At 42.0% G+C, this 56,587-nt stretch carries 63 protein-coding genes, 8 tRNA genes and 1 pseudogene (1 of these 72 cut by a window edge); 4 read left to right on the top strand and 68 right to left on the bottom strand.

The annotated features are described in order from the left end of the window. The 30 genes and pseudogenes from rplN to ruvB all read right to left on the bottom strand — a co-directional run. On the bottom strand, positions 1-2 hold a 2-nt sliver of the coding sequence (rplN, locus tag ODU41_RS10220) for a 50S ribosomal protein L14 (protein WP_002936658.1). Its footprint begins 367 nt before the window's first position; just 2 of its 369 coding nucleotides fall inside the window; the start codon is cut by the window's left edge — 2 of its three bases fall inside, at positions 1-2; its stop codon lies beyond the left edge, outside the window. A 24-nt stretch (positions 3-26) separates the two neighbouring features. Continuing rightward, the gene (gene rpsQ / locus ODU41_RS10215; protein ID WP_000440801.1) at positions 27-287 is read right to left on the bottom strand and encodes a 30S ribosomal protein S17; all 261 of its coding nucleotides are present in this window, start codon (positions 285-287) and stop codon (positions 27-29) included. A gap of 23 nt (positions 288-310) precedes the next feature. Then, positions 311-517, bottom strand: a complete 207-nt coding sequence (rpmC, locus tag ODU41_RS10210; RefSeq protein ID WP_002936659.1) for a 50S ribosomal protein L29 — start codon at positions 515-517, stop codon at positions 311-313. 9 nt (positions 518-526) lie between these two features. After that, on the bottom strand, positions 527-940 hold the full coding sequence (gene rplP, locus ODU41_RS10205) for a 50S ribosomal protein L16 (protein ID WP_002936660.1): 414 nt from the start codon (positions 938-940) through the stop codon (positions 527-529). A gap of 3 nt (positions 941-943) precedes the next feature. Then, positions 944-1,597: a 30S ribosomal protein S3 gene (gene rpsC / locus ODU41_RS10200; protein WP_002936661.1), complete on the bottom strand. Its 654-nt coding sequence runs from the start codon at positions 1,595-1,597 to the stop codon at positions 944-946. 12 nt (positions 1,598-1,609) lie between these two features. Then, a complete protein-coding gene (rplV, locus tag ODU41_RS10195; RefSeq protein WP_002936662.1) occupies positions 1,610-1,954 on the bottom strand; it encodes a 50S ribosomal protein L22 in 345 nt (114 codons plus the stop codon). 17 nt (positions 1,955-1,971) lie between these two features. Beyond that, positions 1,972-2,253 carry a 30S ribosomal protein S19 gene (gene rpsS / locus ODU41_RS10190; RefSeq protein WP_000533766.1) on the bottom strand — a complete coding sequence of 94 codons (282 nt, stop codon included), beginning with the start codon at positions 2,251-2,253 and terminating at the stop codon, positions 1,972-1,974. A 104-nt stretch (positions 2,254-2,357) separates the two neighbouring features. Next, a complete protein-coding gene (gene rplB, locus ODU41_RS10185) occupies positions 2,358-3,191 on the bottom strand; it encodes a 50S ribosomal protein L2 (protein ID WP_002936663.1) in 834 nt (277 codons plus the stop codon). A gap of 17 nt (positions 3,192-3,208) precedes the next feature. Then, entirely contained in the window at positions 3,209-3,508 is a 300-nt protein-coding gene (locus ODU41_RS10180) for a 50S ribosomal protein L23 (RefSeq protein ID WP_004195491.1), read from the bottom strand. After that, entirely contained in the window at positions 3,508-4,131 is a 624-nt protein-coding gene (rplD, locus tag ODU41_RS10175; RefSeq protein WP_004195490.1) for a 50S ribosomal protein L4, read from the bottom strand. Before rplD ends, ODU41_RS10180 begins: the two co-directional genes overlap by 1 nt. A gap of 24 nt (positions 4,132-4,155) precedes the next feature. Then, on the bottom strand, positions 4,156-4,782 hold the full coding sequence (gene rplC / locus ODU41_RS10170; protein WP_011921686.1) for a 50S ribosomal protein L3: 627 nt from the start codon (positions 4,780-4,782) through the stop codon (positions 4,156-4,158). A 71-nt stretch (positions 4,783-4,853) separates the two neighbouring features. Then, complete coding sequence (rpsJ, locus tag ODU41_RS10165) at positions 4,854-5,162, bottom strand: 30S ribosomal protein S10 (protein ID WP_002939332.1); 309 nt, start codon at positions 5,160-5,162, stop codon at positions 4,854-4,856. Positions 5,163-5,370: 208 nt separating this feature from the next. Further along, the gene (locus tag ODU41_RS10160) at positions 5,371-5,493 is read right to left on the bottom strand and encodes a hypothetical protein (RefSeq protein ID WP_261291989.1); all 123 of its coding nucleotides are present in this window, start codon (positions 5,491-5,493) and stop codon (positions 5,371-5,373) included. 221 nt (positions 5,494-5,714) lie between these two features. Further along, a complete protein-coding gene (locus ODU41_RS10155) occupies positions 5,715-6,035 on the bottom strand; it encodes a DUF1292 domain-containing protein (RefSeq protein ID WP_002939343.1) in 321 nt (106 codons plus the stop codon). Positions 6,036-6,046: 11 nt separating this feature from the next. Then, positions 6,047-6,466 carry a Holliday junction resolvase RuvX gene (ruvX, locus tag ODU41_RS10150; RefSeq protein WP_002939356.1) on the bottom strand — a complete coding sequence of 140 codons (420 nt, stop codon included), beginning with the start codon at positions 6,464-6,466 and terminating at the stop codon, positions 6,047-6,049. Next, positions 6,466-6,732: an IreB family regulatory phosphoprotein gene (locus ODU41_RS10145; RefSeq protein ID WP_002939360.1), complete on the bottom strand. Its 267-nt coding sequence runs from the start codon at positions 6,730-6,732 to the stop codon at positions 6,466-6,468. Before ODU41_RS10145 ends, ruvX begins: the two co-directional genes overlap by 1 nt. A 99-nt stretch (positions 6,733-6,831) precedes the next feature. Beyond that, a complete protein-coding gene (gene spx / locus ODU41_RS10140) occupies positions 6,832-7,230 on the bottom strand; it encodes a transcriptional regulator Spx (protein ID WP_002939362.1) in 399 nt (132 codons plus the stop codon). A 235-nt stretch (positions 7,231-7,465) separates the two neighbouring features. Beyond that, positions 7,466-8,617 (bottom strand): recombinase RecA, encoded by a 1,152-nt coding sequence (gene recA / locus ODU41_RS10135; RefSeq protein WP_024388019.1) that lies wholly within the window; start codon positions 8,615-8,617, stop codon positions 7,466-7,468. Positions 8,618-8,668: 51 nt separating this feature from the next. Then, positions 8,669-9,850 carry a competence/damage-inducible protein A gene (locus ODU41_RS10130; protein WP_398578979.1) on the bottom strand — a complete coding sequence of 394 codons (1,182 nt, stop codon included), beginning with the start codon at positions 9,848-9,850 and terminating at the stop codon, positions 8,669-8,671. A 36-nt stretch (positions 9,851-9,886) separates the two neighbouring features. After that, positions 9,887-10,456, bottom strand: coding sequence for a DNA-3-methyladenine glycosylase I (locus ODU41_RS10125; RefSeq protein ID WP_044673310.1), 570 nt, complete (start codon positions 10,454-10,456; stop codon positions 9,887-9,889). Between the two features lie 772 nt (positions 10,457-11,228). Next, a complete protein-coding gene (gene ruvA, locus ODU41_RS10120) occupies positions 11,229-11,819 on the bottom strand; it encodes a Holliday junction branch migration protein RuvA (protein WP_029179972.1) in 591 nt (196 codons plus the stop codon). Between the two features lie 38 nt (positions 11,820-11,857). Further along, positions 11,858-13,795, bottom strand: a complete 1,938-nt coding sequence (mutL, locus tag ODU41_RS10115) for a DNA mismatch repair endonuclease MutL (RefSeq protein ID WP_208546141.1) — start codon at positions 13,793-13,795, stop codon at positions 11,858-11,860. Positions 13,796-13,912: 117 nt separating this feature from the next. Continuing rightward, the gene (locus tag ODU41_RS10110; protein WP_024406762.1) at positions 13,913-15,436 is read right to left on the bottom strand and encodes a quinol oxidase; all 1,524 of its coding nucleotides are present in this window, start codon (positions 15,434-15,436) and stop codon (positions 13,913-13,915) included. Positions 15,437-15,626: 190 nt separating this feature from the next. Beyond that, the gene (locus ODU41_RS10105; protein ID WP_125176043.1) at positions 15,627-16,847 is read right to left on the bottom strand and encodes a folylpolyglutamate synthase/dihydrofolate synthase family protein; all 1,221 of its coding nucleotides are present in this window, start codon (positions 16,845-16,847) and stop codon (positions 15,627-15,629) included. A 168-nt stretch (positions 16,848-17,015) separates the two neighbouring features. Next, positions 17,016-17,198 carry a hypothetical protein gene (locus ODU41_RS10100; protein ID WP_044763871.1) on the bottom strand — a complete coding sequence of 61 codons (183 nt, stop codon included), beginning with the start codon at positions 17,196-17,198 and terminating at the stop codon, positions 17,016-17,018. A 210-nt stretch (positions 17,199-17,408) separates the two neighbouring features. Next, on the bottom strand, positions 17,409-18,311 hold the full coding sequence (locus tag ODU41_RS10095) for a helix-turn-helix domain-containing protein (protein WP_044763870.1): 903 nt from the start codon (positions 18,309-18,311) through the stop codon (positions 17,409-17,411). A 213-nt stretch (positions 18,312-18,524) separates the two neighbouring features. Further along, a pseudogene (gene tnpA / locus ODU41_RS10090) lies at positions 18,525-18,906 on the bottom strand (IS200/IS605 family transposase); the annotation flags it as partial. Between the two features lie 14 nt (positions 18,907-18,920). After that, complete coding sequence (locus ODU41_RS10085; protein WP_398578977.1) at positions 18,921-19,556, bottom strand: HAD-IA family hydrolase; 636 nt, start codon at positions 19,554-19,556, stop codon at positions 18,921-18,923. A 1-nt stretch (position 19,557) separates the two neighbouring features. Then, the gene (locus ODU41_RS10080; RefSeq protein WP_398578976.1) at positions 19,558-20,304 is read right to left on the bottom strand and encodes a GNAT family N-acetyltransferase; all 747 of its coding nucleotides are present in this window, start codon (positions 20,302-20,304) and stop codon (positions 19,558-19,560) included. Further along, on the bottom strand, positions 20,304-21,302 hold the full coding sequence (ruvB, locus tag ODU41_RS10075; protein WP_029172061.1) for a Holliday junction branch migration DNA helicase RuvB: 999 nt from the start codon (positions 21,300-21,302) through the stop codon (positions 20,304-20,306). The genes ODU41_RS10080 and ruvB overlap by 1 nt, the downstream gene beginning before the upstream one ends. A 127-nt stretch (positions 21,303-21,429) precedes the next feature. On the opposite strand from ruvB, the gene ODU41_RS10070 reads away from it, so the two are divergent. Genes ODU41_RS10070 through ODU41_RS10055 form a run of 4 tightly spaced genes read left to right on the top strand, consistent with a single transcriptional unit; the run spans position 21,430 to position 24,380 of the window. After that, complete coding sequence (locus tag ODU41_RS10070) at positions 21,430-22,089, top strand: amino acid ABC transporter permease (RefSeq protein ID WP_398578982.1); 660 nt, start codon at positions 21,430-21,432, stop codon at positions 22,087-22,089. Continuing rightward, entirely contained in the window at positions 22,070-22,747 is a 678-nt protein-coding gene (locus ODU41_RS10065) for an amino acid ABC transporter permease (RefSeq protein ID WP_141591463.1), read from the top strand. The genes ODU41_RS10070 and ODU41_RS10065 overlap by 20 nt, the downstream gene beginning before the upstream one ends. A 4-nt stretch (positions 22,748-22,751) precedes the next feature. Next, on the top strand, positions 22,752-23,498 hold the full coding sequence (locus ODU41_RS10060; protein ID WP_141591461.1) for an amino acid ABC transporter ATP-binding protein: 747 nt from the start codon (positions 22,752-22,754) through the stop codon (positions 23,496-23,498). Positions 23,499-23,510: 12 nt separating this feature from the next. Then, positions 23,511-24,380, top strand: a complete 870-nt coding sequence (locus tag ODU41_RS10055) for a cysteine ABC transporter substrate-binding protein (protein ID WP_205029493.1) — start codon at positions 23,511-23,513, stop codon at positions 24,378-24,380. Between the two features lie 276 nt (positions 24,381-24,656). Here the strand turns inward: ODU41_RS10055 and ODU41_RS10050 are convergent, their stop codons facing one another. From ODU41_RS10050 to ODU41_RS09865, 38 genes are all read right to left on the bottom strand, one after another. Then, positions 24,657-24,830, bottom strand: a complete 174-nt coding sequence (locus ODU41_RS10050) for a hypothetical protein (RefSeq protein ID WP_171841446.1) — start codon at positions 24,828-24,830, stop codon at positions 24,657-24,659. A 101-nt stretch (positions 24,831-24,931) separates the two neighbouring features. Continuing rightward, complete coding sequence (locus ODU41_RS10045; protein ID WP_172005363.1) at positions 24,932-26,644, bottom strand: ABC transporter ATP-binding protein; 1,713 nt, start codon at positions 26,642-26,644, stop codon at positions 24,932-24,934. Between the two features lie 2 nt (positions 26,645-26,646). Beyond that, complete coding sequence (locus tag ODU41_RS10040; RefSeq protein WP_105115427.1) at positions 26,647-27,417, bottom strand: hypothetical protein; 771 nt, start codon at positions 27,415-27,417, stop codon at positions 26,647-26,649. Between the two features lie 5 nt (positions 27,418-27,422). Further along, positions 27,423-28,295 (bottom strand): ABC transporter ATP-binding protein, encoded by an 873-nt coding sequence (locus ODU41_RS10035; RefSeq protein ID WP_105115426.1) that lies wholly within the window; start codon positions 28,293-28,295, stop codon positions 27,423-27,425. Beyond that, positions 28,288-28,716 (bottom strand): Msa family membrane protein, encoded by a 429-nt coding sequence (locus ODU41_RS10030; protein WP_029172071.1) that lies wholly within the window; start codon positions 28,714-28,716, stop codon positions 28,288-28,290. Before ODU41_RS10030 ends, ODU41_RS10035 begins: the two co-directional genes overlap by 8 nt. Before the next feature lie 14 nt (positions 28,717-28,730). Beyond that, positions 28,731-29,309, bottom strand: coding sequence for a CPBP family intramembrane glutamic endopeptidase (locus ODU41_RS10025; protein ID WP_172005362.1), 579 nt, complete (start codon positions 29,307-29,309; stop codon positions 28,731-28,733). Between the two features lie 9 nt (positions 29,310-29,318). Further along, the gene (locus ODU41_RS10020; RefSeq protein WP_141591452.1) at positions 29,319-30,047 is read right to left on the bottom strand and encodes an amino acid transporter; all 729 of its coding nucleotides are present in this window, start codon (positions 30,045-30,047) and stop codon (positions 29,319-29,321) included. A gap of 938 nt (positions 30,048-30,985) precedes the next feature. After that, on the bottom strand, positions 30,986-32,278 hold the full coding sequence (gene purB / locus ODU41_RS10015) for an adenylosuccinate lyase (RefSeq protein ID WP_141591450.1): 1,293 nt from the start codon (positions 32,276-32,278) through the stop codon (positions 30,986-30,988). A 48-nt stretch (positions 32,279-32,326) separates the two neighbouring features. After that, on the bottom strand, positions 32,327-32,944 hold the full coding sequence (locus ODU41_RS10010; RefSeq protein WP_398578975.1) for a hypothetical protein: 618 nt from the start codon (positions 32,942-32,944) through the stop codon (positions 32,327-32,329). 197 nt (positions 32,945-33,141) lie between these two features. Continuing rightward, on the bottom strand, positions 33,142-33,375 hold the full coding sequence (locus ODU41_RS10005; protein ID WP_398578974.1) for a hypothetical protein: 234 nt from the start codon (positions 33,373-33,375) through the stop codon (positions 33,142-33,144). A gap of 1 nt (position 33,376) precedes the next feature. Next, positions 33,377-34,450 (bottom strand): 5-(carboxyamino)imidazole ribonucleotide synthase, encoded by a 1,074-nt coding sequence (purK, locus tag ODU41_RS10000; RefSeq protein WP_248017865.1) that lies wholly within the window; start codon positions 34,448-34,450, stop codon positions 33,377-33,379. Beyond that, on the bottom strand, positions 34,437-34,925 hold the full coding sequence (gene purE / locus ODU41_RS09995; protein ID WP_044754740.1) for a 5-(carboxyamino)imidazole ribonucleotide mutase: 489 nt from the start codon (positions 34,923-34,925) through the stop codon (positions 34,437-34,439). Before purE ends, purK begins: the two co-directional genes overlap by 14 nt. A 25-nt stretch (positions 34,926-34,950) precedes the next feature. Then, positions 34,951-36,213: a phosphoribosylamine--glycine ligase gene (purD, locus tag ODU41_RS09990; RefSeq protein ID WP_248017864.1), complete on the bottom strand. Its 1,263-nt coding sequence runs from the start codon at positions 36,211-36,213 to the stop codon at positions 34,951-34,953. A 117-nt stretch (positions 36,214-36,330) separates the two neighbouring features. Continuing rightward, the gene (locus ODU41_RS09985) at positions 36,331-37,503 is read right to left on the bottom strand and encodes a hypothetical protein (RefSeq protein WP_398578973.1); all 1,173 of its coding nucleotides are present in this window, start codon (positions 37,501-37,503) and stop codon (positions 36,331-36,333) included. A gap of 1 nt (position 37,504) precedes the next feature. Continuing rightward, positions 37,505-38,464 (bottom strand): nucleoid-associated protein, encoded by a 960-nt coding sequence (locus ODU41_RS09980; RefSeq protein ID WP_248017862.1) that lies wholly within the window; start codon positions 38,462-38,464, stop codon positions 37,505-37,507. Positions 38,465-38,646: 182 nt separating this feature from the next. Then, positions 38,647-40,194 (bottom strand): bifunctional phosphoribosylaminoimidazolecarboxamide formyltransferase/IMP cyclohydrolase, encoded by a 1,548-nt coding sequence (gene purH / locus ODU41_RS09975; RefSeq protein ID WP_318797504.1) that lies wholly within the window; start codon positions 40,192-40,194, stop codon positions 38,647-38,649. 190 nt (positions 40,195-40,384) lie between these two features. Continuing rightward, entirely contained in the window at positions 40,385-41,080 is a 696-nt protein-coding gene (locus tag ODU41_RS09970) for a suppressor of fused domain protein (RefSeq protein WP_024385096.1), read from the bottom strand. Positions 41,081-41,082: 2 nt separating this feature from the next. Further along, positions 41,083-41,634: a phosphoribosylglycinamide formyltransferase gene (gene purN / locus ODU41_RS09965; protein ID WP_248017860.1), complete on the bottom strand. Its 552-nt coding sequence runs from the start codon at positions 41,632-41,634 to the stop codon at positions 41,083-41,085. Further along, positions 41,631-42,653, bottom strand: a complete 1,023-nt coding sequence (gene purM, locus ODU41_RS09960) for a phosphoribosylformylglycinamidine cyclo-ligase (protein ID WP_141591436.1) — start codon at positions 42,651-42,653, stop codon at positions 41,631-41,633. Before purM ends, purN begins: the two co-directional genes overlap by 4 nt. 55 nt (positions 42,654-42,708) lie before the next feature. Further along, positions 42,709-44,163, bottom strand: a complete 1,455-nt coding sequence (gene purF, locus ODU41_RS09955; protein ID WP_205027570.1) for an amidophosphoribosyltransferase — start codon at positions 44,161-44,163, stop codon at positions 42,709-42,711. A 2-nt stretch (positions 44,164-44,165) separates the two neighbouring features. Further along, entirely contained in the window at positions 44,166-47,885 is a 3,720-nt protein-coding gene (locus ODU41_RS09950; RefSeq protein WP_398578972.1) for a phosphoribosylformylglycinamidine synthase, read from the bottom strand. Positions 47,886-47,897: 12 nt separating this feature from the next. Continuing rightward, entirely contained in the window at positions 47,898-48,605 is a 708-nt protein-coding gene (gene purC / locus ODU41_RS09945; RefSeq protein WP_398578971.1) for a phosphoribosylaminoimidazolesuccinocarboxamide synthase, read from the bottom strand. Between the two features lie 117 nt (positions 48,606-48,722). After that, positions 48,723-48,971 carry a phosphopantetheine-binding protein gene (locus tag ODU41_RS09940; RefSeq protein ID WP_014637254.1) on the bottom strand — a complete coding sequence of 83 codons (249 nt, stop codon included), beginning with the start codon at positions 48,969-48,971 and terminating at the stop codon, positions 48,723-48,725. After that, positions 48,964-49,971, bottom strand: coding sequence for a phosphate acyltransferase PlsX (gene plsX, locus ODU41_RS09935; RefSeq protein ID WP_398578970.1), 1,008 nt, complete (start codon positions 49,969-49,971; stop codon positions 48,964-48,966). Before plsX ends, ODU41_RS09940 begins: the two co-directional genes overlap by 8 nt. Continuing rightward, the gene (gene recO, locus ODU41_RS09930; protein ID WP_024402135.1) at positions 49,968-50,750 is read right to left on the bottom strand and encodes a DNA repair protein RecO; all 783 of its coding nucleotides are present in this window, start codon (positions 50,748-50,750) and stop codon (positions 49,968-49,970) included. Before recO ends, plsX begins: the two co-directional genes overlap by 4 nt. After that, on the bottom strand, positions 50,737-51,915 hold the full coding sequence (locus tag ODU41_RS09925) for a pyridoxal phosphate-dependent aminotransferase (protein ID WP_398578969.1): 1,179 nt from the start codon (positions 51,913-51,915) through the stop codon (positions 50,737-50,739). Before ODU41_RS09925 ends, recO begins: the two co-directional genes overlap by 14 nt. Positions 51,916-52,001: 86 nt before the next feature. Continuing rightward, on the bottom strand, positions 52,002-52,970 hold the full coding sequence (locus ODU41_RS09920; protein ID WP_002935337.1) for a ribose-phosphate diphosphokinase: 969 nt from the start codon (positions 52,968-52,970) through the stop codon (positions 52,002-52,004). A 102-nt stretch (positions 52,971-53,072) separates the two neighbouring features. Continuing rightward, complete coding sequence (gene pcsB, locus ODU41_RS09915; RefSeq protein ID WP_398578968.1) at positions 53,073-54,329, bottom strand: peptidoglycan hydrolase PcsB; 1,257 nt, start codon at positions 54,327-54,329, stop codon at positions 53,073-53,075. Positions 54,330-54,413: 84 nt separating this feature from the next. Next, on the bottom strand, positions 54,414-54,929 hold the full coding sequence (gene mreD / locus ODU41_RS09910) for a rod shape-determining protein MreD (RefSeq protein WP_015646212.1): 516 nt from the start codon (positions 54,927-54,929) through the stop codon (positions 54,414-54,416). Beyond that, on the bottom strand, positions 54,919-55,755 hold the full coding sequence (gene mreC / locus ODU41_RS09905) for a rod shape-determining protein MreC (protein WP_024402138.1): 837 nt from the start codon (positions 55,753-55,755) through the stop codon (positions 54,919-54,921). The genes mreD and mreC overlap by 11 nt, the downstream gene beginning before the upstream one ends. Positions 55,756-55,814: 59 nt before the next feature. After that, positions 55,815-55,902: transfer RNA gene (locus ODU41_RS09900), tRNA-Ser, on the bottom strand. 12 nt (positions 55,903-55,914) lie between these two features. Beyond that, positions 55,915-55,988: transfer RNA gene (locus tag ODU41_RS09895), tRNA-Ile, on the bottom strand. A 31-nt stretch (positions 55,989-56,019) separates the two neighbouring features. Continuing rightward, a tRNA-Phe gene (locus ODU41_RS09890) sits at positions 56,020-56,092 on the bottom strand. A gap of 15 nt (positions 56,093-56,107) precedes the next feature. Beyond that, positions 56,108-56,181: transfer RNA gene (locus ODU41_RS09885), tRNA-Met, on the bottom strand. A 10-nt stretch (positions 56,182-56,191) separates the two neighbouring features. Continuing rightward, positions 56,192-56,281 (bottom strand) — tRNA-Ser (locus ODU41_RS09880). A gap of 7 nt (positions 56,282-56,288) precedes the next feature. Then, positions 56,289-56,362, bottom strand: a tRNA-Ile gene (locus ODU41_RS09875). Positions 56,363-56,378: 16 nt separating this feature from the next. Beyond that, positions 56,379-56,452: transfer RNA gene (locus tag ODU41_RS09870), tRNA-Met, on the bottom strand. Positions 56,453-56,464: 12 nt separating this feature from the next. Continuing rightward, positions 56,465-56,538, bottom strand: a tRNA-Pro gene (locus tag ODU41_RS09865). Positions 56,539-56,587 lie beyond the last annotated feature (49 nt).

The raw sequence follows: 56,587 nt of genomic DNA, 5'->3' as shown, positions 1-56,587 counted from the left end.
ATGTCAATTTTCTCCTTTCAGGTTGATTAAATGATAACTGCCTCTTCCACAACTTCTACAAGACGGAAACGTTTTGTAGCTGAAAGTGGGCGAGTTTCCATGATACGAACGATATCGCCTTCTTTAGCAACATTGTTTTCATCATGAGCTTTGTACTTTTTAGAGTAGTTAATACGTTTACCATAGACTGGGTGGTTACGTTTAGTTTCAACTACAACTGTGATTGTTTTGTCCATTTTGTCAGATACTACGCGTCCAACAAGAACTTTACGATTATTGCGTTCCATTGAAATTCTCCTTTCCCAATCTATTATTTAGTTTCAGATTGCACAGTTTTGATACGTGCAATTTGTTTCTTCACTTCGTTCAAACGAGCAGTTTGCTCAAGTTGACCAGCAGCAGCTTGGAAACGAAGTTCGAAGAGTTCTTTCTTCAATTCGTTTTCTTTCTTAGCAAGTTCTTCTTGAGAAAGGCCACGAAGTTCTTTTACAAAATCTTTAATTTCTTGAAGTTTCATGTCTTCTCCTTATTCTGCTTCACGTTTTACGAATTTAACTTTAACTGGCAATTTGTGACCAGCAAGGCGGAATGCTTCGCGAGCGATTTCTTCAGAAACGCCAGCTACTTCAAACATAACCTTACCGCGTTTAACTGGAGCTACCCAACCTTCAGGAGCACCTTTACCAGAACCCATACGTACACCGATAGCTTTAGCAGTGTATGATTTGTGTGGGAAGATCTTGATCCAAACTTTACCACCACGTTTCATGTAACGCGTCATAGCGATACGGGCAGCTTCGATTTGGCGGTTTGTAATCCATGAGCTAGTAGTTGCTTGAAGACCGTATTGACCAAAGTCTACTTGTTTTCCACCTTTAGCTTCACCGCGCATTTTTCCACGGAATTCACGACGGTGTTTTACACGTTTAGGTACTAACATTTGTTATTTACCTCCTTTAGTGTTTTTACGAGCTGGAAGAACTTCACCACGGTAGATCCATACTTTAACACCAAGTTTACCGTAAGTTGTCAAAGCTTCTTCCCAAGCGTAGTCGATATCCGCACGAAGTGTATGAAGAGGAACAGTTCCTTCTGAGTAGCCTTCTGCACGGGCAATATCAGCACCGTTCAAACGGCCAGAAACTTGTGTTTTGATACCTTTTGCACCAGCGCGCATTGCACGTTGGATAGCTTGTTTTTGAGCACGGCGGAATGCCACACGTTGCTCCAATTGACGAGCGATTGACTCACCAACAAGGTGTGCATCCAAATCAGGTTGTTTGATTTCGATGATGTTGATGTGTACTTGCTTACCAGTCAATTTGTTCAATTGAGCACGAAGTGCATCAACGTTGCTACCAGCTTTACCGATAACCATACCTGGCTTAGCAGTGTGGATAGAAACGATTACTTTATTTACAGCACGTTCGATTTCGATTGTTGATGTTGACGCATCAGCCAATTCTTTTTTGATAAAGTTGCGGATTGCAAGATCTTCATGAAGGTAATCCGCGTATTCTTTTTCAGCATACCATTTAGCATCCCAATCACGGATGATGCCAACACGCATACCAATTGGATGTACTTTTTGACCCACGTTTTTACCTCCTTATTTCTCTGCCACAACTACAGTGATGTGAGCTGTGCGTTTGTTGATTGGTGAAGCAGAACCTTTCGCACGTGGACGGAAACGTTTCAACGTTGGTCCTTCGTTTGCGAATGCTTCGCTGACTACCAAGTTAGCTTTTTCCAAACCAAAGTTATTTTCAGCGTTAGCGATTGCTGAGTTCAAAACTCCCTCGATAATGCCTGCAGCTTTGTTTGGTGTGAATTTCAAGATTGCGATTGCGTCTGCTACGCTTTTGCCACGGATGTTATCCAAGACAAGACGTGATTTACGAGGTGAAACACGTACTGTGCGAGCAGTTGCTTTAGCTGAAGTAATTTCTGCCATTGTGTTTTCCTCCTAAATTATTTACGACGAGTTTTCTTGTCGTCAGCAGCATGACCTTTGTAAGTACGAGTTGGTGCAAATTCACCAAGTTTGTGACCTACCATGTCTTCTTGAATGTATACAGGTACGTGTTTACGTCCATCGTAAACTGCGATTGTATAACCGATGAAACTTGGGAAGATCGTTGAACGACGTGACCAAGTTTTAATTACTTTTTTCTTTTCGTCGTTTGCTTGAGCTTCAACTTTTTTCATCAAATGCTCATCGACGAAAGGTCCTTTTTTAAGACTACGTCCCATTTTAGTGTTTTCTCCTTTAAAATATGTACCACAGCGGCTTGTCCGCAAAATAGCGGACTACCGAGTTGGCGGATGATATAGAATGCTAAGCAACTAAGAATAGATTATTTTTGGTTGCGACGACGAACGATAAGTTTGTCAGATTTAGCTTTCTTGTTACGAGTTTTCAAACCAAGAGCTGGTTTACCCCATGGTGTAGATGGTGCTTTACGACCAACTGGTGCTTTACCTTCACCACCACCGTGTGGGTGATCGTTAGGGTTCATTACAGAACCGCGAACTGTTGGACGGATACCTTTCCAACGGCTACGACCTGCTTTACCAAGGTTAACAAGGCCATGTTGTTCGTTACCTACAGTACCAACAGTAGCACGGCAAGTACCAAGGATCATACGAACTTCACCTGATTGAAGACGAACAAGAACGTATTTACCTTCTTGACCAAGAACCTGTGCAGATGCACCAGCAGCACGAACCAACTCACCACCGCGACCTGGTTTCAACTCGATGTTGTGAACAACAGTACCGACTGGGATGTTTGCAAGTGGAAGTGCGTTACCAACTTTGATATCTGCTTCTGGGCCTGAAACGATGCGTTGACCAACTTCAAGACCTTTAGGAGCAATGATGTAAGCTTTAACACCGTCTGTGTAGTGTACAAGAGCGATGTTTGCTGAACGGTTTGGATCGTACTCGATAGTTTTAACGATTGCTTCAACGCCATCTTTGTTACGTTTGAAGTCTACCAAACGGTAGAAACGTTTGTGACCGCCACCTTGGTGACGAACAGTGATGCGACCGTTGTTGTTACGACCAGCTTTGCTCTTCAAAGCAACAAGCAAGCTTTTTTCTGGAGTGCTTGTTGTGATTTCAGCGAAGTCCAAAGAAGTCATGTTACGACGGCCATTTGTCGTTGGTTTATAAACTTTAATACCCACGTTAATTCCTCCTTTGATTATTCAGCGTCAGCTGTAGCGAACAATTCGATCGCTTTTGAATCAGCAGCCAATGTGATGATTGCTTTTTTCACTTTGTTTGTGCGACCTACATAACGACCTACGCGTTTTGTTTTAGGTTTCACGTTGATTGTGTTAACATTTGCAACTTTAACACCCTCGAATGCAGCTTCAACAGCTTGTTTGATCAAGAGTTTGTGTGCACGAGTGTCAACTTCAAATACATACTTGCCTGCTTCGAGTTGGCCCATTGAGCTTTCTGTGATGACAGGTTTTTTGATAACATCATACAAATTCATTATGCAAGAACCTCCTCAATTTTAGAGATAGCTGCTTGAGTTACAAGAAGTTTGTCTGCATTTGCGATGTCAAGTACGCTTGCAGTTGTTGCAGTTGCAACTTTAACTCCTGGGATGTTACGAGCAGAAAGAGCTGCGAATTCGTTGCCTTCTTCAAGAATAACAAGGACTTTAGAATCAATGCTCAATGCTGCAAGTACTTTTGCAAATTCAGCAGTTTTTGGAGCTGTGAATTCAAGTGAGTTAACAGCTACAAATTTGTTTTCAGCAACTTTTTCTGAGTAAACAGATTTAAGTGCCAAGCGACGAACTTTTTGTGGAAGTTTGTACGCGTATGAACGTGGAGTTGGTCCGAAGACTACGCCACCGCCACGCCATTGTGGTGAACGGATAGAACCTTGACGAGCACGTCCAGTTCCTTTTTGACGCCATGGTTTGCGTCCGCCACCTGAGACTGCTGAACGGTTTTTAACTGCGTGAGTACCTTGACGAAGGCTAGCACGTTGGCTGATGATCACATCAAACACAACTGCTTGGTTTGGCTCGATACCAAAGATCGCATCGTTAAGAACTACTTCACCAGCTTGTTTACCAGTTTGGTCAAATAATGTTACGTTTGCCATTTCGACTGATTTCCCCTTTCCTTATTATTTACCAGCTTTAACTGCTGACTTGATAGTGATAAGAGATTTCTTAGCACCTGGTACGTTACCTTTGATAAGGATAACGTTCTTTTCTGGAACAACTTGTACAACTTCAAGGTTTTGAATTGTTACACGGTTGCCGCCCATGCGACCTGCAAGGTTTTTACCTTTGAATACACGGTTAGGTGCAACAGGACCCATAGAACCTGGACGACGGTGGTAACGAGAACCGTGAGCCATAGGACCACGTGATTGACCATGGCGTTTGATAACACCTTGGAAACCTTTACCTTTAGATGTACCAGTTACATCAACAACATCACCAGCTGCGAAAGTTTCAACTGTAATTTCTTGTCCAACTTCCAAGCCTTCAATGTTTTTGAATTCACGAATGAAGCGCTTAGGAGCTGTGTTAGCTTTAGCTACATGGCCTTTGGCAGGTTTGTTGCTCAATACTTCACGTTTGTCATCAAAACCAACTTGAACTGCTGCATAACCATCAGTTTCAACTGTTTTCACTTGAAGAACAACGTTTGGAGTTGCTTCGATGACAGTAACAGGGATAAATTCACCAGATTCAGTGAAGATTTGAGTCATTCCCACTTTTTTCCCTAAGATTCCTTTTGTCATGAGAAAAATATTCCTTTTCTTATTTTATAGTCAAAAAGTTTTTAACGAGCGTTTTTTATGCTCAAAATCAATTAAAGTTTGATTTCTACGTTTACACCACTTGGAAGATCCAATTTCATCAAAGCGTCAACTGTTTTTTGAGTTGGGTTGATGATGTCGATCAAACGTTTGTGTGTACGCATTTCGAACTGCTCACGAGAGTCTTTATACTTGTGAGTCGCACGGATGATTGTGTAGAGGCTACGTTCTGTTGGAAGTGGAACTGGACCTGCTACTTGAGCACCTGTACGTGTTGCAGTTTCAACGATTTTTGCAGCTGCTGTATCAAGTGTACGGTGTTCGTACGCTTTCAAGCGGATGCGGATTTTTTTGTTTGCCATCTTTTTCTCCTTTTCGTCTATTTAACATAATAGGCTAGCTCCACAAGAAAACCAACACGAGTCGCGTGGCAATGCAACCGAGCGTGTCGCAACCTCTTGCATCAAAGCTACAGCCGTAATTTTTACGGCACTAGAACATTCTACCAGATTCTACTTGCCATTGCAAGAGTTTTTACTCAAAAATTCAAAAAATCCCAAAACTTTTATTTCAGGATTCTTCATTACTTCTATCCATTATATCTAATATGACCAAAATATTTTTATCAGCCAGTAGACACCTCTCTAATTCCTCACTCAGCCTCTTACTTCTTTCTGTAAAACTATCTTTCATCTGGCCTCCCTTTTGATTTTCTGGCTCATGATTCATTTCTCCCCCAGACTGTTTCACTCCACCGAACCTCAATTCGCTTTCTTGTTTTCAGGCTCATGATAAAAAGGTCCACTGGACCTTAATTCGCTTTCTTGTTTTCAGGCTCATGATAAAAAGGTCCACTGGACCTTAATTCGCTTTCTTGTTTTCAGGCTCATGATAAAAAGGTCCACTGGACCTTTTTATTCCTCTTCCATAAAGCTGTTAAAGACTTCTTCAATCATATCCCATTCTGCTGTTGCGTCTTCTGGGATTGGTTGAAGGTCGCCTTCTGTGCCATTCTCATTCTCAATGTATGAGTAGGCTTGGATTTCAACTTCTCCATTCTCATCTTCTTCTGCACTTGCAGGAATCAAGAGAACATAGTTCTTACCAAACTCTTCTTGACCGTCAATCGTCAATAAGATTTCAAAAAGTGTTTCGTTACCTTGGTCGTCTACCAAAGTAATCAATTCACGTTCGTCGTGGTTGTGGTCGTGTTCATGGTCATGATGATGTGCCATTAGAATCTCCTTTAAAATGTTCTATCTAAATAATTTTGTAAAATCAGCTGAGCTGCTAATTTATCGATAACTTTCTTGCGTTTTCCTCGGCTGATATCCGCTTGCTCAATCAGCATCCGTTCTGCTGCAACAGTTGTTAAACGTTCATCCTGATAATCAACTGGAAGTTTATAACGCTCAGTCAATAAATCACCGTAAGCTTGACTAGCTTCCACACGTGGACCACTAGTATTATTCATATTCTTCGGCAAGCCTACAACAAATTTATCAACCTTGTACTGTTCTACAAGTTCGGTCAAACGCTCCAGACCGAATTCGCCCTTTTCTTCATCGATTGGGATGATTTCCAACCCTTGGGCCGTGAAGCCTAACGGATCTGAAATGGCTACACCAACTGTCTTGGAACCGACGTCTAATCCCATTATTCTCATTAGAGGTCAATCCCATTCCCTTTCAAATAGTAGCGCACCAATTCTTCAATGATTTCATCTCGTTCATGCTTACGAATCTGATTGCGGGCATCATTATAGCGAGGAATATAAGCAGGGTCCCCACTTAATACATAGCCAATGATTTGGTTAATCGGATTATAGCCCTTTTCCTCTAGCGAACGATAAACACTAGTCAATGTTTTGCTGATTTCTTGTTTATCTGTATCATCTAGGCGAAAACGAACGGTTTCTTCGGTAAATCCCATACTTACACCTTCTTTCCCTATTTTTTACATTATATCACAAATTTTAATTATTCTCAAAAAATGCGCAAAAAGAACCCCAAAAGAGTCCTTTTGTACATCTTATAGAGCTGCTCTCATACGAGCTTGAGCATTTTCAACATTGCGCACTGCACGTGGCAAGAAAGCGCGTATATCATCTTCTTTATAGCCCACTTGAAGTCGTTTCTCGTCAATCAAGATTGGACTCTTCAAAATACGTGGGTTAGAGGTAATTAAATCAATGACCTCATTCACACTCAACTCTTCAATATCAAAGTCCAGACTCTTTGCATAACGGTTTTTTGACGATACGATACTTGCAATACCATTCTCTGTTTTTGTTAAGATGTTTAGGATTTCTTCCTTAGTAATGGCTTCCTTCGCAAGATTATGCTCATTATAAGATAATTGGTGAGCATTTAACCAATTTTTCGCTTTCTTACAAGAAGTACAACTAGATACAGTATAAATTTTAATCATGTAGTCACTCCTTTGCTACATTTTATTAAGCACATTATAGACTATTATATCATAAATTCCCTCGGTCTGCAGACCTATTTTTAAAAAAAACATTAAATTTTGGGGTAAAAATTCGGTTTTTATTAGAAAAAAGCCTGGAATCTCCAGACTTTTTCGTGCTTATACTAAACAACTTCGTACACACATATAAAATATAGGTGGCAATAGTTCAATATTAAATCTATTTTGTTAGGAATTAATCTTCTAATTCAATACCGCCATCAAGATCTAGGATAACATCTTGGATCTCTTCCGCAGCAACAGGAGCTTCTTCGGTCGCAACCTCTTCAACTCCATCTGCTTCAATCAAGCCATAATGAATACGAATCTTGCGGTCAATTTCATCAAAGATTGCTGGATTATCTGCTAAGAATTTCTTAGCATTTTCAGAACCTTGGCCAATTTTCTCTCCATTATATGAATACCAAGCACCTGCTTTTTGGATGATACCGAGGTTGCTACCAATCTCAATCAATTCACCTGTGCGAGAAATTCCTTCACCGTACATGATTTCAACAACAGCTTCTTTAAATGGTGGAGCCACCTTGTTCTTCACAATCTTCACCTTGGTTTCCTTACCAACGTTTTGATCTTTCTTGTCGCCTGTTCCTTTGATTTGCGTGTTTCCACGAACATCCATACGGACAGATGCATAGAATTTAAGCGCACGTCCACCTGGCGTTGTTTCAGGGTTACCAAACATGACACCAACTTTTTCACGCAATTGGTTAATGAAAATAGCTACTGTTTTTGTTTTGTTGATGGATGCACCGAGTTTACGCATGGCCTGACTCATCATACGAGCCTGCAAACCAACGTGGCTATCACCAATATCACCGTCAATTTCTGCACGTGGTACAAGGGCTGCAACCGAGTCAACAACAACCAAATCAACAGCACCAGAGTCAATCAACTTACCAGCGATTTCAAGACCCTGCTCTCCTGAGTCTGGCTGTGACAAGAGCAACTCATCAATATTGACACCAAGAGCTGCTGCATAGGCTGGATCCAAGGCATGCTCCGCATCGATAAAGGCAGCAATACCGCCATCTTTCTGGGCTTGAGCTACTGCATGAAGGGCAACAGTTGTCTTACCTGAGCTCTCTGGACCGTAAATCTCAATGATACGGCCCTTCGGATAGCCACCTGCTCCAAGCGCAATGTCGATTGACAAGCTACCTGAGCTCATGACTTGAACTTTTTGCTCAGCACGCTCACCAAGACGCATAACAGCACCCTTACCAAAATCTTTTTCAATTGATTTTAGGGCATCATCCAACGCTTTTTTACGCTCATCGCCAAATTTCTTTGTAATATCTTCTAATTTTTTTCCTGGTTTCTTAGCCAATGATTTTCTCCTCTTTTCTTAGTCAAACTATTATAGCAAATATCTGCTATTTCACAAAGTGTTTCGTACAAAATCCCAGGCCTGCAGACAAGCAAGCTGGCGAAGGTATTGCCACGAATAACCACCTAAATCTATCTCTTTTTGGGAAATACCCGAGGTCGTAGCCAAAGTGAGGTATACTTTTGCAAGTACGTTGTCCTCTGTTGATTCCGGTTTGATAAGCACAGACACAGCCAAACCTAAATCAGCTTGCAGTTCCTGCCGAATGCAGTCAGCTTCCTCTGATAGCCAGCCCGATTCTGTCCCTAGCTGACCGATGACTTTCCCGCCGCTAAAATACGGCTGATCAGCCAAAGCCAAACTCAATTCAGCTTGCAAGAGACCACCTGTCCCCTGTTCGACGATGGCTATAGTTTGTTTTTTCTCTATCAAACAAGACGCTACCATTTTGACCAAACTATTGTCCTCTCCGTAGGCATAGAAATAGTCTGCCAGTTTGTCATGTTGTAAGATTTCTTCTTCCAACTGATTCAAACGTAGATTTGCTTCTTCTTGGCTGGTCGCCTTGGTGGACAAGCGTAAAGTTACCTCTCCAACCTTAGCATAGGGTGCAAGAGTTGGGTCTGTCTGCTTGTCAATCAAGTCCGCCAAAACAGTCACCAACTGGCTTTCACCAATGCCAAAAAAGCGTAGGACTCGCGAATAAAGTTGCTGCTGAGATTGAGTCAAAAAAGGTAACAAACTCTCAGAAAACATAGCCTTGAGTTCACTTGGTGGTCCGGGTAAAACAATATAAGTCACACCATCTTGCTCAATCATACCACCAACAGCTAACCCTGCTGGGTTCTGTAGCGCCCGACTTCCCTCCACAATCTGCGCTTGACGCTCATTATTAGGTGTGCGAACACGACCTGGTCGACTGGCAAAGAAACGGTCTAATTTTGCCATCGCTAGTTCGTCAACAACCAACTCTTTTTGCAAAAATGTCGCTAAAGTTTGCTTAGTCAAGTCGTCTTCAGTAGGACCTAAACCACCACATAAAATGACCATATCACTCCGTTTACTTGCAATTTCAAGTACAGACAATAGTCGCTGTTCATTATCTCCAACAGCTGTGTGGAAATAAACATCAATTCCCAGCTCTGCACATTTCTCCGAAAGGAACTGAGCATTGGTATTAACGATTTGGCCTGTCAAAATCTCCGTCCCAACGGCGATTAGTTCTGCTTTCATATTCCTCCTCTGTCTAGGGTGCGATTGCTCGCTCATCTAATTAGTTCGTAATTTCTTTCCAATCTCACAAGTTTCTTCATGTTCATTCAACAGACCTGCTGCCTGCAAATAAGAATAAATACAGACAGGACCTACAAATTTGAAACCTCGCTTTTTCAAATCTTTTGAAATTCGCTCAGACAAGTCGTTCTTGGTCGGCAATTCTCGGAAGGACTTGACAGGGTTGTCGATAGATGTAAAGTTAACCCATTCCCAAAGATACGTATCAAACGTGCCGAATTCCTCCTGTACTCGAAGAAAGGCCTGGGCATTAGCACGGGTGGCGTACAGCTTTGCCTTGTGGCGAATGATGTTGGGATTGGCAAGAAGACCGTCTAACTCGCTATCTATCATGGTCGCAACCTTTTGAATATCATAGTTGAAAAAAGCAGAGCGAAAAGCCTGGCGTTTATTGAGAACAATTTCCCAGGAAAGTCCAGCTTGATAGGACTCCAAGCAGAGCAACTCAAACAGGGCCTGCTCATCGTGAAGTGGCTTGCCCCATTCTTCATCATGGTAAGCAATATAGAGTGGATTATTTAGATTAACCCAAGCACAACGGGACATAGAAACTCCTTTTCGTGAATAACTAAAGTGCGAATCAGGATAAACTGACTGAAACACGACTACGATACTTTGTAAAATTGTCAAACTGAATCCTAAATATCACCGAATAACGCAGTTGACATCTGGCAAGAGGCGTCGTTAAAACTCGCCTCTGACCTAGCTGTCATTGCGGAGGTCTCACAACGAAATTTCTGTTCGACCGTCTATTTTGCTTTGTATCGCTTAACGCCCTTTGTATCTGGACACGACATGAGCCGCAAAAATCGATATTATTTTTGTGGCGAATTAGTAAGGTACCTAGGCAAGTCGCAAATAGCGATTGCCGTAGTGGGAGCAGGAAAGAATTCTACAGATAAAAAAGAATTCGTCTACCTTCCCCCGCACAGCTCAAAAGGTTCAGTGAACCTTTTGAGGTTGGAAATGAAGCGAACTCTATTCGCATCAGTCGTGGAGGTCAGATTTGAAGTGTGAAACACGAACAAATCTGCCAATCAACCACTGCGCTGAGATGTTGACTCAAACTTTGAGTAATAAAACAAAACTTTTTAACCATCATACTGGTACGTTAGTTGAACACGGCTACGATACTTTGTAAAATTGTCAAACTGAATCCTACATATCACTGAATAACGCAGTTGACATCTGGCAAAAGGCTTCGTCAAAACTCGCCTTTTACCTAGTTGTCATTGCGGAGGTCTCACAACGAAATTTCTTGCAAAATTTCTGTTCGGCCGTCTATTTTCTCTTTGTCCTTTACGTCCTTTGTATCTTATTACTTCATCAGCATTTTAAGGGCTGACTTGATGTAGTTTTCTGCGGTGTCGTTGGTACCGTCGAAGAATTTCTTGATTTTCTTGAGTTCGGCTGGGCGGTAACCAAGGGCTTCCATGGCTTCCATAGCTTCATCAAGAGCGATATTTTCACTGGATGGTGCTACTTGTTGAACAGGACCCGCTTCTTCGCTCATGACAAACTTGCCTTCCAGGTCCAAAATCATCTGCTGGGCTGTTTTCTTGCCAATCTTCGGAAACTTGGTCAGGTAGGTAATGTTTTTCTGCTCAATAGCACGAACAAGTCCATCATTATCATCAACAGCAATAATAGCCAGAGCTGTTGTTGGACCAATACCTGATACTGAAATCAGACTCAGAAAGACGGATTTTTCATTTTCTGTAGCAAATCCGTAGAGCAAATGAGCATCTTCACGAATCACCTGATGAGTATAGACAGTCACTTCTTGCTGGACTTGTCCTGAATAGGCGTAGGGGTTAGCAACCTGCAAGATATAGCCTACTCCATGCGTTTCTACCACAATGTATTTTGCAGTTATTTTCGTTAAAATTCCTTTAATATAGTCGTACATATACTTCCTTTACTAATGTGTCAACTTTTTCAACTATGTTAATACTTGCCCAATTCTCGCAAACTCGTGTGATTTTCTTGAATGCGACGGAACATTTTTTCCATATCCGATTTGCTAAAATGCACTAAGACTGGGCGACCGTGCGGGCAGTTATAGGGATTTTGGCAGTAAGACAATTGTCTCAATAAATCACGCGCCGAATAATCATCCAAAGCATGGTTGGCCTTGATCGACCGTTTACAAGACATCATGATGGCCAGTTCTGCCCGATACTGCTTGATTGACACCTGATCCGTCAAGAGCAACATGTCACACATCTCATAGATGCCAGACTCAATCTCCTCTTCCTTCATCCAAATAGGATGTTCACGCAGAATAAATTGATTAGCTCCATATTCTTCTAAGTTGACACCAACTTGACGAAGAGCATCCATTTTGTGGACAAGGTTAAGGGCATCATTCTGCGGAAATTCAAAAATATACGGCACCAATAACTGTTGAGCTGAATTGTCAACCTGTCCAATTTTCTCACGATAGTATTCGTATTTGACCCGTTCTTGTGCGGCATGCTGGTCAATGATATAAAGTCCTGTCTTGCCTTGTGCAAATAAATACGTCCCATGCATTTGACCAAAATATTCTAACTCTGGAAATGTCGATGTTTCCTCCCGGTCTAATTTATCTGCCAGTTTTGCCAATTCTTTTGCACTTAGATTAGGATGCTCCTGATCTCCTGATTCCACCGACTGACGTTCTGCAAATTGAACGGATGTCGGTTTATTTTCGACAGGCGGCTCGACAATCTCTTGCCTATCCTCTTCGAGAGGTTTGACATCCTCAGCGACCACATCTGGTTTTAAGAAGAAGTCTTGCTTAATCGTATCATAATAGATTTTTGGCTCTTTGAGTGGTAAGGTGCCTTGCTCTACTTTTACTTTTGGTCGAGTACTTGACTGAGCTAAATTCTCAAGAGCATCTGGTATCAAGTCCTGCTCTTTAAGCGCTTGACTAATCGCCTCTCGAATCAAGGTCATAAGTTCTTTTTCCTTGGAGATGCGAACTTCCTGCTTGGTCGGATGCACATTGACATCAGCAAGATAAGGGTCAATTTCTATAGAAATGACTGCCAGCGGAAAGCGTCCAACCATCAACTTACTACCATAACCTTCCAAAATCGCTCGATTCAGCAAAAAATTCTTGATATAGCGACCATTGATGAAAATGGAAATGTAGTTGCGGTTGGCACGAGTCAACTCTGGCAAGGAAACGTAACCTGAAATCTGAAAATCCAGGTCTTCTGCCTCAATTTCAACCATTTTTTTGGCAGAAGCAATCCCATAAATCCCTGAAATTGCCTGACGAAGTTTCCCTGTCCCTGCAGTTCTAATTAATTCTCGTCCTTCGTTTACTAAGGCAAAGGCTATTTCCGGATGAGCTAGACTCAATCGATTTACAACATCAACAATATGTGATAATTCAGCCTGTTGACTGCGAACGTATTTGAGACGAGCAGGGGTATTGTAAAATAAATCCGAAACAGTAATCTGTGTGCCAACTGGACGACTAACTGGCTCCTCTTTCTCGATGACACCACCTTTGGCCTCCAAATGAAGTCCGTGTGCAGAGTCTGCCGTAGCTGTCTCAATGACCATATGACTGACAGAAGCAATGGAAGGCAGAGCTTCTCCACGAAAACCGAGGGTACGAATACGAAACAAATCCGATTGATTTTTTATCTTACTGGTGGCGTGACGGCGGAGGGCAAGCGCTACTTCATCAGGGGCAATCCCCTCACCGTTATCCGTGATTTGAATCATTTTAAGGCCAGCCTCTTCAACACTAATTTCAATCTGACTAGCCCCTGCGTCAATGGAATTTTCCACCAACTCCTTAACCACACTGGCTGGTCGCTCAATGACCTCACCAGCCGCAATCTGGTTGGCTAGTATTTCTGGTAGTTCAATAATATGTGACATCATTTCTCCTACATTTCTTTAATAATTTTTCCCGAATGCTTATTTTTCCATTATACCACATATCCACTTTCCCTCCTTTTCCCAGATAGGCTAAAGAAAAAATGACTGCCTGAGCAATCATTCATTCTTTTGATAAATCGTAAAGTAATCCGTTGTCTGAACAGACTGGTACTGTGATTCTAAATTTGTCTTGATTTCATCTAGAATTGGCAAATTCTTATTGACGACTACAAATTTTGCCTCATTTTTATTAATGTCATACATCAAGCTATTTTTATTGTCGTCAGTATTCAGATAGGGTTCTGCTGTAGTAATCGTTGCGGCAGATAAACGTTGACTTGAAAGATAGATGCTTGCGCTATTATCCCAAACATAAATCTTATCCGAATCTTTCGTTTGTTCACCAATGTAATTGGCAACTTGTTCACGGTCAGTTCTCAAATCTCCCTGTATCAAATAAAGATAAGCAGGTTGAGCGATAATACCCAAGCAAATAGCTAATGGAAGGAAGAATTGACGACGCAAATAGCCACGATGATCTTCTACATCCTCATCACGCAGATAAACGACTGACATCGCAAAACCATACGGTAAAAGAAGAATGAGTTGACTCCATTGAAAGTTTGCATTCCCAATAATAAAGACACATTGAACTAAGAAAGTCAATAATAGGAGAACTTTGATATAGGTATGTCTTCCTTGTTTGAAAGAAAACACCATTTGGATGAAACTTTTAAAGAATCCAGATAAGAGTAAAAATACAGACACAATCGCCAAGGCTAAATATAGATAGGAATGGTGAAAGTCTAACTGTAAGTTATAAAGGAAAGTTTGTTGAATAGCTGTCCCCAGAATCTGCGCCTCAAAAGCATAATAACCTACCGCATATAGAATCAAAAGAAAACCAAAAATGGTCGCTAATAATTGATAGATTCCTCGAGTAACTTGGCGGTGTTGGATATTAAAAATAAATAAAACTAGACCCGCAACTAACCAAAGGATTAGACTTTTTGGGTAAATTAAAAATACCAATGCCGCATCGATTCCGTAGAGGATAAATGCCTCATCACGCACTGCATTTTCAAAATAGCGGACCAGAAACCACACACTAGTCAAAAGAAACGGAAGAGCAAACATTTCTGCATACATCCCTCCAAAACCAAGTGCAAAAATAAACACATAGAACCAATGACTAGAACTTGTCGCTAGGTGTTCTGACTGACTAAAATAAGCTACAATCTTATAGAAATAGATTCCCGCTATCAGTAACGCTATAAACTGGAGGATTCCAAAGATAATGAAAGTCCCTCCCAGATGACCTAAGAAAGCAAGTAAGTAGAATAATAACCCGCTTGTCCCAAAGAAATCACCATAAGGGATTTGTCCATTTGCCATTGCCATCCCTGCATATAAATTTTGAGTTTGTATATTGGTTGCAAATGGCATTAGCAGTGGATTGGCTACGCTAAAAACACTTAAAACTAAGCTCCAAACAAGAGCTGGCCAATACTTTGTCTTTAATACTCTTTCATGAAATTCACCATTCAGTTGCACTTGCTGTCTGCGTGATGCTCTACGACTACGCCGATAAGTTTCCTCGGGATGAGTAACTACGTCCGAAACTACATCTAATTCTGTCATTTTCTTCTCCTTGGATTTGCTTTCCTTATTATATCAAAAAGCACTCCCGATGTCATTTCCTATCGGGAGTTCTAGAAATTTTTGCAAACTGTTCTAATTGGCGAAAGGTATGGCGTTTGAGCTTTTCAAATTCCTTTAGAAATGCTATTTTTTCTGCATGTGTCATACCTATTTATTCGCAAAAAGATATTCATTTTTTAAAAAGCCGACGAACTTCTGAGATAAAGTAGAGAGAGCCTGTGACAATCAAAATCCCTTGCTCGCTAGATTGCCAGTCTTCTATAAACTGCTGATAGTTCTCAACATAATCTCGTCCTTGTCGGTTTTCCTCAGACAAGGCACCATCATAAGCAAAGCTGGTTAATACAAGGGCAGTATGTGGTAATTTTTCGTCCAATAATTCCAGCATTTCTTGAAAGTCCTTGCGTCGAAGGGCTGAAAAGAGAATAGTAACAGGTTCTTCTTGAACCTGAATAAATTCAACCAAACGTTCTATAGCTGGGACATTGTGGGCTCCATCCAAATAGATTTTTGGCTCTTGAGCAACCAATTCCAAACGACCAGGCCAGCTGGTTTGGGCAAGGGCTTGTTGAATCAACTGAGGTTGAATGTCTTTTTGGATATTGGTCATATAGAGTATAAAAGTTTGTAGGGCTACGGCCGCATTCTCTTCTTGGTGATGGCCAGCCAGACCCAGAACTAATTCCGACAGGTCGATGTCCGTATTGCTGAACTGTCCTGCTTTATAGGTAAATTCCTGACCAAATTGATAGATAGGTGCTTGATTGTCAAGGGCAATTTGGCGACAGATGGCTGTGGTTTCTGGAGAAAGTGGTCCAAGGACGACAGGCATGTTTTCCTTGATAATCCCTGCTTTCTGCTCTGCTATTTCCCCTAAAGTCGAGCCTAATAAATCCTGATGGTCCATGCCGATGGAGGTGATCACGCTTAGGGCTGGTGCCACGACATTGGTCGTATCCAAAAGTCCTCCGATGCCCACCTCTACTAGTGCCACATCGAGCTGCTGGTCCTGGAAATAGAGGAACATAATGAGCACCATGACCTCAAAATAGCGAAAAGGCTCATAACGAGTGGCGACTTCCTGCTCCAAGTCGTAGACTTTCTGTAAATAGTGCTGAAAATCATGGTCAGAAATGGGCTGGCTGTCGATACAAATCCTGTCGTGTACGCTCACCATGTGGGGTGACACGAAACTGCCAACACGCAAGTCATGTGCCTGAAATAGCTGGCGCATAAAGGCAATGGTCGATCCCTTGCCATTGGTTCCAGCAACATGAATGAACGGCACTGCAAACTGGGGATTTCCTAGCTGTTCTAGGGCATACTCAATCTTTTCCATCTTGTAATGAAACACCTGACCTTGCTTGGTGTTTAACCAATTTTCTAACATAGCCACCTCCTACATACTGTCTAGTATAACAAAAAAGCCTAACGGATGTTGGCTTTTGAATAAGGTGAATGTTAAAAATTCCACCAGCTTGTCGAGAAATCTCCAAATGGAAAAACTTTTGTAAAAATTGTAATCATTGCTCTATCCCCTTTATTTGATAAAACTATTTTACAACTTGAGAACTTTTTCCAACAGGACAAAAATGTCCATAACAGACCATCTTGTTGCCAATCTATTTCTAATTTTAACAATTAAATATACATTACCTAACAGCCCTAGAGCATACTCAATCCTCTCCATCATGTAATGAAACACCTGACATTGTTTGGTGTTTAACCAATTTTCTAACATAACCACCTCCTACATACTGTCTATGTATAACAAAAAAAGCCTAACGGATGTTGGCTTTTTGAATAAGGTGAATGTTAAAAATTCCACCAGCTTGTTGAGAAATCTCCAAATGGAAAAACTTTTGTAAGAATTGTAATCATTGCTCTATCTCCTTCATTTGATAAAACTATTTTACAATCTTAGTAAATTTTCCAACAGGACAAAAATGTCCTATAATTGACTATCTTTTCTCCACTCTTCTTCTAATTTAGCCGTTAGGTGTGCATTACCAATTATTCTTGCAAAAAGAAGTGCTTCTTCATATAAGGCAGTTGCTGCATCTTTATCTTTATTTATTAACAACTCATATTTCCACTTAAGCAGATTAAGAATAGGTTTCTTTTGAAAATCTTGGGTCTTCTGCATTATCTTATCAAGTGCTTCAAAGAGTGTAGGAATATAGCTAAATTCTTCCTTTTGTCCCAAAAGTCCAACAGAAGTTATCATCACATCCCTTAAAATAAACAAATCCCCAGATTCAACTAATTCTACTTGACTCGGAAACTTTTCAACCAACTCTAAAAAATACTGGAAATCACTACTCTGTTTAACTTCCATTCTCAAATTGATTAGATAGAGTTGGATTATCAACAAATCATTGACTGAAAATTGTTTTTTTCTATGTATCTGTTCAAAATAATCTTCTAGAATATCTTGACCAAATTCTGCTGTCTTCGTTTCAAATACATCAATAATAGATTGAATGGCATCAATCGCTATTTTCTCTTCTTCAGGCAAGTCATCATAATAGTCATCATAGATTTCTGTCATCATATCTGCCCGTTTTTCCATCAATTCCTCATTTTCATAAGTCGGTGTACGGAGTACATCAAACTTCAGCTTAGAATATCGTTCAGGTAGAGACACATAATCTGGCATAAGCTCGTAGAGCCCCATACCTAAGCGGGTTGCGATATATTGGATTTTTGAAAAAGTCGGCTTAGAAGTACCTGCTTCGATACGGGTTAATTGGCGGACGGAGAGCTCAAGTTCGTCACCGCAAAACTGTTCACGTGTCAGACTAGCGGTTTCTCGAAGTTGACGTACACGTTGCCCAAATTCCTTATCGTTCATAAGATACCTCCAAATATTCTTTTGTATATTATAGCAAAATCATCACTCAATTTCCATACTTTTTCCTGTTTTTAAGTCATAACCACCCGTGAAAACGGGTGGCTTGTACACCGGCTATAAGCCGTTTCTCTCCAGCGACGTCTAAAGACGTTCGCTGAACTTCGTTCAGGTTAGTGCTATAATTACTTGACTAATGCCCGTAACAACGGGCTTTTATCTCGTTCTAAAACTGCCATCTGAAAATGGATCTTCATACTCTTTGACACTCAAGAATCAAGTCAATGTCATTTTTCTCCTGCTCGCGAATATATTTCGCAACTGTCTTTTCATTCAGTCCAACGGTACTAACATAGTAGCCTCTAGCCCAAAACTTTCGATTTCCATACTTATATTTTAAGTTGGCATGTTTATCAAATATCATTAGAGCACTTTTGCTTTTCAAATATCCCATAAAATCGGAAATCGAAAGTTTCGGAGGTATCAAGACAAGCATATGAACATGGTCTGGCATCATGTGTCCCTCAATGATTTCCACACCTTTGTATTGACATAGATAACGGAAAATATCAATTAAGTCCTGTCTAATTTTGTAATAAAAAACAAACGGTTTTACGTTTGTTTTTGTTTGTATTCATCGGTTAATATTTGTTTTATGTCCAATAAAGAAACAATCTTCCAATTCTTCTCCAAACCATCAATTTGCAGGTTGATGCTATGAATCCCTGCGTTGATAGCTGTTTCTACATCGAGCAGACGGTCGCCGATATAGTAGGTGCTTTCCTTGTCCAGTCCGTATTTTTCGATGAGAAATAGCAGAGCTTCTGGACTTGGTTTGCGGGCAAAACCAGAATCGCTAGTCAAGATTTCTGTGAAATGGTGACGGACACCCAACTCCTCCAAAACCTGAAAAGCATTGTCACTCTTGTGTGTATAAACGAAGTTTTGAATTCCTTTCTCTGCTGTCCAATCCAGAATTTCACGTGCACCAGCCATCAAGGGAATCTGCGTATTCTTCTCCTTCAAGGAAGTTGCACGCACACGATTAAGTTCATCGCTATCTAGACCGTACTTGTCCGCATCACGCACCAGCAAATCCTTGACAGAATAGCGAAGAATGAAATTTCTTACTTCTTCACGGTCAAAAGGAAGGTTAAATTGGTCGTAGGTTTCCTGGATGCCAGCCAAAATTGCTTCATAGGAATCCAAAAGGGTTCCATCCAAATCCCAAATAAATGTCGGTGTCATCTTATCTCCATTCATATGCTTGATAGGGTTTATCTAATTCGTAGCCCAATTTTTCAGCCAGTTTCAAGGAAGTCAAAGTATGGGCATCCCAGCTAGGATAGAGATTACGGTCTAAACAAGCTAAGATTAACTGAGCAGCACAAGCTCTAGCTAAACCCAAACCTCGATAGTCTTCCCTAGTATCCACCTCTATCTCAATCCCACCTGAATAACTGGCATAGGATGAGGCACCTGACACCACCTGTTCCTTATGCAAGATGACATAGCCTAGACCCAAATCTAAAAACTGCTCCACATCAGCATAATTACCCACCAAATCGCGTGACCAGGCTTCCACCAGACAGGCATCGTACAGATTACGGTCAATCACTTTCAGGTCAAACTCTTCAGGTAGGGCATCAATCAGTTTCTGTAAATGCTCAAGGTCAAAACTAGTATCTTTTTTCGTAGCATAACGGGTAAAGGACCGGATACTATCTCCGTAGGTCCCTTCTATCAAGTCTGACCAGGCTTGGTTTTGGGGTACTAAAATAATATCCTTTCCCTCACACATTTTTAGCAAGTCCGCATTTGGTTTTCCGGCCAAAAAACCAAAGAAGCTCTGCCGTCCATAGAGAGCTAGGGCTGACTGGGGCGACTGGGTATTATCGACATGAATCTGTCCCATTCTGCCTTCTAAACAGGTCCAAATAATTGCCTCAGGCCAATCTCCAAATAAACTAGCTACTCGTCTCATCTGCTCTGCCATTATTTTTCCGTATAGGGATAACCCAAGTGCTCGTAAGCCTTAGCTGTCGCAACCCGCCCCGTCCGTGTCCGCATGAGGAAGCCCTGCTGAATCAGGTAAGGCTCGTACATATCCTCCACTGTTTCACGTTCCTCGGCGATATTGACCGACAGGGTGTTGAGGCCGACGGGACCGCCGCCATACATCTCAATCATGGTGCGGAGAATCTTCTGGTCCACATAGTCCAGCCCCTCACGGTCCACATCCAGCATGGTCAGGGCCTTGTCCGTAATGCTATCGTCAATCAGGCCGTCGCCCATAATCTGGGCAAAATCCCGCACTCGCTTGAGCAGACGGTTGGCGATACGTGGAGTTCCGCGGGAACGACGGGCCAGCTCAATGGCCGCTTCATGGGTAATCTCCATCTCAAAGATGTCCGCTGTCCGCTCGACAATCTCGGTCAAATCAGCCAGTTCGTAATACTCCATGTGACCAGTGATACCAAAACGAGCCCGCAGGGGATTGGACAGCATCCCCGCACGAGTGGTTGCTCCAATCAGGGTAAAAGGAGGCAACTCCAGATGCACAGAGCGACTGGCCTCCCCTGCTCCAATCATGATGTCAATGTAAAAATCTTCCATGGCAGAGTAGAGAATCTCCTCAACCGCCATAGGCATACGGTGGATTTCATCGATAAAGAGGACATCGCCAGGCTCCAAATCGTTGAGAAGGGCCACTAAATCGCCTGCCTTTTCAATGACGGGACCACTGGTCTGCTTGATATTGACGCCTAGTTCGTTGGCAATGACAAAGGCCATGGTGGTCTTACCCAGACCTGGAGGACCAAAAAGAAGAGTATGGTCCAAGGCTTCATCACGGAGTTTTGCCGCCTCGATAAAGATTTTCAACTGGTCCTTGACCTTGTCCTGACCGATGTATTCATTTAATTTCTGCGGACGCAGGGTACGCTCAACGTATTCCTCGTCCTGCATTTGTTCCATGTCTAAAATTCTACTCATGCATCTATTATAGCATAGCCCGTTAACTGATAGAGAAAACTTATACCTCCCATTAAAAAAATAAAATTTTCAAGCAAAAGCATATATGTTACTATAAATTCAATACTTCACAAAGGAGGTGAATCTTCTGGATTGGAACTTTATTCAAGAATCCATACCACTCTATCAAGAGGCATTCATTCTAACGATCAGACTCGCATTCCTCGGAATTATCGGTGCTTTTAGCTTGGGGTTGATTATTAGTATCATCCGTTATTATCGTATTCCTCTTCTTCAACAGATTTCTACAGCTTATATTGAGTTATCACGCAATACTCCCTTGGTCATTCAACTTTTCTTCCTCTACTATGGTTTGCCGAGATTGGGAATTGTGCTGGATGCTGAAGTCTGCGCCATTGCTGGTTTGATTTTTCTAGGTGGTTCCTATATGGCAGAATCCTTCCGTAGTGGATTTGAGGCTATCAAGAAAAGTCAGATAGAAATCGGAGCTAGTTTGGGTCTGACAAATTGGCAAATTTTCCAATATATCTTGCTCCCTCAATCACTAGCTATCGCTCTACCTTCCTTTAGCGCCAATGTCATCTTTCTCATCAAAGAAACTTCCGTCTTCTCCATTATTGCCTTGGCCGACCTCATGTACGTCGCTCAAGATTTGATTGGACTACAATACGAAACAGACGAAGCGCTCTTTCTCCTAGTGAGTTCCTACTTGATTGTCCTGCTTCCACTCTCGCTTTTCTTTTATTACCTAGAAAGGAGGATTCACCATGCAGGATATGGGCATTAAAGTCTTACTAGAAGGAAATAATTTGCAACGGCTAATGACCGGGCTTGGTGTTACACTCTGGATTTCCTTTCTCTCTATCGGTATTTCCACCATTGCTGGACTAGGATTTGGCATCATCATGACTTCAAAAAATAAGCTGATTGTATGGATGTCACGGATTTATTTAGAAACCATTCGCATTGTACCCCAGCTGGTCCTACTCTTCCTTTTCTACTTTGGATTAGCACGGGGATTCAATATCAATATTTCCGGTGAACTGGCCGCGATTATAGTATTCTCACTTTGGGGGACGGCTGAAATGGGAGATTTAGTTCGAGGAGCCATCACTTCTCTACCTAAACACCAATTCGATAGCGGATTAGCATTGGGGTTAAGCAAACGAAGTCTCTATCGCTATGTCATCATTCCTCAAGTTCTACGCAGACTACTCCCACAGGCAATTAACTTGGTCACCCGCATGATCAAAACCAGCTCTTTGGTTATCCTCATTGGCGTGGTCGAAGTCAATAAAATCGGGCAACAGATTATTGATTTTTACAGGACTAGCTCCCCAAGCGTGTCCTTATGGATTTACGGAGTAATTTTCTGTATATACTTTATGATTTGTTTCCCAATATCTGCATTTTCTCGCTATCTCGAAACAATTTGGAAGGAGTGAAGTCGTGAGTCAACCTGTCTTAGAATTACAAAATATTACTAAAAATTTTGGTCAACAAACCATTCTCAACCATCTTTCCTTATCCATTAAGGAAGGAGAAGTGGTCGTCATCTTAGGTCCTTCTGGTTGTGGGAAGAGTACACTACTCCGTTGCATCAACAAACTTGAAAGCATTCAAGAGGGCGATATTTTACTAGATGGCCAATCTATTCTGTCTGGTTCACTTTCTCTACAGGATATTCGGCAAAAAATTGGCATGGTCTTTCAAGATTATGAACTCTTTCCCCATATGGATGTCTTACAAAATCTGACCCTTGCTCCTGTCAAAACCCTAAAACGCAACAAAGAAGAGGTTCAAGCAGAAGCCGAGACCTTGCTAAAACGGGTAGGACTTGAACAGAAAAAACATAGTTATGCCAGAGAACTATCTGGCGGGCAAAAGCAACGGGTGGCTATCATTCGTTCCCTCCTGATGCACCCTGAAATTTTATTATTTGATGAAGTCACTGCATCTCTTGACCCAGAAATGGTTCGGGAAGTCTTGGTTCTTATCAATGATTTGGCAAAAGAAGGACGGACCATGCTGATTGTGACGCATGAAATGGAATTCGCACGCGCCATTGCTGACCGCATCATTTTCATGGACAAGGGAGAAATTATCGAAGAGAATACTGCTCAGAATTTCTTCCAACATCCACAAACTCAACGGGCTCAAGCCTTTCTAACAACTTTTGACTTTAATCATTTTTAAAAGGAGAATTTTATGAAAATCTTTAAACCTATTTTTGCTATTTTTAGTGTCATAGCTGCGATTATTTTAGTTGCCTGCAGTAATACAAGCACTTCTTCAACTAGTTCCAGCAGTTCCACAAGTGGAGCAACCGCACGTACTCTTGAAGAAATCAAAGAAAGTGGAACAGTCAAAATCGGTGTTTTCAGTGACAAGAAACCATTTGGCTATGTGGATGCAAATGGTGAATACCAAGGATATGACGTCTATCTAGGCAACCGTTTGGCAAAAGAATTGGGCGTTGAGGTAGAATACGTCCCTGTCGAAGCTGCAAACCGTGTGGAGTATCTCACTTCTGCCAAAGTTGACATCATCCTAGCCAATTTCACAGTAACAGATGAGCGAAAAGAACAGGTTGACTTCGCCCTACCTTACATGAAAGTATCCCTCGGCATCGTGTCTCCAAGCTCTGCTGTCATCACTGATCCAGAACAACTCAATGGTAAAACCCTCATCGTCAGCAAAGGAACCACAGCTGAACTTTATTTTGAAGAGAATTATCCAGAAGTCAAACTTCAAAAATACAACCAATACAGCGAGGCCTATGCTGCCCTCTTAGACGGACGTGGCGATGCCATGAGTACAGACAATACTGAAGTTCTCGCATGGGCCTTGGAAAACAAAGGTTTCGAGGTTGGTGTAAAAGCGCTAGGGGATGTAGACACTATCGCTCCTGCCGTCCAAAAAGGAAATACCGAATTACTTGATTTCATCAACCAAACAATTGAAAAACTTGGTGAGGAAGAATTCTTCCATAAAGCCTACGAAGAAACCCTTCAACCAGTATATGGTGATGCTGCCCAAGCTGATGATCTTGTTGTAGAAGGTGGAGTTATTAAATAATATTTGAAGAATAATAAGGTGCAGAAATACATTTGCATCTTTTTTTGAGAAAAATAAAAACAGCCGACTTTTGCCGACCGCTCTCAGGAGATTATATGATACCTAGCTCTTGTCGCTTGCGACTTAGAGCTAGGGACACCTTTAGGTGAAAAGTTTTCGCTATTTCTAGCTTGGATATAGTATAACTCGCCAAGCTTAAGGGAAACTAAAACAGAATTCGTTTTATGTGTTTTTCATTATTTATAAAAACATCTGTGATTTTTGCTCACAGCTACTTTACTCCTCAATTCGCACATGAACAAACCATTTGTCAATTCGCTTCTTCCCAGATCGCCGTAACCGCTCTGCGATCCCCTCCATATATTTTTCAAACTTTTCTTCCATCTTTGAAACTTTCGAGTCCCCTCTATCGTTTCCTCCCAAAGATAATGTGTAAGTTGCTTGTTTCATTCTCTTCTCCTATCTATTTATTGTACAAGTAATCATCAGTATTCCATTTTATTATTAGGTAACCCTAGACTTAGACTGGTCAGTCCGTCGACTCCCATTCACTAACTGGCTTGCGGTAAGCCTCTTAAGAAATTTTGATAGAGATAATTCCTCTCCACTAACTGCTGATGAGGACCATAGTCGGCCACTTGTCCATTTTTATCCAAGACCAAAATAGCATCCGCCTCACGCACTGTGTGCAAACGGTGAGCAATGGTTAGCCTTGTTTTCCCAGCTGTTAAACGGTCAATCGCTTTGCTAATGACACGTTCTGTGACAGTATCTAAACTTGCTGTCGCCTCATCCAACAAATAGATAGGATGCTCTAACAACAAGGCTCTCGCAATGCTAAATCGTTGTTTTTGGCCTTCCGACAAACCTGTCCCATTTTCTGAAATCCGAGTATCTAAACCATCTTCCAACTCAGCTACTAAATGAGACAATCCCAACTCCTTGAGAATATGAGCAATACGCTCTTCAGACACTGACTCGTTCTTTCCATACAATAGATTTTCTCTAATCGTCCCATGGAAGAGAGTATTGTCCTGAGGTATGAAGGAAATCAGCCTTCTCATCTCCTTGGTTGAAATATCACTTAAGCATTGTTGACCAATCCGAATCTCTCCTTGGTAGTCTTGATAGTATTTCATCAGCAAGGCAAAAATAGTTGATTTTCCTGCTCCACTTGGACCAACAATCGCCACATGAGCTCCTTCAGGAATTCTAACCGATACTCCATTCAAAACCGGATCTGTATGATAGGAAAAACGAACATTTTCCAACTGGATACTAACTTCATCAACCAACTCTGTATCTGCCTGTTCTTCCTTATTCAGCTCTAACAACTCTACCAAACGTTTAGACACCGCATGAAACTCCGTTAGTTCATTTAAGGAAGAGGCAATGTCTGTTACTGGGTCAATCAGTTGCATCATGTACAATACGAAGGTTGTCAATGTGGCCATGGTCATCACTCCCTTGGTCACTTCTATACCTGCTACCAGCAACATCAGAATGATAAAACCCGTCATCAAGCTACTAACCAAAGTATGTTGCACTGCTGATAGTCTAATCATTTTCTCAAAGGTTTGTGACAATTTCTGAAAAGACTTGCCCATCTCTCGTTGTTCATGCTTTTCTCCCTGAAAGGCCTTCATCAAACGAATCGTTGTAAATTTATGACTAATTCTACTAGAAACCTGCCCTAATCCTTCTTGGTAAGCAGAGTAGTAACCTTCCAGCCGCTGATTCATTGGAATCATAACCATTGACAACAAAGGAAGCAACAAAAGACTAAGACCTGTGAGCCACGGACTGATGGTCCACAGAAAATAAATTGACCCGACAACCATCAAACCATTCATCAAGAAATTTGGAAGAATAACGGTAATGAAGTTCAAAACAATCGACATATCATTGGTCAAACGACTGGCAAGATCACCGGATTGGTACTGATCCAAGTCCTTTACAGATGTAGTCAACAAGGATTCATAAATAAATTGTTGCAACTGTTTGAGTGCATTACTACCACTACGCCCGATGAAATAATTGGATAGGGCTTGTACCGTATAGACCGATACAAAGAAAAGGATAAAACCAGCCAGCAATTCTGGTCGTGTTAATAGATTGCTTAAATAGGTTTGATCTAGCAACTGACCAATAAACTGGGGAAGGAATAAGCCCATTCCAACCCCAAGAGCACTCAGCGCTATTCCAAACAAGAACATCGTTTTATTCAGCGATTTCAACAACACTCCTACGAGTCTTCTATTCATACCTAGAACTCCAAATTCTTGAACTTTTTCGCAGCAATTTTAGTAAATACGAGTACGTAAACAAGCGTCACACCAATAGCTCCTAAGTAAGCAAGTCCCACTCCTGTTAGACCTTCGCTCGCTAAAGGCATATAACTAGTTGGAAAAATCATCGCAACTGGACCGCCAACAACTGCTAAAATCATCATAGTAATCGTCACCAAAAATCCTGTGATCATTGTGGTAATATTTTTCAAATACAAGCAAAGAGCCGTTGCCAAACTAACCGATAAAATATCTTTTAGTAAATAAGCGACAATACAAAACACATTACTCAAACTCTCTGCCAAACTAGTATCAAAAACGGACGGACTGCCAAAAGGCAGGTGAATTACTCGAACATAATGTACAAATGCAGATGTCGCAAAGAAGAGACCATAGAAAATAACAATTGTTGCTAAGAGACCCAAATATTTAGACCAGAAAATCTGTTTCCGCCCAAGATCTCTGTATAAAAACATGGTATGTTCATCTACTTCTTTCCTAAAGACAGAGATAGCCAAGAAATACAGGGTCAAACTAGGAAGAATAAAACTATCCACAGAGCTCATCATCATATTCGTAAAGGCAACGAGACTAACCGACCCCTCACTAGCATGAATTTGCATAAAATTCGACCCTTCAATAAATGAAGTGACTAGATAAATAAAAGGAAACAAAGTGAACAGGAGATAAATCTGCGTCTCCTTTCGCTTCCAAATCGTTCTAAAGATAGCTGGAAAAATTTGCTTCATACTCACTACCCTTTCGTAAAGATTTCTTTCAAGTGATTCTCTTTCACTTCTAGTTTCACAATCAATTCTTGACGAGCCAATACACCAAAAATCTGATTTAGCTCACTTGTAGGTGTAGCAGTGGAAATCTCTAACACTTCCCCCTCTAGCACCACATGGTCATTGAGCAAAGCCTCTACAGAATCTAGGTTTTTAGTCGTATCCAACTGCACGAGCACACTTGGATGAGATTTGCCTTCAAAAGCCTCGGCCAATTCTCCCGATTCGATATAGACATAGCGGCTGCACAAGGCCTCCAGCTCACCTAGTTGGTGACTCGAAATCAGCATGGAAATTTGTCGCTCACTCGACCACTGCTTCAAAATATCAATCAATTTCTGAACACCAATCGGGTCCAAGCCCACAAACGGCTCATCTAAGATAAGGAAATCTGGCTCCGCAACCAAGGCAATTGCCAAAGCAGTCCGTTGTTTCATACCAAACGAGAATCCCTTGGGTTTCCGATTGCGAGCATCCCATAACTCTACCAATTTCAAAGTCTTCTCAATATTTGGATAGAGGTCTTTTTTCCCATGCAGATCCAAATAAAACTTAAGATTGTCCATAACTGTCATTTCTGGATAGAAGACGGGATCAATCATAATTCCAAAGTCTGCCAACAAATTATCCTGACTAAAAATATCCATACCCTTATAAGTAATGGTTCCTGAACTTGGTTTTAGAGACTTGGCCATTAGTTTCATGAGCGTAGATTTTCCAGCTCCATTTTTCCCAATCAGCCCAACAATCTCGCCCTTATTGATCTCTAAACTCACATCTTTTAGTGAGTAAAATTCGTTTCCTGCAAACTGTTTTGATAAATGATTGATTTTAAGCATAAGTAACTCCTTTTTCTTTCTGACGACCTGTTTGTTGAATAAAATATGTAGCAAAAGCTATGCCATAGTACACTACAGCAACAAATAGTATTTGTGATGGAGCTAACAGATCACTAGCTACCTCAACACTCATGACATCGTCTGAAACTGTATTCAGTTGAGAAAACTGAGCCCACTGACCATTGCTACTCGTAATGTAGGCAAAAGCAGCATAAAATATCATTGACATTGTTGGAAAAATGCCTGCTGACCATGCTTTCCAAGAATTATCCTTTAGCAATCCTAAACAGATTGAATTGACAATGGGTGGTAGCAAATAGGTCAACAATAACAAAATAGGAACCGAAAGGCTTAACAGTAGTTGCGAACTTACAACTGTCAAACAAGTATAAAATAAACTCAATAGTAGAATAAATATCATCATAACCCTCACAATTAAAATGGAAATCTCGAAACCAACAGATTGTAGATCCAATGTCCTCCGATAGCATACTGCAATCCAAAACGTGTAGCTAACACAGAGAACAATAAACCTAGTGGAGTTCGAATGATTAGATTATCCAACAATGGATAATTCATATGTAGCAAAACTCCAAACAAGAGAGAAGTGACCAACATAGCTAGCCAAGTAGGGTATTCACTTTTTAGAATACGGTAGATAAGATAACGGAACAAGAATTCTTCACAAGTCGCAATAATAAATTGATTGACATATTCTTCACTTTGAATAAACCAGAAATTGATCAGGAAAATTGCAATAGCCAGCAAAACAAAAATTTTCCAACTGAACTTTACTTCCGATAGCTCCTGACAAAGTTGATAACGCTTGGTTAACATAGATGGAAGTAGAATAAACCCTACTGGCATTCCAACCAGTATAGAAAATAGGTAGGCTACCTGTAAAAATTGACTGGGACTAAACAAAACCATAGATGTTGCTAGAAGATAAGAAATTGATGCTAAAATAATCAAAGCAATGGATAAGGCAACCGGTCTAATATAGCGAATTACCATAAAATACCTCTAAAACTCCAGTTTTTCAAAGTTCGAACGGCCTTTGAGATAGATAGCAACAATATAAAATGTGTTCACAGCTGCTACCAAGGACCATGCAAGCAGTGGCTGATTAAGTTTCATCTGAGCATAGCCATTCGGTACGACATAACGAACTCCAGTGAGAAATGGTGCAGTTGTTGTAAACAGCGACCAAAAAACTCCTGCTAAAACTGCCTGTAAGGATTTGGCTTTGATAGAAACCATGGCAACCAATAGAATACCGATAACATTGATTGAAATTGTTGCAAAAATAGATAGGAGAGTGGACTGTACATTATTCCAATCATCCGATACTACTTTTCCAGAAGCATTCAAGAAACCAAAATAAGCAATCGCACTTGTCAGCATTGTTAGAAGGACATAAGAGGCATACATCGCCACTAAACTAATGATTTTTGCATTAAAAAGTCGGGTTCTATTCAGATCTTTATATAAAAATAGAATACCACTATCAATCTCATCCCTAAAAACTGCGGAAATTATCAAGGATAACAGCAATGTTGGTAACACAATCCCATCCTGTGTTGCCAATGCTGCCCCTAGAAAATCTAAAAAATTATCTGTATATTCAGCTTTTACACCTACCAAAAATTTAGACAATATAGGAACTAAGATTGGTAAACCAGCAAAGGCATAGAACAAAGCAACATCTCTTCTATAGATAATCGATTTAAAAATAGACCTAAACATATTCATATTGTTTCCCCTTTTTATCAATAAGATAGGAACTGTAACAAATTCCCATCTTATTGATAGCTAAATCAAATTAGCTATCAAGTTCTTTTTACAAAGTGTGACGACCGCGGCGATAAGTGTATTTGATAATACCTAGATCAATAGTGATGCGCTTATTCTTCTTAAATAATTGTTTCATTTTTACTCCTTTTTCTTTAAAAATTTACAAATAATATAATTTACTAATCTGTTTACAAAGTATGACGACCACGACGATAGGTGTATTTGATAATACCTAGATCGATTGTTACACGTTTATTTTTCTTAAAAAATTTGTTCATTTCTATTTCCTCCTATTACTTTAACAATTTGATTTACTAACCTATTTACAAGGTATGACGACCACGACGGTAACTATACTTAATAATCCCGAGGTCAATCGTTGTACGTTTGTTTACAATCTTAAACTTCTTTTTCATCCTTCTTCTCCTTTCATTTTTCCTACACTTGTTTATTCGTAAAACATTTGGAAAATGATTTATTTTTTCAAGCGTGTATCTCCTTGAGGGGTGTTTTCCCTCTCACTTACTTATTCGCAAATCGTTGTCATTTTTTTGAAAAAATCTTACTTTTTTTGAATTAGTAGTGAGCTTGCTTCCCCCCACACTTATCTATTCGTAAACTTTTGGGAGTGGGACAGAACTCGACCAATCTAAAGAGTTCGTCTTCCCACCCCCGCACAGTTGATTAGGTCAGATTTGGAGCGTGAAACGCGAACGAATCTGCCAATCAACCACTGCGCTGAAATGTTGATACGAACTCTGAGAAGCTAGGCTGGACTTTCTGCTCATCCCCTCACGAATGATTGTCTAGCGGAAGGAGCTTGTTTTCCCCTTCACCTATTTATTCGCAAGTAAATAAAAAAATTCTCTGGAAAATCCAAAGAATTTTAATTTTTTTTATAATCCAAGTCGTTCAAAGATGTCATCAACCCGCTGAGCATAGTAATCTGGGTTGAAGAGTTCATCGATTTCTTCCTGACTGAGTTTGGCTGTCACGCGCTCATCTGCTTCGAGAAGGGGCTTGAAGTCCACTTGATTATCCCAAGACTGTGCGGTTTTTGGTTGCACCAAGTCATAGGCTTCCTCACGGGTCATGCCTTTTTCAATCAAGCTGAGCATGACACGCTGGCTGTAAATCAGACCAAATGTTGAGTTCATGTTGCGAATCATGTTTTCTGGGAAAACAGTCAAGTTCTTGACGATATTACCAAAACGGTTGAGCATATAGTTGATGAGGATAGTCGTATCCGGCGTGATAATCCGCTCCGCTGACGAGTGGGAAATATCGCGTTCGTGCCAGAGAGCCACATTCTCAAAAGCCGTCACCAAGTGACCACGCACCACACGAGCCAGACCGGTCATGTTTTCAGAGCCGATAGGGTTGCGTTTATGGGGCATAGCAGAGCTGCCTTTTTGGCCTTTGGCGAAATACTCTTCGACTTCACGTTGTTCAGATTTTTGTAGTCCACGGATTTCTGTCGCCATACGCTCGATAGACGTTGCAATCAAGGCTAGGGCTGAGAAATATTCTGCGTGGAGGTCACGAGGAAGAACCTGAGTCGAAATTTCCTGCGGACGAATGCCCAATTTGCCACAAACATACTCTTCCACAAATGGAGGGATGTTAGCAAAGTTACCAACCGCACCTGAAATTTTACCAGCTTCAACGCCCTTAGCTGCCACATCAAAACGCTCCATATTGCGTTTCATTTCGCTATACCAAGTCGCCAATTTAAGACCGAAGGTCGTTGGCTCCGCATGGACACCGTGAGTCCGACCCATCATAATGGTGTACTTGTGCTCACGAGCCTTGTCGGCGATGATATTGGTAAAGTTTTCAAGGTCACGACGGATAATGTCATTGGCCTGCTTGTAAAGGTAGCCGTAAGCCGTGTCCACCACGTCGGTCGATGTCAGACCGTAGTGGACCCACTTGCGTTCTTCACCAAGACTTTCCGAAACCGCACGGGTGAAAGCCACCACATCGTGACGGGTTTCCTCTTCAATCTCTAAAATGCGGTCGATGTCAAAAGTCGCCTTCTCACGAATCAAAGCCACATCTTCCTTGGGAATCTCACCCAACTCAGCCCAAGCCTCATCAGCGAGGATTTCCACCTCCAACCAAGCCTTGTACTTGTTCTCTTCACTCCAAATAGCCGCCATCTCTGGACGGGAATAACGATTGATCATATTGTCTCCTTAAGTTGTAAATATTTAGATTAATTCACTATTAATAGATTAATGCATCTCCTTAAAATCAAATACTTTTGCCAAAATCACATCAATATCCCAAGAAATTCCCAAATCTATAATAATTTCATTATCAATATTTTTTGACTTATTAATAATATCATCTTTGAAATCTAGCTGCAAATTTCGATTAGTCTTTGTTTTCTCAAATCCAAGGTCTCTAAAGTTTTCAAATTGACTTATGTCATTAAATATAAATCTTATAGTTTCGTTATCAAGATAATCATACGACACATTCCACCGAGTAGCTAATTCCCGACATATGGATTTGATATACTCAATTTGTTTTTTATCAAATTCTGCTTCTTTTTTTAACAAAGATAACTCGGTATCATTACTAGAGTAGGTGGATGTTCTATCCCAGTTTATAAATATATTGTCTTTTAACTCTTCTTGGTCAATTCCTAAATTTAACAAGAATGTTCTTAACCAAAGTATCGGTGCATCCTCTATATGATAAAACACCTTCTCATACATTATTTCTGGATTTTCAATTTCCTTCAAAACTTCTTCTGCATGATAATCTAGGAATGTTGAAAAATATTTTTTAATTTCTCCATAAAGTTTATTTTCTGGGACTGGATATTTCTGAAGAATCGAATCCAACCTATCATAAAGATTTTTATTTTTATTTTCATCCAGAAATGAAAGTGAGGGGCCGGATTCGTATCGAGCTTCATGAATAAATTTTTCACGACAAATATCAAGAATCCTATAGCGAGCTGCTAAATTTTTTAATTCAGTAGAAACACTAAATCCAATATTTTTATGATAATTTAATTCATATTCTTTCTCAATATTATCTAACTTAAAATAGGGTGTTTGAGACGTTGAACACTTTCAATTTCTTGCTGATACCTTTCCTGCCTCTTCGTATCTCTTTCTTTTATAATTTTTATCGCAAATTTTTCTTTATCATTATTACACGCACTAAAGACAACTCCCTCACCGGCTTCTTTAACTTGTTTATCAATATGGTAACCAAGACTTGAAAATTTATCTTGAATTTTTTTGATCTTTTCTTTAGAAATTCCCATATCAACATCCTCTCATCTCTTCATTTTTATCCCCCAACACCGTCACGTGTCCCATTTTGCGATTGTGCTTCGCTTCTAGTTTACCATAAAAGTGGGGATGGGCGGTAGGGTTTTCTTGAAGAAAAGTTTGGGCTGATTCCATGTCTTGTCCGAGGACGTTAATCATAACTGCTGGAGAAAGCAGGCGGATAGGAGGTAGAGGCTGTCCTAGGATGCCTCGAATATGGGTATCAAACTGTGAAAAATTACAGGCCTCAATAGAATAATGCCCCGAATTATGTGGTCGAGGGGCGATTTCGTTAACCAGAATGTCCTGACCTGCTACAAACATTTCAACACAGAGGGTGCCTGCCAAATGGAGATTGTCTGCAATTTGCAGGGCCATGATTTTGGCTTTTTCAACAAGTTCATCTGAAATACGGGCAGGCACGATAGTCTTGTAAAGAATATTATTGCGGTGGATATTTTCCTGTACAGGAAAGACGGTATAGTCGGAGCCATTCCCAGACACAAGGACGGAGATTTCCAGGTCAAAATTCACAAACTCTTCCAATACACACTCGGCAGAGTTGGCTAACTGACTAGCCTCTACCAAGTCCGCCTCTTCTCGAATGACCTTCTGGCCATGTCCGTCGTAGCCCCCAGTGGCTGTTTTCAAGACATAGTTTTTGCTGAGGTCTAATCCTTCTAGGTCTAGGCTAGATGTGACGACTTTGTAGGGGGCGACTTGCACGCCAGCTTTTTTTGCCAAAAAATCCTTCTCAAAAATGCGGTTCTGGGAAATGCGAAGGAGGTCTGTCCCTTGAGGGAGCTGGTCGTCCTTGATGACCGCGTCCAGTCCGTCGGCATCGACATTTTCAAACTCGTAGGTCAGGACATCGCACCGCTCCGCCAACTGTTTGAGGGCCGCCACATTGTGATAGGGAGCGACGATGACCTCGCTGACCTTGGAGGCTGGGCAGTCCGCCGCGGGATCCAACGTGATGACCTTGTGCCCCATGTAAATAGCGGAAATAGCCATCATCTGCCCTAGCTGACCGCCGCCAATAATTCCGATTGTCTTAGATGAGGTCATCTGTCATCGCCTCCGCAATTTTTTCCTGTTCCTTGGCAAAATCCGCCAGCTGAGCCGCAATGGTTTGGTCTTCAATGGAGAGAATGCGAAGAGCGGTCAAGGCTGCATTGGTAGCACCTGCTTCGCCAATCGCCATAGTCGCAACAGGCACACCACCTGGCATTTGCACGATAGAATAGAGGGAATCCACACCGCTGAGGGCACGAGATTGAACAGGAACACCGATAACAGGCAGGGTGGTCTTGGCTGCTACCATACCTGGCAAATGAGCCGCACCGCCCGCTCCTGCGATAATGACCTTGATGCCACGGCCACGCGCTTCCTCAGCGTGACGGAACATGAGGTCTGGTGTGCGGTGGGCAGACACTACTTTCTTTTCATAGGCTACGCCAAATTTGTCCAGCACATCGGCTGTTTTTTTCATGGTTTTCCAGTCAGAACTAGACCCCATGATGATGGAAATTGGAATATTCATGCTTGTCTTTCCTTTTCTTTGTCCCTTATTTCACGGCCTTGCTTCCAATATCTGTCCGATAAAAGAGGCCTGTCGTATCTTGATTTTTCAACTCCGAGTAAATTTTTTCTTGGGCTTCTTGGACGGTGTCTGCTGTGGTGACTAGCATATAGACCCGACCGCCGTTTGATAGCAGTGCTCTGCTATTTTCCGCAAAACGAGCCCCTGCATAGTAGGTCGTGATGTCGCCCTCAGTCTTCACTGGCAACTCTACGCCTTTTTCGTAGTCCAGAGGGTAGCCATTTGAAGCCACGACTACGCCCAGTGTCACGCCACTTTCCAGCCAAGTCAGCTGGGTCGGGCGTTTGTGGAGGATGTCATCGATGTGCTGAGCAAAGTCAGAAGTCAGGCGAGGCAGGATAATCTGGGTTTCTGGATCACCAAAACGGGCGTTGAACTCGATGACCTTGGGACCTTGGTCGGTCAGAATCAAGCCAGCATAGAGTACACCCAGATAAGACCGCCCTTCCGCAATCATACCGTCCAGAATGGGCTTGACAATGGTGTCAACCGCTGTTTCCACCACGCTTTGAGGCAGGTGGGGAACAGGAGCGTAAGCTCCCATACCGCCTGTGTTGGGACCTTGGTCGCCGTCAAAAGCACGCTTATGGTCCTGGGCTGTCGGCAGTATATAGAACTGGTCACCGTTGACCAGGGCAAAGAGCGAGAACTCCTCACCCGCCAAGAACTCCTCGATAACCACGCGGGCACCCGAGTCGCCGAACTTGTTGTCCAAGAGCATCTCCCGTGCCGCTTCGACCGCCTGCTCGACGGTTTCCGCCACGACTACGCCCTTGCCCAGTGCCAAGCCGTCCGCCTTGACCACGATTGGTGCACCCTGCTCTTCGATGTAGGCTTTGGCTTCTTCGAAGTTGGAAAATGTGCCAAAGGCTGCTGTTGGAATGCCGTATTTGACCATGATTTGCTTAGCAAAGTCTTTTGACCACTCTAGCTCCGCGGCGAGACGACTCGGACCAAAAGCCTTTAGTCCCGCCTGTTCAAAATCATCAACGATACCTGCTGCCAGAGCATCATCTGGACCAACAAAAGTCCATGCAATATCATTTTCCTTTGCAAAGTTGATGAGGGCAGAATGTTCGGAAATCCCGATATTGACCAATTCAATACCGTCTAATGTCATCCCGTCATTTCCAGGAGCAACAAAGACCTGTTCCACCTGCTTAGACTCTAACAACTTCTTTGCAATAGCGTGTTCACGACCACCAGACCCAACAACCAAGAGTTTCATTTTTCACACCTCAAAAACGGATTTTCTATAAACAGTATAGCAAAAACAGACGTATTTTGATAGAAAGAACAGAAGAATGTTCGGGAATGGAAAAAGCACCACAAGAGTTGTGCAGAGCTATAGGCAATAAACTAACAATGTTCTTAAAAGAAGTATGAGCAATAAAACAACAAATGCAGAAATATATTTACAATCTACCATTGGTGCAGATACTCTTTCATCAAAATCCCTTTCATCAAACATTAGCCCTTCAGTATAGAATTGTCTCGTTTCATTGTGCTCTTTCTTCAAAGCGGCAATTTCTATAAAATAGGTAGCCATTATAGATACTAACGCAATGATGAGAAGAAATATCAAAATACTAATTTTAGAACTAGCCTTGAAAAATAAATCGTATAATATGTTTTGACCAGAATAATCCTTGACTTCCTCAAAAATTAATATTCCTATAGCTGAAAGCCAGCCAATAATCTTTAAATGCAACGAACGATACAAGTCATTTTCTCTACTAATTAGTTTAAAAAAGTCGTTCTTTAAATTACCAATTTCCTCAAAATATTTATCTGTTTCCTGTCGAATAACTCGCTGAAATATACTTTTAGCACTAAATAATATTTGATGGCTGAGTTGATAATTGAACCTCAGCAACTGTTCCCTTACAATTTCTAATTTTTGCTTATAGGCATATTCAGATCCTTCTTCAAATAAAATCCAATTGTAAATTGATAGTAACAGCTCATAATCCTTGTCTGCTGCTTCTCTAAAATCTAATGTTTTAACCACAACACGCTCATCCCTTTGAACTCTGAAAGTAAAAATTGATTCCGAGTCATAGTCAATATTTGTCGATAACATTATTAAGATATAAATCATCGTCACTAAACGAACTTTCGGGTTATCATTTTGACAACTACTCAATAATCTGACAGAAATATTGTTAATTTCTGGACTTAAGCGAACAATATTATTTTGCTTAGTAATAGCTTTATACTTTTCTACTTCCTCCCTATAATCTCCTGACTGAATTTTCTTGTCTATACTAAAAATACTAAAGTCAGTTGTAAAATCTTTCCCTTTAAAATAATCAATATAGTTATTAAAAAAGATTTGTTCTTCGATATATTTCTCTGGTAAAAATGCTAGACTCTTATCATCATTATAGACTATATATTTTGAGGATTCCTCATCTATAGTCCCGATATTCATCTCTTTTAAAAGATTTATTAATCCTTGGTTATCTGGAATAACATCTATCTCGTAAGAAGTTCCTACCCAACGCCCACTAGTCATCTCAAATACCTAAATCCTTTTTAACCTCAGCAATATAATCATTTGGAACTGTTAGTATTAACTGATTGCCGTCCAACTTAATTAGTTGTTGCCTCTGTAGTTTTTCAAGGTTATGTGTTTTTAATACTGTAGTGTCCGAAATAGTTATAGTCTTATGGTATTTTTCTTTCAGAGCATCTTGAGAAATCATAAAATTTGCATCAAGTTCTGAAGACTCCGTGGAATACACTACACTTTCCACGTCTGGCAATGACAAATCTAAATCCAATAACTTAGCAACAGGCAGGCGACCGAGCAATTCAGTCTTATCAAACTGAGCACTCTCAAAAATATAATTTTTAGTTTCACTTACAATTTCGTTAATCTCTGGTAAGTTTCTTACAGTTTCAGAGAATAATTGTTTATTTTCAACTAGCTCAATCAGTTCTAATGTATTAACTTTATCATTTCGAAACTCTTTAAGTCCCAAAAAATCATTTAACCAGTACGAAGCAACTTTTTTACTTTTGTCGATAATAGATATGTTATGCAAATCTCCAAGATATAGACAAGCTTTATAATAATGTTTATCCGTCCCCAACTGACTATCTAGTTTAAACGTTTCCTTATCGGCGACAGAAGTTTTCTCTAACTTCAAAAGCGTCAATGTTCCATTATGTATTTTTACAAAAAGAAAACCTTCTCGAATCCCCTTACTTCTCTTTCCAGTTGATTCAGCTCTTTCTGAATATAACAATTTATGTGCAAATCGTTCAATATCAAAATTATTTTCCTTTGAAAATTTAGCTAAAATACTATTATCATCAATAATTTCCGCTCTAATTTTTGAATGAGTCGCCTTTTTTCCTGATTCACCTATAATGGTATCAAAAATTTCGGCTATATTCCTCACTTTTTCAGTTGTCAACTCAACTTCATTCACACTATCTGTAATTTCATAAACAGCAACATCTTTTCTCATTTACAAAATTCTCCGTCAATCCTTTTCTTTTAATTATACCAAAAAAGCCCAGTAACCACTAGGCTTTGAAGATTATGAAAAAGAAATGTTATTTACCAATGTTATTTAGGATTGACTATAAATGTTGCTTCTCTTACTTAAACAAAGCCAAAGGTATTTTAGCTCTTCTTATTCCAAAACCCTCAATGTCTAAAATGTCTGACTCCTGTAAAGACCATGGTCAATCCGTACTTGTTGGCCATGTCAATGGAGTCTTGGTCACGGACAGAGCCACCTGGCTGAATGATAGCCTTGATTCCTGCCGCTGCAATTTCCTCCACATTATCAGCAAATGGGAAGAAGGCATCCGACGCCAAAACGGCTCCTTCCAAACGGTCCTTAGCTTGCTCGATAGCGATACGGACGGAAGCCACACGGTTGGTTTGCCCCGGTCCCACGCCCAAAGTCATCTTGTCATTGGTGATGATGATCCCGTTGGACTTGACGTACTTGGAGGACTTCCAAGCGAACTCCATGGCCGCCCACTCCTGCTCGGACGGTTGACGCTCGGTCACCACCTGCCAGTCCGCGGGGCTTTCCACCACCACGTCCTGATCCTGTACCAAGAGCCCGCCGACAACACCTGTGAATTCCTTCTCAACTTCGCTCGCATCCTGTGCGTCAAAGGCCAACTCCAAAATCCGAAGATTTTTCTTTTTATTGGTCAAAATAGCTAGCGCTTCTGCCGAGTAGCTCGGTGCGATGATGATTTCTAAGAAAATCGGGTGCATCTTTTCAGCCGTCGCAGCATCTACTTCTCTGTTCAGTACGACGATGCCTCCGAAAATCGACACTGGATCAGCCTCATAAGCGTAATCCCAAGCCTTCTCAATGGTTTCTGCCTGCCCGATACCACAGGGGTTCATGTGTTTGAGAGCCACAACAGTTGGACGGTCCTTAAAATCACGGATAATCCGAATGGCTGCATCCGCATCACGAATGTTGTTGAAAGACAGCTCCTTACCATTTAACTGCTTAGCAGCTGCAATCGAATAATCTGTTGGAAGGGCATTTTGGTAGAAATCCGCATTTTGCTGGGGATTTTCACCGTAACGCATAGGCTGATTGAGGTCATAAGTAATGGTTAATTTTTCAGGCTTATCTTCCCCTACTTGCTTGGTAAAATAATCTGCTATTAAGGCATCGTAAGCTGCGGTATGACGAAATACCTTTGCAGCCAGTTGCTGACGTGTTGCATAGCTCGTTTCCCCCTGCTCTGCAATTTCCCCTAAAACCGTCGGATAATCTGTCGGATCCACTACAACTGTTACGCTGGCGTGGTTCTTGGCTGCCGAACGAAGCATAGAGGGACCACCGATGTCAATATTCTCCACCGCTAAATCATAGGTCACATCTGGACGTAAAATAGTCTCTTTGAAGGGATAAAGGTTAACCACTACCAAGTCAATCAAGCCGATTTCATGGTCGCTGGCTGCTTGTAGGTGGCTATCCAAATCCCGACGTGCTAACAAACCACCGTGTATTTTCGGATGAAGAGTCTTGACACGACCGTCCATCATCTCAGGAAAACCTGTCACATCGTCAATGGCGATGGTAGTTACACCAGCCTGATCCAAGGCAACCTTGGTACCACCGGTGGAGATAATTTCCCAACCAAACTTGGTCAATTCTTGGGCAAACTCCACAATGCCCGCCTTGTCTGATACGCTAATTAACGCACGTTTTGTCATGATTTCTCCTTATTCTTTTTTGGTATTTCTCTTAAGCGACTGGAACACAAGCAATCGCCCTTGGTATTTCATTTCTTATTTTTTCAAAAATCCTCTGTCTCCTGCCAGCAAACTGTCATGAGACTTAAACCATAGCAAGAAATATCTTGGTGGCGACTTGTGGTCGCGAGCTTAGCTTGAGAAATTATATTTATACCACAGACTGACGGTTATAATTCGTCAGCTGATTTCCTAGTTTTGAAGCAATATCCTCAACAGTTTTTTCTTGGTTATTTATGGCTTTTAATTCAGCATCTGTCGCTCCCACCAAACAGATAAACTCCACTTTACCAAAAGGCGTATCTATCTCAGGTACCAAATCATCAGCTAAGGAAACGAAGCCCGTTAGGGCTGAAGTTTGCATCACGTCAATCCCTTCTGTCTGTTTGGTATAGATATACTGGTTGGGAAAAATCACATTTCCTGTTTCAAAAATATAGCGAGCCAGCCTTTGCAAGTTGCCACAGACACAACGAATTTCTTCCTCATCGTCTTCGCTAGCATCTGATTTTTTGAGTTTGAAGGTGAACTCAATGCCATAGCCACTATAGTCGCTATCTTCACTTTCTTTGAAATACAGTTCGGACAGACCATAGCTGACAAAATGCCAAAAATCCCCTGCATCATAGACACTAATACCATCTAGAGGATCGGTTCCACCTAGAATATATTTACTAATCGTACCATAGTGTTTTGGATTGAGCTGATCTGGATAGACCCTTTCAAAAGCTGTGGTAATGGCATCCCAACCTGGGGCACTGTCATCATCTTCCACCGCCTCTTGTTCAGCCATTGGAACGGGTTCCTCGACAGGCTCTTTTTTCTTGAAAAAATCAAATAATCCCATCTCTATCTCCTCACTACCCCTAACTCCTCCAATACTGCTGGATAGAGTTGGTATTCTGCTTCATGTATTCTAGCTTCGAAGGTTTCCAGGGTATCCTCAGCCAGTCTGGGTACACGGACTTGTTTGATAATTTGTCCTGTGTCAACGCCACTGTCAACCCAGTGGACTGTTACGCCACTTTCAGATACGCCTACCTGCCAGGCGTCTTCAATACCATGGGCTCCTGGAAATTCAGGCAAGTAGGCGGGGTGGATATTGATGATCCGACCTTCATACTGAGCCAGCAGGGTTGGTCCCACAATCTTCATATAGCCTGCCAAGACCACCAAGTCAATCTGGTGCTTGTCTAATAGTTGGATAAGGGCTTCTTCGTAGGCCTGTTTATCTGCAAACTCTTTTAATTCAAAAGCAAAGGCAGGCACCCCTAGTTTTTCAGCCCGTTCCAAGACATAGGTATTTCTACGGTCTGAAAAGACAAAAGCTACTTCAAACTGCTCTGCGATGACTTGGAAATTGGAGCCGTTGCCTGATGCAAACACTGCTATTCGTTTCATTTGATGACCACACTCTTATCTTCCTTGGCAATGATGCGACCAATGGTGTAAACTTCCTCGTCAACTAGTTGACAAACACTGTCAACCTTGTCTGGACTGACTGCCAGGACCAAGCCGATTCCCATATTGAAGATTTCAAACATTTCTTCATGTTTGATGTGGCCATATTTTTCAAGGGCCGTAAAGATTGGGAGGACTGGAATCTTATCTTCTTCAATTTCAGCTGAAAGGTTGTCCGCAAACATACGGGGAATATTTTCGATGAAACCACCGCCTGTAATATGGGCAATACCATTGACCAGCCCTGCTTTTACCAGAGGCAACACCTGCTGGACATAGATACGTGTCGGCTCTAAGAGGACATCCTTAAGAGCTCTGCCATTGAGCTCTGGCAACAGAGCGTCGCCAGCAAGATCCGCAAACACACGACGGACCAGGGAATAGCCGTTGGAGTGGATGCCGCTGGAAGCTAGTCCGAGGAGAATGTCGCCCTCCTGGACCTTACTGCCGTCGATAATCTGGGACTTCTCCGCAATGCCGACGGCAAAGCCAGCCAGGTCATAGTCATCCTCGCCGTACATACCAGGCATTTCAGCCGTTTCACCGCCAATCAAGCCACAACCAGCCTGGACACAGCCTTCCGCAACACCTGCAACCACCTGCTCCAGCTTGGCTGGTTCATTTTTTCCAGTCGCAATGTAGTCGAGGAAGTAAAGCGGCTCTGCACCTGCTGCGATAATGTCGTTGACACACATAGCCACGCAATCTTGACCAATGGTGTCGTGCTTGTCGTACTGGATCGCCAACATGAGCTTGGTGCCCACACCGTCTGTCCCAGATACCAAGACTGGCTCTTTGACATCCAGTTTGGTTAGATCAAACATCCCGCCAAAACCACCGAGGGCTCCCATCACACCCAAGCGTTCTGTACGAGCTACATGCTTCTTGATGCGTTCGACAACTTCATATCCCGCTTCGACGTCAACGCCCGATTGGGCGTAGGCATTTTTATTTGTCATTTTGATTCCTTTCAACAGTTTACAGGTCTGTCAAGTAACGTTGACACCTCTGTCTTTACTTGACATTTTCAATGTAGAAACTCGTTTTCTCTTCTAGGCTACGAAGGTATTCTTCCTCATAGTCATAGAGAGGCGTTGGAAATTCTCCGTCAAAGTAGGCTACACAGAGCCCGCCTTTTGGCGCATCGGTTTCGATGCCGATGGCTTCAATCATCCCCTCAAGAGAAAGGTAGGTCAGACTATCTGCCCCAATAATCTCACAGACTTCCTCAACGGTATGGTTGGCTGAAATCAGCTCCCGACGGGTCTGAATATCAATACCATAGAAACACGGGTACTTGAGTTCTGGGCTGCCGATAGCCACATGGACTTCTTTTGCACCTGCATCACGAAGAAGCTGGACAATGCGGCGGCTCGTTGTACCGCGAACAATAGAGTCGTCAATCATGACCACGCGCTTGCCTTTGACAACACTTGAAACAGCTGACAACTTCATGCGCACACCCTGCTCCCGCAATTCCTGAGTTGGTTGAATAAAGGTCCGCTGGGTATATTGGTTTTTGATTAGCCCCATTTCATTTGGCAAACCAGATTCTTCTGCAAATCCCATAGCCGCAGATAGGGAGGAGTTTGGTACACCAACCACGATATCCGCTTCATGTTGAAATTCCTGGGCCAAACGACGACCCATGTTTTTTCTGGCCGTGTGGACATTGACCCCGTGAATTACCGAATCTGGGCGAGCAAAATAGACATACTCCATAGAGCAAACAGCCAGTTGCGTATCTCTTGTATAGCTATCATATTGAATCCCTGAATCATCAATGATGACAATTTCACCAGGCTCCACATCTCGCACCCAGTCAGCCCCCACTACTTCAAAAGCACAGGTTTCACTAGCAACTACCCAGGCACCATTTTTCATCTTTCCAATCGACAAAGGACGGAAGCCATTTGGATCCAGAGCTGCTACCAGCTTGTCTTCCAGCATAATCAGGTAGGCAAAGCCACCTTTAACAGTATTGAGGGCTTCCTTGATTTTTCCCATGAAGTCTGGATTGTGACTGCGGCGAATCAAGTGCATGAGAATTTCAGTGTCAGAAGAAGAAGAGAAAATGGAACCATTTTTTTCAAGTTCAGCTTTCAAACTGACCGCGTTGGTCAAATTCCCATTGTGTGCCAAACCCACCTGCATATCTGCAAAATCAAAGAGGAAGGGCTGGATATTATTGATAGAAGCAGAGCCAGAAGTTGCATAGCGGACATGACCAATAGCAGCCGTTCCTGTCAAGGCTTCTAAATCTACTGGATTTTTGAAGACTTCTGCAATCAGACCTGTTCCACGATGGCGACGCAAACACCCACCATCATTGGCTAAAATCCCTGCCCCTTCTTGACCTCGGTGCTGCAAACTATGAAGTCCGAAATAAGTAACCTGAGCAGCCTGCGGATGTCCCCAAATGCCGAAAACACCGCATTCTTCGTTGAGTGATTTAACTTCGTATGTCATATTTATTTTCCTGTAAAATAGCGAACCGCTGAAACAAAGAGTTCTTGGTCTTTCTTACCTGGAATGTTTTGGAAAAGACCGTCCTCATACCGCTCCGAATGCCCCATTTTCCCGATAATCTGACCGTTGCGACTGGTAATGCCCTCAATGGCATGGCTAGATCCATTTGGATTGTACTTAGAATCCATGCTTGGCTGACCTGTAAAGTCAACGTACTGGCTGAAAATCTGACCATTATCCCGCAAGATAGCGAACTCCTCGTCCGTCACCACAAATTTTCCTTCTCCGTGAGATATTGGGATAGCGTGAACATCACCAACTTGAACACCTGCCAACCACGGAGAGTTGACATTGGCAATCCGTGTCTCTACCATTTTGGCAACGTGCTGGTTGGCATCGTTGTAGAAGAGGGTCGGACTGCTTTCACCCGCTTCCTCAAAGTTTCCATACGGTAACAAGCCCGATTTGACAAGGGCCTGGAAGCCATTACAGATACCGATGATGAGGCCACCTTTTTCGATGAATTTGTCAATAGCAGAGCGGACCTTGGCGTTTCGTAAGATGGTCACGATAAACTTGGCAGACCCGTCTGGCTCATCTGCAGCCGAGAACCCACCTGCGAAGAAAAGAATATGTGCCTTGTTAATATTGTCAACCATAGTATCAACCGACTTTTCAATGCTCTCTGCATCCAAGGTTACAAATGGCACCAGATTAACCTTAGCACCAGCCTGTTCAAAGGCCTTAGCTGAATCATATTCTGAGTTAGTTCCTGGGAAGACTGGGATGTAAACTACAGGCACTTCAACGGCTGCTTTGGATTTTATAACCGCTGAACTTGTAACTGCCGGAATATCCTGCAACTCTGTCGCCTGTTCAAATTCTGTTGGGTAAACTTCTTCTAACTTACCTTCAAAGGCTGCTTGCAAGTCTAGTCCAGCCAGGTTGACACTGTTGACAAGAAGTGTAAAGTCAGCAGTGGTTTGTCCAATTTTCACAGCATCTGGAATGTCTTCTTGCGATGTGAAGACAAAACCGCCAAGCTGACCTGTCAAGCTAGTTTCAAGGTCTGCAAGCTCGACTCTTGCTCCGATTTGGTTTCCAAAGGACATGAGGGCTAGACTTTCTAAGACACCGCCGTACTTGACTGCACTAGCAGCCGTAATCACATAATCGCTCTGCCATTTTTCAAAAGCCTCAAAATTAGACTTCATCAGGGCAAAATCAATGTCTTCGGACAAAATCTGACCTGGAAGGTAATAGATGTACTCGCCAGTCGCCTTGAACTCAGGCGAGAGGACCTTGCGGCTGTCTGCCGTGGTCACACCAAAGGCAACCAGGGTTGGCGGAACTGTCAAGTCCTCAAAGGTACCAGACATGGAGTCCTTGCCACCGATAGATGGCAGGCCAAGCTGAATCTGAGCCTCGATAGAGCCCAGAAGTGCTGCTACTGGCTGACCGAAACGCTCTGCCTGCTTGTCCATTCGCTGAAAATATTCCTGATAAGAAAAGCGAGCCTTGGACCACTTAGCCCCTGTTGCTACCAAGCGAGCTGTTGCTTCAATGACTGCGTAGGCTGCAGCGTGATAAGGTGACCAGTCTGCCAAATAAGGATGATAGCCCTGAGCCATGACAGAAGCCGTCGTCGTCACACCGTGTTGGACAGGCAACTTCTGCACTGAACTTTCTGTCGGTGTCAACTGGTAGCGACCTCCGAGTGGGTGGTTGACGGTTGAACGACCAACAGATGAGTCGAAAATCGTCTGCAAGCCTTTTTGACTGGCATGGTTGAGGTCTGATAGAAGGTCTTTCAAGTCCTCCTGTAGCGTTTCAGCGGAAGTTCTACGTGTTTCTGGCAAGTTGACAGAGCTGTCAACTACCTTGGCATCGACGACTACACGGACGCCGTTGGTATCAAGGAAGGAACGCTCCAAATCAACAATGGTTTGTCCATTCCAAGTCATGACTAGGTTTGGTTTTTCCGTCACTTTGGCTACGACAACTGCATGGATATTTTCCTGACGGCAGGCTGCGATGAAGGCATCTACGTCCTCTGGACAAACAACCACACTCATCCTCTCTTGCGATTCAGAAATAGCAATTTCCGTTCCGTTCAAACCGGCATACTTTAGAGGTACCTTATCTAAGTCGATTTCTAAACCGTCTGCCAATTCCCCAATAGCTACGCAGACACCGCCTGCACCAAAGTCATTTGATTTTTTAATCAAGCGAGTCACATCACCATTGCGGAACAAGCGTTGGATTTTGCGTTCTTCAATGGCATTTCCTTTTTGGACTTCCGCACCAGCTGTTTCGACAGACTCAACTGTCTGTACCTTGGACGAGCCGGTTGCCCCACCGATACCATCGCGACCTGTTTTGCCACCCAGTAAGATGACCACATCGCCTGCGATTGGTTTTTCACGGACTACATTTTCCTTAGGAGCAGCACCGACCACGGCACCTAGTTCCATACGTTTTGCGACAAATCCTGGGTGGAAATATTCACGCACATAAGTTGTCGCAAGACCGATTTGGTTTCCGTATGAAGAATAACCATGTGCTGCTGTTTTAGAAATGATTTGCTGTGGCAATTTTCCTGGGCGAGTTGCTGTCAGAGGCTGGGTAATATCACCCGCACCTGAAATTCGCATGGCCTGATAGACATAGGAACGTCCTGACAAAGGATCACGAATAGCTCCACCGATACAGGTTGCGGCTCCACCAAAAGGCTCGATTTCTGTCGGGTGATTGTGGGTTTCATTCTTGAACATGAGGAGCCATGGCTCTTTCACGCCGTCCACATCCACTTCAATCTCCACCGAGCAGGCATTAATTTCATCCGACACTTCCATATCATCCAGACGACCGTTTGCCCGCTCATAACGACCAAAAATGGTCGCCATATCCATAAGCGTCTGCGGTTTGTCTGTCCGACCTAACTCAGTTCTCATAGCCAGGTACTTGTCATAGGTCGCCTGCAATTGCTTTTGGAATTTTGAAGCTGAAAAGTCAATAGACCTGAGTTCTGTTTCAAATGTCGTATGACGGCAGTGGTCACTCCAGTAGGTGTCCAAGACCTTGAGTTCTGTCTCAGTTGGCACTCGCCCGATTGACTTGAAATAGTCCTGAATAAAGAGCAGGTCTTCCACTTCCATAGCCAAGCCAGCTTCTCGCTTGTAAGTTGCAAACTCTTCCGCCCCATAACCAGCAAAGAAATCCAAGCTTGGAATGACGGTATCTGACACCGAAAACTCCTGAGCCACCAAAGGAACATCCAAGTCCTTGAACCGCGAATCCACAGGGTTGAGCAAATAGTTCTTAATAGCAGCTAACTCTTCTTCCTGCACATTGCCATTCAAGATATAAAGCTGACCTGTATTGACACGCACCTCCTGACGGCTACCCAATAAAAGGAGAGCCTCTTGGCTACTAGCAGCACGTTGATCAAATTGACCAGGGAGAGCCTCAATTGCAAAATATACAGCACCTTCCAAGCCTAGCTCAGCTTCCGACAAGACCTTGTCCGTCACCTGCTCGGTAAAGATATGCTTGATGGCCTGCTCTAACAAGTCCTCCTCAAGATTGAAGACATCGTAAACCTGCACTAACCGCAAACTTGACAGGCTTGTCAACTGCAAATTATGAGTCAACTCCTTGCGAAGAGCCTCCGCCTTAATCTGAAAATCCGCCTTCTTCTCAACAAAAATCCGCTTCGCCATTTTTTCCAATCCTTATTTCACTTCTTGTAACTTTGCCAATACGACCTCGTAAACCTCGGTCAACTCCCCGAGACCCCGACGGAAAACATCCTTGTCAAGATGGTTGCCATCCGCATCCCACAAACGACAATTATCAGGAGAAAACTCATCCGCCAATAAAATCTGACCAGACGAGTCAACCCCAAATTCTAACTTGAAGTCCACCAAAGTCAGCCCAATCTGAGCAAACAAGTCCTTCAAGAATTCATTGATTCGTCTTGTTTCTTCCTTGATATAGGCGATTTGGTCCTGACTAGCCAGTTCTAGAAAGGCAATGTGTTCATCGTTGATAAAAGGATCGTCCAACTCATCTTTTTTATAGTAAAATTCCACGATAGGAGTAGGTAAGGCTATCCCTTCCTCCACACCGAAGCGTTTTGAGAAAGACCCAGCTGTCACATTTCGCAAAACAACCTCAAGAGGAATAATCTCCACCTTCTTATTCAACTGCTCCGTATCCGACAAACGCTTGATAAAATGCGTCTTGACTCCAGCTTCATTCAACTTTTCAAAAATCAAGGATGAAATCAGATTGTTAAGTCGTCCCTTGCCAGAAATCTGTTCTTTCTTACCACCATTAAAAGCTGTCGCCTGGTCCTTGTAAACCGCAACAATCTGGTCGCTATCAGCCGTAGCGTAGATGTCTTTGGCTTTTCCTGAATAGAGAAGGTTTGTTTTCATGAGAATGTTCGCCTTTCGTAAAATATTCTAGTCTTTTCGTTTATTCTAACACACAATATTCGTATTCACAATAAATTTACGGTTATTTAGGAAAAAACAAAGAAAAACGCCCGTAAACTACGAACGTTTTTTTACTTCTTCATAAATAAAATCAACAATATCAGATAGGACCTCAAAATGCTCAATAGCAGCATCTGGGACATCTACATGAAATTCATCCTCCAAATTAAGAACAAATTCCATGATTTCTACTGAATCTGCTGCAATATTATCTGCCAAAGTAGATTCAGGTTGAACTTGAAAATCTTCTCCCTTTTCATCCTGAATTAATTCAACAACCCGCTGATAGACCTGCTCTCTAGTCATGACTCTCCTCCACTACTGAAAATTTCTCCACTGATTTTTCAACAATGCCAGCCTCCAAAATCGAACGCGTCTGCTTAATCGTATAGAAAATCGACTGGGCATCGCTGGATCCGTGCGCCTTGATGACAGGTGCTTTCAGACCAAGCAAGACAGCACCACCTGCAGTTTTATAGTCCATAGCCCCCAAGGCCTTTTTCAAGGTTGGTTTGACCAGCAAGCCTCCCAATTTAGCACGCAGACCGCCACTCTTGATAGAGCCCGTCAACTGACCAACGATGGATTTTGCAGTCCCTTCAACTGTTTTCAGCACAGCGTTTCCCGTGAAACCATCCGTCACGACCACATCCGCCACACTGTTGAGCAACTCACGCGCCTCCACATTTCCGATAAAGTTAATCGACTTGTCTTCCGCCAAGAGTTTATAGGCTTCTTGGTGAACTGGCGTGCCCTTGGTATCTTCCGTACCGTTGTTCAAAAGTCCCACACGAGGTTGTTTGACACCACGCACGTGCTCCGCGTAAAATGAACCAAGAATACCATACTGATAGAGGTGATGAGCTGTATTTTCAGCATTTGCCCCCAAATCCATCATATCAAATCCCTTACCGTCCATAGTAGGAAGAGTGGACATAAGACCAGGACGGTCGATGTTCTTGATGCGACCGACGACAAAGACGCCTGCCGCCAAAAGAGCACCTGTATTTCCAGCTGACAAGACCGCATCTGCCTGACCATCCTTGACAGCCTTGGTCGCTAGGACCATAGAAGCCTCTTTCTTCCGACGAATCGCCTTGACAGGCTCATCATCTGAATTGATTTTCTCAGTCGTATGGACGATGCTGACACGTTCTGTCGCTGTCAAATACTGCTTGATTTTTGCCTCATCGCCATAGAGCTGAATTTCAATATCTGGAAAGGCAGCCAAGGCTTGATTGACACCTTCTACCACTGCCTGAGGGGCGTGGTCCCCACCCATAGCATCTACTGCAATACGTTTCATTCTGTTTCCTCATTTTCTGTTCTTGGTTTCATAATCTGCCCCCAAGAAGACAAATCATCTATAAATTTCTTGGATTTCAAGTGAATCCCCACATATTCCTCGTACAGCTGGTCAATAAAAAGCCGTAATTTTCGCTTCATCTCAGGCTTGATGGAAATGGTTTCCAGCTCATCAAAGGAAATAGCCTGAAATTGATCAAGTAGATAGGGAACATTGGGATCCAGATAAGCCCGTCGCTCATCTTCCTGATAGTGCTGCGGACACAAGACCCCGCTGTACTTGTAGGAATAGTCGAAAGGCAGACCTACCCGATGACAAAAAGCACACTCATGAAAATTCAGACTGACACCAAATCGTCTCAAGAGCTGAAGTTCAAAGATATTGGTCAGAACTTCATAGTCCAAACCCGACTCCATCAAGTCCAAGGTCTTGACCAAAAATGCAAAGAGGGCTGGGTCATAGACCTTGTCCTGCAAGGCCGCATCTGCCAAGGCCAAGATGTAGGTAGCATAGCTAAGTTTAAAAATATCACCGTTAATATTCTTAAATGGCTGTACCTGATGAAAATCTTCAATATAAGACAGACCATCATCATTGATTTTAACGATAAAATCCGCATAGGTCAAAGGTTGGATAGAAGCTACCAACTTGGACTTAGAGGCATGTTTCACGAAAAACATTCGCTTGCCAGCCTTCTCTGTAAAAATCTTGACCAGCTTGTCATATTCTCGAAAATTCCGATTGTAAAGGACTAATCCCCTAGTTTCAATTCGTTCCATTTTCTTCTAGATATTCCTTCAAACGAGCCATGGCTGTTTGAATTTTCTCCATACTTGCTGCATAGGAAATTCGCACATATCCTTCTCCATATTGACCAAAGGCCGCACCTGGAATAAAGGCCACCGCTTTCTTTCTCGCAAAGTCTTGCAAGAAGCTAAAAGAATCTTGATTGTAACCCGCAGGGATTTTGGCAAAGATGTAAAAAGCCCCATCAGGCTTGATAATTTTAAAGCCCAAGTCCGTCATCTTCTCGATGATGTAATCCCTACGCTTAACATACTCCGCCCGCATCGGAAGAGCGTCATCCTTACCATTTTTCAAGGCCTCAACCGCACCATACTGCATAGCAGTTGACGCCGCTGTCACGAGATATTGGTGGCTCTTGATGATTTGAGCGATGATGGGAGCCTGACTCATAATCAAGCCAATCCGCCAACCTGTCATAGCATGGGACTTGGACAACCCCTGAATCAAAATAGTCTGCTCTGGCAAAAACTCCGCAATCGAAGTATGAGGCTGACCAGTGTAAGTCAACTCCGCATAGACCTCATCCGACAAGACAAAGATAGGATACTTACGCAAGACATCCGCAAAGGCCTGAATCTGCTCACGTGAGTAGGTCACACCTGTTGGATTGGCAGGATAGTTGAGAATGACAGCTTTTAGCTTATCCCCTTGCTCAATAATCGCCTCTTCCAACATCTCAGGTGTCAACACAAAATCATTTGCCGTCGTATCGATTTCAACAACATCTGCTCCCACCATATTGACAATCGGCTCATAGCCAGGATAGGCAGGAGCAGGTAGAAGTACCGTGTCACCAGCTTCCAAAATAGCAACTAAACTTGCTGATAGAGCCTCCGTCGCACCAATCGTAGAAAGAATTTCTGTTTCTGGATTGTAGTGCAGGTTGTATTTTTCTGCTACGAACTCAGCTGCCGCCTGACGCAATTCCAAAAGACCAGCCATTCCAGTATAATAACTCTGGTTAGCATCGATAGCAGCCTTAGCCGCTTCTTTAACATGATCAGGCGTTGTAAAATCAGGCTCTCCCAAGGTTAGTTTCAAAATCCCTAGAACATCCGAAATAGACTGATCAAACTGACGAATCATCGAAACCTCAATCTGATTCAAATTCTTATTAAAACGATTTAATAAATCCATTCTGCCACCTCAAAAACATATAAAACTATTATAATACATTTTGAAAATAAATGTAAAAAAGAAGAGCCATTTGACTCTTCTCATACCTATTTAACACGACTTGCCTCAAACAAAGGTGACAAAGGACGTTTTTCATGAATACGAATAATCGCTTCCGCTAATAATTCTGCCGTTGAAATATGTTCGATTTTATCGATTAAGCGATCTTCTGCAATTTCAATTGTATCAAGAACAACCAATTTCTTAATTGCTGACTTACTAATGTTATCCATAGCAGGCCCTGACAATACTGGGTGCGTACATGAAGCATAAACAGCTGTTGCCCCTGCATCTGCCAAAGCATCCGCTGCATGACAGATGGTACCCGCAGTATCAATCATATCATCAATCAAGATACAAGTTTTATCCTTAATATCGCCAATAATGTTCATCACTTCTGATGTATTCATCTTATCAACACTACGGCGTTTATCAATAATAGCAATCGGTGTCTTCAAGAACTGTGCTAACTTACGGGCACGTGTCACACCACCATGGTCAGGTGATACAACAACATAGCCATCACCTACCATACCACGACGCTCAAAATAATCCGCAATCAATGGAGCACCCATCAAATGATCAACAGGAATATCGAAGAATCCCTGAATCTGCGCAGCATGCAAATCAATTGTCAACAAACGATTGACCCCCGCTGTCTGCAACATATTAGCCACCAATTTTGATGTAATTGGTTCCCGTGCACGAGCCTTTCGGTCTTGGCGTGCATAACCATAATAAGGCATTACTACGTTTACTGATTCAGCAGATGCACGTTTAAGAGCATCGACCATAATCAAAATTTCCATTAAATTATCATTAACTGGTGAGCTAGTGGATTGAAGAATATACACATGAGTTCCACGAATGGATTCCTCAATATTTACCTGAATCTCACCATCTGAAAATTGACGAACACTTGATTTTCCCAGAGGAATTCCTATTTTTTTCGACACCTGTTCAGCTAACTTCTGATTTGACGAAAGAGCGAACAATTTTAAGTCAGTAAACGCCATGACAGCCTCCTATATATTTCTACCTTTACTATTTTAACCCTTTTTCCTTCATTTTTCAAACAAAAATAGAGCGCAAATCCACACGCTCTATTTGAAAATTTCTTAATATGGAGGGTAAATGTAGTAAACTGCTCCCTCAGAAGTCGTTGTTGGATTGAAATAACCACCACGATGGTTACCAATATAACGACGACCCATGTAGTTTGATTCAACAACTTGGATACTTGTTGAAGATTGAACAGCCGTAACAACAGCTACGTGTCCATAATAGCCACCTGTCCAAACAGCAATTGCACCCTCTCTTGGAATAGAACCAGTGTTAAAACCTTCTGCACGAGCTGATGCTAACCACTGTTTAGCATCTCCCCAGTAAGGACCAACCCATGAAAGTTGAGATTTAACTCCCCAAGTACACTCACCAACTGGGTAAGATGAAGCGTCATAACGCGCATTATTTACTGCCGCTGAACTACCTGAACCTGATGATGTAGACGTTGTAGGTGTGCTTACCGTTGGTGTAGATTGTGATACTGTCTGAGTAGGGGCTGCAACCGTTTCAGTCACTGTAGTTGCTACTGGAGTTGACACAACAGGTGCCGATACTGAAGCCACTTGTTGTTGCGCTAGAGAAGCTTGTTGCGCTTGATACTCAGCCTGACGAGCGGCCGCTTGACGAGCCGCTTCCTCTGCTACTGCCTTTTTCTCCAGTAATGAATTCTTCTCGTCTTCAGCAGTAGCTTTCTGCACAGCCAAATTTAACTTAGCAGCTTCTAATTCAGCTTGACGTACTTGCAATACTTGGGCATCATCTTCCAATTTCTGACGATTAGCAGCCAAAGTAGTGATTGCTTCTTGGTTTGCCTTCTGTTTTTCAACAATCGCTTCTTTATCAGCCTTTTGTTGTTCTAACATACGGTTATTAGCTGAAACAATCTCACGCATTGCATTAACACGAGAAACAGCATCAACGATTGATTTTGAATCTAAAATTGTATTAATATAGCTTGAAGCAGAGCCATCAACTTGAGCACTACGCGCCTGCTCCTTTAAAGCACCATCACGTGACACAATATCAGCTGACAAACGCTCAATATCTGCCGCCAATGTCTGCGATTCTGCTTCCAAACGAGTATTTTCTTCTGTTAATTTCGCCTGTTCACTAACAATTGCATCAACTTGTCCTTGAATAGCATCAACTTGTTGTTGAGCTTCAGCTTGTTGTACTGTCAACTCACTAATCTGTTGATTTTTTGCTGCAATCTGACTATCTACATCATTCGCACTAATCACAGCTACATAATTAGCATTAGATAGAACGACTGTACTTAACATAATTGTAGCCAAGATTTTTTTCTTCATATCCGAACATAACTCCTCTATACTTTCTGACTCTCTCATTTTATCAAAAAAATTGCGTAAGTATATTACGCAATTATTACATTTCTATGTCTTGTTTGTTATTCCAAATAAACGCTCAAATAACGGTTGTAGTACGAAAAATAAGGCCAAATTGAATAGTAGACTTGGAAGTAATTTATTAAAAACAAAGATAAACACAGACAAGTTTGTTATATGAAAAATGCGAGCAAATGAGTAACTAATAAATTCAAATTGAAAAATAGCTACTAGTAAAATCAAAATATTAATTCCTCGCTTGCTGACAGCACCTTGAAAGAAGAAATAGATGCAATACAAAACTAAAGGAAGAGTTGTAGTAGCAATACCAATCAGATTAAGATAACTAATATCATATACCAAACCTAGTAAAGTAAATATGAATAATGAAAAACCAAGGGATACATAGTTAGCATAAAAAATAGCTAACATAAGTACCAAATGACTTGAAATAGTAAATAATCCGACCGACCAATTTGTTACCAACGTTGAAATCTGTCCATCAAGTAATAAAATAAAGAACAAGATGGGAAACATGAATATTTCTATCATTTTATTGCGCATTTGTTTGACCTACCACTAAAACCGAATAAATGTTTGAAAAACTAGCTGTCGGCTCAACATATACTTCTCTATTTAAACTGTTACTATTTGATTTAACCGATAAAACTTTACCAATTTGGACATTTGCCGGAGTCGCACCAGCCAAATCACTCGTTACAACATTGCTACCCACTGCAATTTCATCAGCTGAGTTCAACTGATTAATGATAAAACTATTTGTATCTGCATCATAGCCCGATAAAATACCATAAATTTCTTTAGAATCAACAGAAATTTTCACAGGCAACTTCGTGAATTCATCCGAATTCGTAAATAAGGTAACAACCGCCGAATCTGAACTCAATGAACTCACGATGCCAACTAATCCACCATTAGCAACCACAAGTGCATTAGATGTCACACCACTAGTCTCACCAATATTAATTGAAATATGCTCCAACCACGATGAAGGAGTCCTCACTAAAACTGTTCCTGGAATAAGTTGTTTTTCAGGAAAATCAGATACCACACCTAAACTGCTACGAAGCGATGCATTCTCTTCTTTCAAGCTAGTATTTTCAGCAGCCATCCCTTCAAGGCTCATAATAGCTTCCTTTAATTGTTTATTTTCCTCGTAAGCATTCATCAAATCTGTCAAGACATCTTTCTGCTCAGAAAAAAATCTAGTAGGTACTGAAATAACCGATTGAATTGGCGTTACAACAACACTAACGATATTATTTAAATATGGTACCTGTAACCCCTTAGAGAAAGTCACAAACAAAAGAGAAAATGATAGTAATAAAAAGATAGAAACAACTACTACTAATTTTGAAAATTTATTCATAATAGACCCTCACCAAGATACAATAAAACGAGAATATCAAGCGATAATCTCGTTCACTACGGAGAATAAGGGATTCGAACCCTTGCGCCAGTTACCCGACCTAACGATTTAGCAAACCGTCCTCTTCAGCCTCTTGAGTAATTCTCCATCAATATAATATGGGCACGAGTGGAATCGAACCACCGACCTCACGCTTATCAGGCGTGCGCTCTAACCATCTGAGCTACGCGCCCAAGATAATAAACTTGGACAAAGTTAAATTAATGGCGCGAGACGGAATCGAACCGCCGACACATGGAGCTTCAATCCATTGCTCTACCAACTGAGCTACCGAGCCAAATTCTTAAAGAAATTGCGGGAGCAGGATTTGAACCTACGACCTTCGGGTTATGAGCCCGACGAGCTACCTAGCTGCTCCATCCCGCGGTAGTAGAAAAGGAGGATGTGGGATTCGAACCCACGCACGCTTTTACACGCCTGACGGTTTTCAAGACCGTTCCCTTCAGCCGGACTTGGGTAATCCTCCAATAATATGGACCTTGTAGGACTTGAACCTACGACCGCTCGGTTATGAGCCGAGAGCTCTAACCAGCTGAGCTAAAGGTCCAGCAAACAAGAGTATATAGCGGCGAAGGGGATCGAACCCCCGACCTCCCGGGTATGAACCGGACGCTCTAGCCAGCTGAGCTACACCGCCAAAATAATATAATCGGGAAGACAGGATTCGAACCTGCGACACCTTGGTCCCAAACCAAGTACTCTACCAAGCTGAGCTACTTCCCGATACTATTAAAAATAAAGCTCCCCTAACGTCTCCATTAAGCGAGTGATG

Origin of the sequence: Streptococcus sp. 2022WUSS083 (assembly GCF_044427155.1) — a bacterium.
Classification (GTDB): Bacteria; Bacillota; Bacilli; order Lactobacillales; family Streptococcaceae; genus Streptococcus; species Streptococcus hashimotonensis.
Note: the sequence above shows the minus strand (reverse complement) of the source record. Positions and strands in the feature narration are given on the sequence as shown.

Bases quoted from the DNA above. Each gene is read 5' to 3' on its own strand.
- ODU41_RS10030 (WP_029172071.1), bottom strand. From the start codon at position 28,716: ATGATATTTATTCTACTATTGAGTTTATTTTATACTTGTTTGACAGTT.
- purD (WP_248017864.1), bottom strand. From the start codon at position 36,213: ATGAAACTCTTGGTTGTTGGGTCTGGTGGTCGTGAACACGCTATTGCA.
- ODU41_RS10020 (WP_141591452.1), bottom strand. From the start codon at position 30,047: ATGAATATGTTTAGGTCTATTTTTAAATCGATTATCTATAGAAGAGAT.
- rpsQ (WP_000440801.1), bottom strand. From the start codon at position 287: ATGGAACGCAATAATCGTAAAGTTCTTGTTGGACGCGTAGTATCTGAC.
- rplC (WP_011921686.1), bottom strand. From the start codon at position 4,782: ATGACAAAAGGAATCTTAGGGAAAAAAGTGGGAATGACTCAAATCTTC.
- rpsS (WP_000533766.1), bottom strand. From the start codon at position 2,253: ATGGGACGTAGTCTTAAAAAAGGACCTTTCGTCGATGAGCATTTGATG.
- ruvA (WP_029179972.1), bottom strand. From the start codon at position 11,819: ATGTACGACTATATTAAAGGAATTTTAACGAAAATAACTGCAAAATAC.
- purN (WP_248017860.1), bottom strand. From the start codon at position 41,634: ATGAAACGAATAGCAGTGTTTGCATCAGGCAACGGCTCCAATTTCCAA.
- rplP (WP_002936660.1), bottom strand. From the start codon at position 940: ATGTTAGTACCTAAACGTGTAAAACACCGTCGTGAATTCCGTGGAAAA.
- ODU41_RS09980 (WP_248017862.1), bottom strand. From the start codon at position 38,464: ATGAGAAAAGATGTTGCTGTTTATGAAATTACAGATAGTGTGAATGAA.
- ODU41_RS10110 (WP_024406762.1), bottom strand. From the start codon at position 15,436: ATGACAGAATTAGATGTAGTTTCGGACGTAGTTACTCATCCCGAGGAA.
- ODU41_RS10035 (WP_105115426.1), bottom strand. From the start codon at position 28,295: ATGCTTAAAATCAATCATTTATCAAAACAGTTTGCAGGAAACGAATTT.
- ODU41_RS09920 (WP_002935337.1), bottom strand. From the start codon at position 52,970: ATGGCGTTTACTGACTTAAAATTGTTCGCTCTTTCGTCAAATCAGAAG.
- ODU41_RS10145 (WP_002939360.1), bottom strand. From the start codon at position 6,732: ATGGGATTTACCGAAGAAACCGTTCGTTTTCGCCTAGATGATACAGAT.
- ODU41_RS09940 (WP_014637254.1), bottom strand. From the start codon at position 48,971: ATGACTAGAGAGCAGGTCTATCAGCGGGTTGTTGAATTAATTCAGGAT.
- ODU41_RS10095 (WP_044763870.1), bottom strand. From the start codon at position 18,311: ATGAACGATAAGGAATTTGGGCAACGTGTACGTCAACTTCGAGAAACC.
- ODU41_RS09970 (WP_024385096.1), bottom strand. From the start codon at position 41,080: ATGGGATTATTTGATTTTTTCAAGAAAAAAGAGCCTGTCGAGGAACCC.
- ODU41_RS10180 (WP_004195491.1), bottom strand. From the start codon at position 3,508: ATGAATTTGTATGATGTTATCAAAAAACCTGTCATCACAGAAAGCTCA.
- ODU41_RS10040 (WP_105115427.1), bottom strand. From the start codon at position 27,417: ATGAAGCAAATTTTTCCAGCTATCTTTAGAACGATTTGGAAGCGAAAG.
- purM (WP_141591436.1), bottom strand. From the start codon at position 42,653: ATGACAAATAAAAATGCCTACGCCCAATCGGGCGTTGACGTCGAAGCG.
- ODU41_RS10080 (WP_398578976.1), bottom strand. From the start codon at position 20,304: ATGGCAGAGCAGATGAGACGAGTAGCTAGTTTATTTGGAGATTGGCCT.
- rplD (WP_004195490.1), bottom strand. From the start codon at position 4,131: ATGGCAAACGTAACATTATTTGACCAAACTGGTAAACAAGCTGGTGAA.
- rpmC (WP_002936659.1), bottom strand. From the start codon at position 517: ATGAAACTTCAAGAAATTAAAGATTTTGTAAAAGAACTTCGTGGCCTT.
- mreD (WP_015646212.1), bottom strand. From the start codon at position 54,929: ATGCGCAATAAAATGATAGAAATATTCATGTTTCCCATCTTGTTCTTT.
- ODU41_RS09925 (WP_398578969.1), bottom strand. From the start codon at position 51,915: ATGGATTTATTAAATCGTTTTAATAAGAATTTGAATCAGATTGAGGTT.
- ODU41_RS10065 (WP_141591463.1), top strand. From the start codon at position 22,070: ATGCAGGATATGGGCATTAAAGTCTTACTAGAAGGAAATAATTTGCAA.
- purC (WP_398578971.1), bottom strand. From the start codon at position 48,605: ATGAAAACAAACCTTCTCTATTCAGGAAAAGCCAAAGACATCTACGCT.
- recO (WP_024402135.1), bottom strand. From the start codon at position 50,750: ATGGAACGAATTGAAACTAGGGGATTAGTCCTTTACAATCGGAATTTT.
- purB (WP_141591450.1), bottom strand. From the start codon at position 32,278: ATGATCAATCGTTATTCCCGTCCAGAGATGGCGGCTATTTGGAGTGAA.
- ODU41_RS10100 (WP_044763871.1), bottom strand. From the start codon at position 17,198: ATGTTAGAAAATTGGTTAAACACCAAACAATGTCAGGTGTTTCATTAC.
- ODU41_RS10025 (WP_172005362.1), bottom strand. From the start codon at position 29,309: ATGGTAATTCGCTATATTAGACCGGTTGCCTTATCCATTGCTTTGATT.
- mutL (WP_208546141.1), bottom strand. From the start codon at position 13,795: ATGTCACATATTATTGAACTACCAGAAATACTAGCCAACCAGATTGCG.
- ODU41_RS10055 (WP_205029493.1), top strand. From the start codon at position 23,511: ATGAAAATCTTTAAACCTATTTTTGCTATTTTTAGTGTCATAGCTGCG.
- spx (WP_002939362.1), bottom strand. From the start codon at position 7,230: ATGATTAAAATTTATACTGTATCTAGTTGTACTTCTTGTAAGAAAGCG.
- ODU41_RS10160 (WP_261291989.1), bottom strand. From the start codon at position 5,493: ATGAAAGATAGTTTTACAGAAAGAAGTAAGAGGCTGAGTGAGGAATTA.
- plsX (WP_398578970.1), bottom strand. From the start codon at position 49,971: ATGAAACGTATTGCAGTAGATGCTATGGGTGGGGACCACGCCCCTCAG.
- purE (WP_044754740.1), bottom strand. From the start codon at position 34,925: ATGAATATTCCAATTTCCATCATCATGGGGTCTAGTTCTGACTGGAAA.
- purH (WP_318797504.1), bottom strand. From the start codon at position 40,194: ATGACAAAACGTGCGTTAATTAGCGTATCAGACAAGGCGGGCATTGTG.
- pcsB (WP_398578968.1), bottom strand. From the start codon at position 54,329: ATGAAGAAAAAAATCTTGGCTACAATTATGTTAAGTACAGTCGTTCTA.
- ODU41_RS10005 (WP_398578974.1), bottom strand. From the start codon at position 33,375: ATGGGAATTTCTAAAGAAAAGATCAAAAAAATTCAAGATAAATTTTCA.
- ODU41_RS09950 (WP_398578972.1), bottom strand. From the start codon at position 47,885: ATGGCGAAGCGGATTTTTGTTGAGAAGAAGGCGGATTTTCAGATTAAG.
- ODU41_RS10155 (WP_002939343.1), bottom strand. From the start codon at position 6,035: ATGGCACATCATCATGACCATGAACACGACCACAACCACGACGAACGT.
- ODU41_RS10050 (WP_171841446.1), bottom strand. From the start codon at position 24,830: ATGAAACAAGCAACTTACACATTATCTTTGGGAGGAAACGATAGAGGG.
- ODU41_RS10045 (WP_172005363.1), bottom strand. From the start codon at position 26,644: ATGAATAGAAGACTCGTAGGAGTGTTGTTGAAATCGCTGAATAAAACG.
- ODU41_RS10105 (WP_125176043.1), bottom strand. From the start codon at position 16,847: ATGTTAGAAAATTGGTTAAACACCAAGCAAGGTCAGGTGTTTCATTAC.
- rplV (WP_002936662.1), bottom strand. From the start codon at position 1,954: ATGGCAGAAATTACTTCAGCTAAAGCAACTGCTCGCACAGTACGTGTT.
- ruvB (WP_029172061.1), bottom strand. From the start codon at position 21,302: ATGAGTAGAATTTTAGACATGGAACAAATGCAGGACGAGGAATACGTT.
- ODU41_RS09985 (WP_398578973.1), bottom strand. From the start codon at position 37,503: ATGACTAGTGGGCGTTGGGTAGGAACTTCTTACGAGATAGATGTTATT.
- ODU41_RS10085 (WP_398578977.1), bottom strand. From the start codon at position 19,556: ATGACACCGACATTTATTTGGGATTTGGATGGAACCCTTTTGGATTCC.
- purF (WP_205027570.1), bottom strand. From the start codon at position 44,163: ATGACATACGAAGTTAAATCACTCAACGAAGAATGCGGTGTTTTCGGC.
- ruvX (WP_002939356.1), bottom strand. From the start codon at position 6,466: ATGAGAATAATGGGATTAGACGTCGGTTCCAAGACAGTTGGTGTAGCC.
- ODU41_RS10125 (WP_044673310.1), bottom strand. From the start codon at position 10,456: ATGTCCCGTTGTGCTTGGGTTAATCTAAATAATCCACTCTATATTGCT.
- ODU41_RS10130 (WP_398578979.1), bottom strand. From the start codon at position 9,850: ATGAAAGCAGAACTAATCGCCGTTGGGACGGAGATTTTGACAGGCCAA.
- rpsJ (WP_002939332.1), bottom strand. From the start codon at position 5,162: ATGGCAAACAAAAAAATCCGCATCCGCTTGAAAGCGTACGAACACCGT.
- mreC (WP_024402138.1), bottom strand. From the start codon at position 55,755: ATGAATAAATTTTCAAAATTAGTAGTAGTTGTTTCTATCTTTTTATTA.
- purK (WP_248017865.1), bottom strand. From the start codon at position 34,450: ATGACCTCATCTAAGACAATCGGAATTATTGGCGGCGGTCAGCTAGGG.